Source organism: Rhizobium sp. GCM10022189 (assembly GCF_042656325.1).
Classification (GTDB): domain Bacteria; phylum Pseudomonadota; class Alphaproteobacteria; order Rhizobiales; family Rhizobiaceae; genus Rhizobium.
In genome coordinates, this window is the sequence record NZ_JBHSOR010000040.1 from 1 (window position 1) to 56,983 (window position 56,983).

Genomic DNA, 56,983 nt, shown 5'->3' on the forward strand with positions numbered 1-56,983 from the left:
CGAGGATGCCGATGTCCGCTCGATCTTCGCCAATCCCAGCCACCCCTATACACGCGGCCTGCTCAAATCCATCCCGCGCCTCGATGACGATCAGAAGCGCCTCTACCAGATCCCCGGTTCGGTGCCGACGGCAGGTTCGGTAAAGGAAGGCTGTCCCTTTTACGCGCGCTGCCCGCTGCATATCGACAAGTGCCGCAGCGAGATGCCGCCGATGTTTGCCTTCGGCCAGAGGCACAAGGCCGCCTGCTGGGTGACGGCCGAAAACAAGGCATCCGTCCCGTCGATCGAGGAGCATAGGCGATGAATGCGATCCTGCGTGCAGAAGGGCTGAGCAAGGTCTTCTCCGAGGGCGGCATGTTGTCTCTCAGGCAGGAGAGCAATGGCGTGCGCGCCGTCGATGATGTCAGCTTCGAAATCCTGCGCGGCGAAACCCTGGCGCTGGTGGGCGAATCCGGCTGCGGCAAGTCCACGCTGGGGCGGCTCCTGCTGCGGCTCATCGAGCCGACGGATGGCCGCGTGTTCTTCGAGGACACGGAGCTGACGGCGCTGTCGCACGAAAAGATGCGCAGCATGCGTCGCAATGTGCAGATGATCTTTCAGGACCCCTACGGATCGCTCAGCCCCCGCCGTTCCATCGCCGAAATCATCGGCGAGCCGCTGGATGCCTTTGATCTCGTCCGTTCGAAGCGCGAGCGGCGGGAGCGGGTTGCCGATCTCCTGACGCAGGTCGGCCTGCCGACGAGTGCCATGGACCGCTATCCGCGGCAGTTCTCCGGCGGCCAGCGGCAGCGCATCGGCATTGCCCGGGCGATCTCGCTCAATCCCGGCTTCATCGTTGCCGACGAGCCGGTCTCTGCGCTCGATGTTTCCGTGCAGGCGCAGATCATCAACCTGATGCAGGATCTCCAGGAGAAGAAAGGTTTCTCCTTCCTCTTCATCGCCCATGATCTGGCGGTGGTCCGGCATATCGCCGACCGCGTCGCGGTCATGTATCTCGGCAGGATCGTCGAAATTGGCGAAAAGCGTAAGGTCTATTCGGCCCCGCAGCATCCCTATACGCAGGCGCTGCTGTCGGCAGCGCCCGAGCCTGATCCGGATCGCAAAAGCCGCCGCATCGTGCTGGAAGGCGACGTGCCGAGCCCGTCGCGCATCCCGCCGGGCTGCAGTTTCCATACGCGCTGTCCGATCGCCCAGGACATTTGCAAGGTGGAGCGGCCACCACTCCGGGAAGTGGCGGGCGGCCAGATGGCCGCCTGCCATTTCGCCGCTCCCAATCCCATCCCCCCGCGCGTGCGCGAGGTTGCTGCCTAGGCTTTGCCCTTCGGTGTCTTCAGCTGGCGCCAGGGCGCATGATCCGTACTGATCGTGATCGCGGCGGAAGGCGGCAGCAGCGGCAGGCGCTTGCGGCGTCCGAAACGGCGTTTGAAGCCGAGGATGTTTTCGATGAAGCTGCGGGCATAGAGGCCGGGGCCGCTGGAATAGATGCGCCAGCCGCCATCGACGTCGATCTCGCCCTTCCCGACCATGTCCCAGTCGCTCATCGCCTGGTAGCGGTCGGGGAAAGCGGCATCGCTGCTGCTGAAATAGGTGTTGCGCTGGCGCAGCGACGCATGCGGCAGGGCTTCGGTCACGGCAATCGGATTGACCAGGCCGATTGTTTTCCAGAGCGCCCTTGCATCCCCGGCAATTGCCAGGGTCTCGCAGTAACGCAGATGCGCGTGCACATACATGAGCCCGATTTCGCGGCCGAAGAAGGAGGACGATTCCGCGCGGCGGAACAGCGTTTCCGGACCGCCGGCATAGGTCGCGGGCTTTTCCATCAGGCGCACGCCATCGGGGAAGAGCAGGTGCTTCTCGATGAGCTTCATATGCGCCTGCCGCTGCTCCGGCGTGAAGAGCTTGCCGAGCATCGCCTGCGTCATCGAAATCAATGAATAATGCAGCCCGGTGCGCTGGTCGTCGGGATGGAGCAGCAGCTCGACGCCGTCATGGGACGGATCGAAGATGCCGTAACCGGCGACAACGCCGTCCCGGATAAGGTGCCTGTTGAAATCGCGCTTCATTGCGGTGGCGATCTTTCGCAGCTCTGCGGCATTCGCGTTCTGACCGATACGGCGCAGGATGGCGGAATAGCGCACGATCTGTTCGTATAGCAGCGAAACGGTCCAACTGCTCACCATCCAGTCGCGCAGATGCGGATCGGCCGGCTGCAGGGAATCGTTCCAATCGCCTTCGCCATAGCGGATCAGATGCGTGCCGGGAATGAAGCGCGCGCGCACGGTATCGAGAAGCTTGTCGACATGCACGGTGATCGTATCGGCGGGTGCCCTGCCCATGGTCCTGTCATCGCGCCACGACACCTTTTCATCGAGGATCGCAACGTCGCCGGTCGCTTCGATATAGTCGCAGAGCGCCTTCAGCGGCCAGACGACGATGTCACCATGGCTGTCGCCGGAGCGGATGTTGGAATAGGGCTCGAGCATGAACCATTGCGGCCAGTCGCCCTTTTCACGGTACTGTTCGCTGAAGACCGTCTTCACCACTTCCCTGGCTTCGCGATCGTGCTCGTAGGCGAGCAGGAATTCGATCGGTCCCTGGCAGGCGTCGCGCGTGCCCCAGGCGGCGCCCGTATATTGTTCCAGCCCGTGCGGCACACTCAGATGCACGATCGCATCATGCGCCAGCCAGGGCAGGATCGCCGCATGGGCCATAGCGTCTGCCTTGGGTTTTTCGAGCGTCAGGCCGCGGATGGCATGCCGCCAGAAGCGGGAAGCGGCGGCGAGCATTGCTTCCTGGGCTACGCCGCCAGCATAGCGTTTCGCCAGGCGCAAGGCCTCCGCCTTGTCCGTCATCGAGCCGACGACAGACAAGGAGAGCGATTGTGTCTGCCTGGACTTTAGCGCAATGAAGGCGCCGTTGCGTGCAATGCCATCCTCATAAAGGAGTTCGTCGCCGCCGATCGCCTCGATGGCGTCGGGTGTGGAACTTACCAGCCAGTAGCTGGCATCGGGAAAACGCTCGCCCCAGAGCCAATGCGGGTCCGGGCGGAAGAGAATGCGCTTGGCGTCGTCGTCGAATTCGACAAGGCCGCTCGTATCATATCCCCGCTCGCCGAGAACGAGATGGCCGAAAACCAGGAAACGGCAAGGCTTGCCCTCGACCGAAACCGACCATTGCATGGCGGAATCCTCGCCGGAGGCCGTGGCCGTAACGGTGATGGTGCGGTCGGCAAGGCGATAGATCCAGCGGCAGTCACTGAGGCCCATATCGAAGACAGAGGGCACGCCGAGGAGCTGCCAGCCGTGGCCGATATCGGCAAGGATGCGCAAGCCGCTGGCACGCGTCAGATTGTAGGGATCGCGGGAAACGGAAAACAGCTTGTGGAAGGATGTGTTGCCGATCGTCAGCTGGGCGGCAAAGATGCCCTGCATCCAGCAGGTCGATGCCAGCGTGACATCGTCGAGCAGCATGTTCTGCCCGCTGCGCAGGATCGCGCCGTGACGACGCGTGACCTGTCGCTCCTTCTCCTGCAGAACGACGTGCCGGTTGAGCGCGCCCTCGGCCACGAAGAAGGACTGCAGCTTTCCATCCACTCGCTCTTCGAGCATGCGGTTGGGATAGAGGCGGGCGAGCGACTTGTCGTCCAGCGCGTCTCCCGTCAGCAGCCCGGCATCCTGCAGGATGCTGCGCGGGGGCGTTTTTTCGGCCGGACCTGCCGTCTTCCGTTCAAGGGCTCTCAGATGATCCAGGCGGGAAAGATCGGTATCGTCGGACGCAGCCTGATGATCGTTCAGGAACAGGCCGAAAAAGGTCGCGCTCACGCTTTCGGCGGAAACCGTGAGCGGCTTCGACTGAAGGGAGGGACAAGCCATTTCGTGCTGACGGCGCCGGCTTGGCAGATCGGTGCCGAAGGGGCCGACGAGACGATCGTCGTTGCCGGCGGCCGATTTTACGAGCTGGATCGCATCGGTGGCATAGGCAGCAACACCCTCCAGGCAGCCCTGCGCGAGCCAGGGGTTGCGCCCGCCGCCCTGCTTCAGGTTCTGCCGGTTCATCACGACAGGCCCGAAGATCGGGTGTTCGGCGATATGGTGGTCGACATATTGCGAGGCGTAAGCCTCGCTGTTCATCAGGAAACCGCGATCGCCGAGGCCGACGTCCTGGACCAGAACCAGATCGGCCGGCAGCTTTTCCTTGCCGGAATGCGTCAGCGTGACGTGCCAGAACCAAGTTGTCTCGGAGGGCGCAAGCACGAGGCTTACATGATATCGGATGTCGCCAACGTTACCGCTCCAGGAGAAGCCCGTATCGCTGTGGCCGAAACGACCTTGTGCCCGAGGCCCGACGATTTCGGTGACGGCAGGTTCCTTGCCGCCGATCCGCAGGCACAGGCGGCCGACGCCGCCGGAAAGAGGCGATCCCTGGATCTGGTTGATCTGCACAGATCCGAGACTGTCGGCATAGTCGATGGAGAAAAGCGTGCCGTTCGGCAGAGCGGATATGGAGAGGCCGGAACCATTGGCGATCGTCAGAAGACCGAGGTCGTCGCGGCGGGGCATCTGCAATTTGCGATTCAGTCTCGAGGGCATGTGAGATCTCGTGTCGCCTAAAAGGGAATCGGACAATGACGCAAAATGTTTGAGCGAAATATTACCTAATGTCACTGGTTAGATCGTGGCGCACCATGATGAACCCATGGGAAAGATCGGATCGCATTACCGAGCCGAATCCCGGTCAAAACAGGCGCTCCGAAGAAGAGGCGTGGCCATCCTGCGCTCGCCCGCGAAAAGTCATCGGCGGGGCGCCGATGATGCGTTTGAAAGCCCGGCTGAAAGAGGCCTCCGATTCATAGCCAAGGCGTTCGGCGATCGCGGCGACACGCTGACCTTCGCGCAGCCACTGATGCGCCTGATGCATGCGCATGCGAGCGACGTAGCGAGCCGGTGTTTCACCAACGGCCCTGGCAAAACGCTCCGCAAAACCGGAACGGGAAGCGCCCATCTTGCGTGCGAGTTCTTCGACCGTCCAGTCGTGCGACGGATCGAGATGGATCGCTGCCAGGACCCGCCCAACCTCGGGATTGCGAACTGCCGTCAGCCAGCCCGAGGCGTCGCCACAACCGTGCTCCACCCAGGCGCGAATGATTGTCGCCGTCAGAACATCGGCAAGCCGGGCCAGGATACCGCCGGCACCGACGCGGTTCATGTCAACCTCGTGCATCATCGCATCGAGCAGGGCAGGGATGGACGGTTCGCTGGCTGCCAGATCGCTTGTCCGCATAACGTTGGGCATCAATTGCAACAGGGGATGCCGCTTGTCGATATTGAAACGCATGACCGCGAAGAACAGCAGGTTCTTGCTGTCCGCGCAGGGACATTGCAGATCGACGATCCCATCGCATATCGCCTTGCGCGGCATGGATTCGACCGGCGTCGGCACAATCCCGGGTGCGCTTGCAAGCACGTGGGCATCGCCTCGCGGCAGCAGAACCGCATCACCGGGGCGCATTTCCATCCATTCCCCGTCCGGCGTCTGCACATATGCCTCGCCGGCCGCCAGAAAGTGAAATTGCGCTTCATCCTTGGTCGGAAACGCAGTCGCCCATGGGGCGGACGGCCGGCATCGACCGTAGTCGACACCATCCAGCCGAAGCCCGCGCATCATTTCCGTCAATGCATCGCTCATCGTTCTCTCGCCATTTGGACGAATAGTCATGACTTATAGATTTTCTAGCATAGAAACACCGGCAAGAGCCGTCTAGCCTTTCATTACAACATTTGGAGATGGCATATGAATATCAGTCCCGAAACCAATGGCTTCCATATGAACCGCAAGGAGACCGAACCCGCCTGGGCAGGGGTGGTATCGCTCTCGCTCGGCGTCTTCGGTCTGGTGACGGCAGAATTTCTTCCCGCCAGCCTGCTCACACCGATTTCTGAGGACCTCCACGTCAGCATCGGTGCGGCCGGACAGTCGGTAACGATGACGGCCGTTATCGGTGCTATCGCAGGACCTGCCGTCGTCATCGGCACCAGCCGATTTGACCGCCGTCTCACGTTGTTCGGTTTGACGGCCCTGCTTATTGTTTCCAGTCTCCTTGCAGCATTCGCCGGTGGGCTCACCATGCTCCTTATTGCGCGAGGCTTACTCGGAATAGCGCTCGGCGGCTTCTGGGCCATGTCGCTGGCACTCGCCATGCGGCTGGTTCCCGAGCGGCTGATGCCGCGGGCGATGGCTATCATCATGACCGGCGTATCCGTGGCCACGGTTTGCGCGGCTCCCGTCGGCGCGTGGGTCGGAGAAGCCTATGGCTGGCGTTTTGCATTTCTCATCGCGGCTGCAGTCGGCGGCATTGCCCTTGTCGCCCAGATTCTGACGCTGCCCGCGATGCCGTCGGCAGGTGCCGCAGGATTGGGGACGATGGCCGCGGTGTTGCGTCGCCCCGTGATCAGGCTGGGCCTTTTGACCGTCCTGCTGGTGGTCGCCGGTCATTTCGCCGGTTTCACTTTCATTCGACCCTTCCTCGAAACCGTGCCGCATTTCGGAGTCGAGGGGATTTCTGCGGTTCTGCTGGCCTTCGGAATAGGCGGTTTTCTCGGCAACCTGTTCGGAGGCTTTGTCTCTGAACGCAGCACGACCTTGTCCATCGTCATCGCGGCAACCGGGATTGCGGCGACCACCATTACCTTGGCAGTTGCCGGGGGCCTTGCAAGCGTTGCGTTCGCTGCGACTGCTTTGTGGGGGTTTGCCTTCGGAGCTCTGCCGGTGAGTGTGCAAAGTTTCGTCACCCAAGCCGCATCCGACGAAGCGGAAAGCGCCGGCGCGTTGATGTTGACCACTTTCCAGGTCGCCATTTCGAGTGGGGCGGCCATCGGCGGCCTTATCGTCGAGGCGCAGGGCCTGGCAGGAGTGTTTGGCTTTGCAGCTATTGCTGCGCTTTGTGGTGCTCTGGTGATCGGGCTCCTCAGCCGAAGGACCGTCGCGGCGGCATCCTAGACGGACGCAGGCACCTGCAAGAGACCCTCGGGGAGGGCGGGCATATTGAGGACGTACAAGGCCGGTCCGGTGGAAAGCCGGACCGGCCTTGGCTGGCTAGTTGTGGGCTTTCGATAGGAGATGGCGCGCGCGGTTGTTGAAGGCCGTCTTTCCAAAGCCGATGCGGCGCGGACATGCGGCGTGACGGCGAAGGTCGCGGCGCGCTGGGTCGAGCGGTTTGTGCGCGACGGGTCTGCCGGTATGGCGGATCGGTCGTCCCGACCGAAGATGAGCCCGCGACAGATCACGGCGGCCGTTGCCGGCGAGATCGCCGTGCTGCGCCGCCAATGGCTGACGGGCAAGCACATTACCAAGCAGCAGGCGTGTCGGCGGCGACGGTCAGCCGGGTACTCCGGCGGGCGGGTCTTTCACGGCTGAAGGATACCGAACCGGCTGAGCCGGCGCGCCGCTACGAACGCGAGAGCCAGGCGGGATGATCCACATCGACATCAAGAAACTCGGGCGCTTCGACCGTGTTGGCCACTGCATTGCCGGCGAGCGCGCCGCCGGTTCGCGATCTCAAGGCACTGCAGGAAAATGGTCTGACGGCTGCCTGAGGACAGATAAGGCAAGGCTTCCTTCCGGCGCTTCGTCAAGCCTGGGCCACGAGCGGCAGACCGGTTTCAGCCATGAGACTGCAAGCGGCAAAGACCTCCCCGATACCGATCAGGACCGGCCGGTCGAGGCCGATTTCCGCCATGGCCGAAGAAAGGCCGTCCAGGCTGCCGGCCCAGCGCCGTTCGTCGGCATTGGCAACAGAACTGACGATCACGACGGGCATTCCTGCATCAAGGCCGGCTTCGATCAGCCTGTTCTGGATCTCTCCGGCTGTCCGCCCGCCCATGTAAAAGATCGTCGTTTTTCTCGTATCTGCAATCGCCTGCCAGTCGATCGTTTCAGGCAGGCTGCCATGGCGCGAATGTCCGGTGACGAACTGCACGCTCTGTGCATGATCGCGGTGGGTCAGGGAAATGCCGAGCCGTGAGGCCATGGCGCTCGCCGCCGTGATGCCGGGGATGACCTCGACCGGAATATTGTGCTGCTTCAGATAGGCGATCTCCTCGCCGGCGCGGCCGAAGATCATCGGATCGCCGGATTTCAGGCGCGCGACGTTCTTGCCGGCTTTGGCGAAAGTCAGCATCATCGCGTTGATGTCTTCCTGCCGGCAGCTCTCGCGCCCGCCGCGTTTGCCGACGAGCAGGCGTTTCGCCTCGCGTCGGGCAAGTTCGAGAACCTCGTCCGACACGAGATCGTCGAACAGGATGACATCGGCGGCCTGCAGAGCCCGCACGGCTTTCAGCGTCAGGTATTCCGCATCGCCCGGACCGGCGCCGACAAGCGTCACCCGTCCAGGCGCACGCGCCGGTGCCGGCCGCTGCACATCGGCAAGCAGGCCGCGGACGCTTTCCTCCGTCGGTTCGGCTCCGAAAGCGCGATCGACAAAACGTTCCCAGAAGGCGCGGCGGGCCACACCGGGCTTCAGGCGATTGGCAATCTCCTCGCGCAGAGACTGGGCAAGGGTCGCCCAGGATTTCAGGGATGTCGGCAGCAGCGTCTCGATGCGGCGGCGAATGGCCTGGGCCAGGATCGGGGCTGCGCCATCCGTCGAAATCGACACGACAACGGGCGAGCGATTGACGATGGAGCCGAACTGGAACTGGCAGAACGCGGGCTTGTCGATCACGTTGACGGGAACGCCGGCCAGCCGTGCGGCATCGAAGAAGGTCTGAGCTTCGGCCTCGTCATCGCAGTCGGCTATGGCAAGTGCTGCACCTGCAAGAATGTCCTTGCGCCACGCCATGGGACGGTGAATGAGCGCGCCTTGCGGATGAGGTGAACCTCGCGCGACGAGCGTCGCGCAGGCTTCGGAGAGATGCTCGCCGTAGATCTCGACCCTGGCGCCGCAGGCCGCCAGCAGCTCCGCCTTCCAGGCACACGCATCGGAGCCCCCGGCGACGATCACCCTTTGGCCTGCCAGCGACCAGAAGACCGGCAGCTTGGCAAGCGGCGCCATGCGGGCCGGCGCCCGCTCGGCAATCTCATTCGGCAGCGTCTGCAACACAGGCATTGATGATCCCCCTGATCTCGGCGCGGCAGGAGCCGCAATTGGTGCCGGCCTTGAGTTCGCCGCCGATCGCCTCGACGCTGCGGCAGCCGGAACGGACGGCGGCGACAATCTGGTTGACGCCGACGCTGAAGCAGGAGCAGACGGTTGCACCCGGATCCGGCCTGTCAGCACCCGGCCGGCCGGCGATGATTGCAAAGCGGCGGCGCAGATTGCTGTGATCGGCTGTCAGTTGCGACACCGCCCAGTTGCGTGCCACGGCAACCGGTTCTCGTGCGAGGAAGAGCGCTGCAAGCAATTTCTCTCCGTCGAAGAAGGCAATACGCCGATCGCCGGATTGCCGGTCGGCGTAACCCAACGGCTCGAAATGGTCGGCGATGCCGAAGCTTTTCCGGCACCAGGCCACCCAGTCTTCGATGCCGTCACGGAAGGCAAGCTCCAGCCGCCAGCCGCCATCGGCCTTGGCGAGCGCCCAATAATCGGCGTCGGGGACGTCGGGCTTTGCCATGCTGACGGCGAAACCATAGAAGGCGGCGCGATAGCGGCTGACGGCGACCGCGACGTTCTTCGAGGCGGGCTGACCCGAAGCCGCGTCCGTCGCGGGTTTGACGACGGCGCCGATCCGCGCTTCGGCGGCATTCTGGTCGCCCCAGTGCATCGGCACAAAAACGCTGCCGCGTGCCTGCCGGTCGGTCACGAGCGCGCGGATGATCGCCCTGCCATAGCCGCTTTCGATCTGCACGAGGGCGGCATCGGCGACGCCGAGTTCCATCGCGTCGCGCGGGTGAATTTCGGCAAAAGGCTCGGCAATGTGGGACGATAGCCGCGCGCTCTTTCCGGTGCGCGTCATCGTGTGCCACTGGTCGCGAATGCGGCCCGTATTCAGCGTGAACGGATAGGCTGAATCCGTTCTGTCGGTTTCCGGCGCTTCGACGGCGATGAAGCGTGCCTTGCGATCGGGATGGAAGAAGCCGCCCTCGGCGAAGAAGCGCGTTTCCCTTTTCTCGGATCCGGACGGCTGCGGCCACTGGAACGGCTTCAGCGCGTCATAGGCAGGGGCCTGCGTTTCGGCGTAGGCACCAATGTCGAAGTCGCGGCTGCCGTCATTCTCGAAGGCGGAGAGTGCGGCATGTTCGGCGAAAATGGCGGCCGGAGACGTGTAATCGAAGGCGGCAAAGCCCATCCGGCGGCCGACTTCCGCCATCTGCCACCAGTCGGCGCGCGTCTCGCCCGGCAGAGCGAGAAAGGGGCGCTGCCGCGATATGCGGCGTTCCGAATTGGTGACGGTCCCGTCCTTTTCGCCCCAGCCGAGCGATGGCAGCAGCACATGCGCATGCCGTGTCGTATCGGTCTTTCGCAACATGTCGGACACGACCACGAAGGGGCAGGCGGCAATTGCCGCCTCGACACGGCGGGCATCCGGCAGCGAAACGACAGGATTGGTCGCCATGATCCAGAGCGCCTTGACGCGGCCGTCCTCGACAGCCCGGAACAGGTCCACGGCCTTCAGGCCGGGCTTGGCGGCGATACCGGGCGCGTTCCAGAAGCGCTGCACGCGGTCGCGATCGCCAGCATTTTCGATCGCCATATGGGCGGCCAGCATATTGGCAAGGCCACCCACTTCGCGGCCGCCCATGGCATTGGGCTGGCCCGTCAGCGAAAACGGCCCCATGCCGAGCCGGCCGATGCGCCCTGTCGCCAGGTGGCAATTGATGATGGCGTTGACCTTGTCGGTGCCGGAAGCGGACTGGTTGACGCCCTGGCTGTAGCAGGTGACGACCTTCTCGGTCGCTTCGAACAGGCGGAAGAACTCTCGCACCTGCATGGCCGGCAGTCCGGTGCGCTCAAGCAGCTCGTCGACAGACAGCGCGGCGGCAGCGGCGAAGGCGGCTCCAAAACCCTCCGTGTGGGCGCCGATATAATTCTGGTCGATGGCGGGGCCCGCCGCCAGATGGGCGAGCAGCCCCATGAACAGCGCAACGTCGCCGTCCGGCCGAATGGCCAGATGAAGATCGGCAATATCGCAGGTCATCGTCCGGCGCGGATCGATGACGACGACCTTCAGGCCCGGCCGGGCCGCCTTGGCGGCTGCCAGCCGCTGGTAGATGACAGGATGGCACCAGGCGAGGTTGGAGCCGGTCAGTATGACGAGGTCGGCAAGTTCCAGATCCTCATAGAGACCGGGCACCGTGTCCGAGCCGAAAGCGCGGCGGTGGCCGGCGACCGACGACGACATGCAGAGGCGCGAATTGGTGTCGATGTTGGCGGAGCCGATGAAGCCTTTCATCAGCTTGTTGGCGACGTAATAATCCTCGGTCAGAAGCTGACCGGACACGTAGAAGGCAACGGCATCGGGGCCGTGTTCGGCAATGGTCTCGGAAAACCTGCTGGCGACGAGATCAAGCGCCTCATCCCAGCCGACCTGTCTGCCGTTGATCTCGGGATGGAGCAGGCGCCCGTCGAGATCGAGCGTTTCGGCAAGCGCCGAACCCTTGGAACAGAGCCGGCCGAAATTGGCCGGATGTTCGGGATCGCCCCTCACGGTTACGGCGCCGGCCTCGTCCACCCGGGCAATGACGCCGCAGCCGACGCCGCAATAGGGACAGGTGGTCTTGACCTCCCGTTCCATCATTCGGCCGCCATAACCAGGCTTTCGAGCGCGATATAGAGCGTACCGCCCTCGTTCCTGAGCGGGATGGTGCGCACCGCGCCCTCATCGGCGCCGAGTGCCTTGCCGGTCTCCAGCGAGATCACCCAATTGTGCAGCGGGCAGGTGACGGCATTGCCGTGCACGATACCCTCCGAAAGCGGCCCGCCTTTGTGCGGGCAGCGGTTTTCGATTGCGTAGACCTCGTCCTCGCCCGTGCGGAAGACGGCAATGTTCATGTGCGGGGTCTTCACGCAGCGAGAGCCGCGCAGCGGAATGTCCGAGATGTCGCCGATCGGGTGCCAGTTCATCATTTAAGTCCTTCCTTTGGGGGTGGCCCAGCCCTTCGCTTGCGCTCCGGGCATTCGTCCTTCGAAACGGTTCATGCGACCGTTTCGAAGGCCGCGCCGACCCGTCCTCACTCCGCTGCCTGATTGAAGCCGATGGTCGCCATCGGCCGGAACTCGTGCTTGTCCTTGCCGGAGACACGCTCCGACCAGGGATCGACCTGGGCGAACTTCTGGGAAAAGACGAAGCGCTCGTAATAGGCCTTGCGCTTGTCGTGATCCTCCATGATCTGCCGGCGGATCTCGTCGAGACCGATGCGCTTGGCCCATTTGTAGATGCGCTCAAGGTAGCGGGCCTGTTCGCGGTACATCTGGGTCAGCGCCACGATATGCTCGAGCGCTTCGTCCTCCGTCTTGACGAGGCCGAGCACCTCCGTGCCCTTGATGTCGAGGCCGGCAGCGCCCGCGAAGTGGATTTCGAAACCGGAATCCACGCAGATCACGCCGATATCCTTGCAGGTGGCCTCCGCGCAGTTCCGGGGACATCCGGAAACGGCCATCTTCAGCTTGGCAGGCGTCCAGGAGCCCCACATGAATTTCTCGATGCGGATGCCGAGCCCGGTGGAGTCCTGGGTGCCGAAGCGGCACCAGTCGGAGCCCACGCAGGTCTTCACCGTGCGCAGGCCCTTGGCATAGGCCTGGCCCGAAACGAAGCCGGCCTTGCCGAGATCGGCCCAGACGGCCGGCAGGTCTTCCTTTTCGACGCCGAGCAGGTCGATGCGCTGGCCGCCGGTCACCTTGACCATCGGGATTTCGAACTTGTCGACCACATCGGCGATGGCGCGCAGTTCCTGCGAACTTGTAACGCCACCCCACATGCGCGGCACGACGGAATAGGTGCCGTCCTTCTGGATGTTGGCATGAACGCGCTCGTTGATGAAGCGCGACTGGTAGTCATCGGCATATTCGTCCGGCCAGTCGCAGACGAGGTAGTAGTTGAGTGCCGGGCGACATTTGGCGCAGCCGCCGGATGTCTTCCATTCCAGTTCCTGCATGATGGCCGGAATGGTCTTCAGCTTCTTCGCCTTGATCAGGCGGCGCACATCGTCATGGCCGAGCTCGGTGCAGGTGCACATCGGCTGTACGGCCTTCGGATTGTAGGCGTCGCCCAGCGTCAGGCTCATCAGCTGCTCGACGAGGCCGGTGCAGGAGCCGCAGGAGGCGGAAGCCTTCGTATGGGCGCGCACGTCGTCAAGCGACGTCAGTCCCTTGGCCGTGATCGTCGATGTGATCTTGCCCTTGCAGACGCCGTTGCAGCCGCAGATTTCCGCATCATCCGGCAAGGCTGCAACGGCCGCCATAGGGTCCAGCGGAGACCCTCCCTGATAGGCCTGGCCAAAGATCAGCGTGTCGCGCATGTCGGAAATGTCGACGGCTTTTTTCTTCAGGTCGTTGAACCAGGCGCCATCGGCGGTTTCGCCATAGAGCACCGTGCCGATGATACGGTTGTCCTTCAGCACGAGGCGCTTGTAGACGCCGGCCGTCGCATCGCGCAGCACGATTTCCTGCCGGTCGTCGCCGTCGGCGAAATCACCCAGCGAATAGAGATCGATGCCGGTGACCTTGAGCTTGGTCGGCGTGTCGGAATGTACGAAGCCGGGCGTCGTGTCGCCGGCCAGATGGGAGGCGGCCACGCGTGCCATCTCGTAGAGCGGCGCGACGAGGCCATAGACCATGCCGCCCACTTCAGCGCATTCGCCGAGCGAGTAGATGTCGCCATCGGAGGTCTGCATGCCGGCATCGACGACGATGCCGCGATTGACGGCAAGCCCGGCATCCTTGGCGAGATTGACGTTTGGGCGAATGCCGACCGCCATGACGACGAGCGTGGCCGGAATGATCGTGCCATTGTCGAGCTCGACGCCTTCCACCTTGCCGTCGCCGACGATCGCCTTGGTATTGGCCTTGCAGATGACCTTGATGCCGCGTTCCTCGACGGCCTTCTGCAGCAGATAGCCGGCGGCGGGATCGAGCTGACGCTCCATCAGCGTCGGCATGACATGCAGTACGGTGACGTCCATGCCGCGCTGGGCAAGGCCGGCCGCCGCTTCAAGGCCGAGCAGGCCGCCGCCGATCACGATAGCCTTTTGCCGCGACTGGGCGGCCAGCAGCATGGCCTGCACGTCGTCAAGATCGCGATAGGTGATGACGCCGGGCAGGTCCTTGCCGGGAACGGGAATGATGAACGGCACGGAGCCGGTGGCAATCACCAGCTTGTCGTAGCTTTCGGTGACGCCATGGTCGGAGGTGACCGTCTTGGCCGCGCGATCGATCTTGATGATCTTGTGGCCCTTGTAGAGCGTGATGCCGTGCTTGATGTACCAGCCGTCGCCGTGGATGATGATCTGCTCGTAGTCCTTTTCTCCCGAGAGGACTGGCGAGAGCATGATGCGGTCGTAGTTGACGCGCGGCTCGGCGTTGAAGATCGTAACCTTATAGCGTCCGGGCGCCTGTTCGAAGAGGTGCTCCAGCATACGCCCAGGCGCCATGCCATTGCCGATGATGACGAGTTTTTCGGTCATATTTACAGTTCCTTGCATCAGGTTGCGGCCACGGGCACGGAATGCCCCCGACGCGACAATTGCTTTACGGACAGGTGCATCCAGATGAGCGAGACCGCGACGATCGCGAAGAGCAGCAGGAAGCAGCTCGACCAGAGGCCGGTCATGTCCTTGAGAAGGCCGAAGGCGATCGGAAGCACGAAGCCGCCGAGGCCGCCCATCATTCCGACGATGCCGCCGACAGCCCCGACGTCCTGCGGGTAATAGGCCGGGATGTGCTTGTAGACGGCAGCCTTGCCGAGGCTCATGAAGAAGCCGAGCACGAAAATGACGACGATGAAGATCGCCGGGGTGATCCCGAAGGCCGAACCCGACGCGGAGGCCGCCGGCAGCGAAAGAATGAGGGTTGCCACGGCCGACACGGCAAACATCGTGTACATCACGCTGCGCGCGCCCTTCCTGTCCGACAGCACGCCGCCAAAGGCGCGGAAGACGCTGCCCGGGATGGAATAGGCGGCCGCGATCATGCCGGCGGTTTCCAGGTTGAAGCCGTAGACGCCGACCAGATAGCGCGGCAGCCACAGGGACAGGGCAACGAAGCCGCCGAAGGCGAAGAAATAGTAGAGCGAGAAGCGCCAGACCTGAAGGTTTCGCAGCGGCGCGAATTCCTGGGCAAGGCTCTTGGAGGCAATGCCACGTTCACGACGAAGGCGGAACGCCGGATCATCGGTGGTGGTGAACCAGAAGACGATTGCCATCAGTGCCAGGCCGACTGCCCAGATCTGCGCAACTGCCTGCCAGCCCCAGGCGATGAGCACGAAGGGGGCTGCGAATTTCGTTACGGCCGCCCCGACATTGCCCGCGCCGAAAATGCCGAGCGCCGTTCCCTGCTTCTCTGCCGGGAAGAAGGGCGAGACATAGGCGACGCCGACTGCGAAGGCGCCGCCGGCAAGCCCGACGCCGAGGCCTGCGATCAGCATCTGCGTGTAAGTGTGGGCATAGGAGAGCAGGAAGGTTGCCAGGGCGGCGGCAAGCATTGTCAGCGTGTAGACGAGGCGGCCGCCGTAACGTCCCGTCCAGATGCCGAGGACGATGCGCACGAGCGAACCGGTGAGGACCGGAGTGCCGACCAGCAATCCGAATTCGGCTTCGTTCAGGCCGAGTTCCTGTTTGATGCGAATGCCGATGATCGCAAAGATCGTCCAGACGGCAAAACAGAGTGTGAAGGCGACCGTCGATATCCACAGTGCTTTGGCTGGTTCGCCGGCGGACATAGGGTGCGCTTTCTCGATGACAGACATGGCTTCTCCGTGGCCCGACAAGGTCGCGCCGATCCATCGCTGGGGGTTAAAACAAAAAGCCGCTGGTCAGGACGCGCATGCACAAGGCGCGCAAAATGTCCTGATCAGCGGCTTTGCTGGTGACGTCCGCCGTTGGACGCCGAATCATGGCCTTCCGGCCTATCTGCCTTGAGCAATCTGTGGGCCGGACCGCTCAAGGTTACTGCTGTGTCTCTAACGGGCGCCTGTTGCGCTCATCCTGCTCCGATCGCCTTTGATCAGCGCACCAATAACCAAGCAAGTCATGTGCCAGTTTCTGAATGTTTCTCTAGTCTATTGAATTTGAAGGATTTTTTGGAATCCTGCCGCCTGCGCGTTTTTCGAGCTTCTGTCATTTGTGCAAATCTTTTGTGCGCTCTCGTGCGTCGGACGCATGTCCGTGGCGGCCTTTTGTGCAGGTCGGCAGGAGATCAGACCTCATCGTTGCCGGGGGCGAAGGGTAGGGCGCTCCTGACGGCAAAGCCTGCAATATAGTCCGGCAGTTTGGACGGATCGAAAACATGGCCGTCCATGAAACGGTCATTTTCGTCCGTGCCTTCGATGCGCACGTCCGCATCATCAGGCGCACTGCCTTCTCCGAGGGCTGCCCGATAGAGGTCCGGGCGATAGGCCGAGGCGGCGGCGCGAGCAGGGTTGAGGCCGAGTTCCGCCTGGCCCCAGCGGATCATCTGGCTGTAGATCCAGAGCGCCTGGCTGGTGCGCGGATAGTTGGCAAAGCCCGCATGGAACATGAAATAATCGTCGATGACACGCTGGTTTCCCTTCGCGTCGAGACTGAATTCGCCTGCCAGCACATGGCGGATGATCTCCACCGGGGCGGCGATGTAACGGCTATCCGCCAGTGCTTCGGCAAGCATGTCGTGATTTTCCGGCTGGTCGCACCAGCGTGCGGCCGCATCGAGCGCGACGATCAGCCGGGAGACTGTTTCCGGATGGCTGTCGGCCCAGTCCGGCCGCATGCCGATTACTTTTTCCGGCGCAGAGGGCCAGATGTCCTGCTTGGCGGCGACAATGCGCCCGACCCCGAGTTGCGAGGCAACCATGTTCCATGGTGCGCCCACGCAGAACCCGTCGATTGCGCCGGCCGCCAGTGCATCCGGTGTCAACGGCGGCGGCACGACGACAAGCTTGACGTCTTTGTCCGGGTCGATCCCGCCGGCGGCGAGCCAGTAGCGGAATTCGTAATTGTGGGAGGAGAAGGGATAAGTGACGCCGAAGGTCGGCAGCGGCTCGCCGCGTGCCTTGATGTCGGCCAGAATTCTGGAGAGCGCCCTGGCGTTTTCCAGGGCGCTGGCGGTCTCTGAAAGGCCGACCGTATCGCGCATCCTGTCGAACAGGCGGGTCGAAAGCGTAATCGCGTTGCCGCCGCGCCCGAGCGAGAAAGGCGTGATCGTCGGCGAAGGATTGGAGCCAAGGCCGAGCATGGAAGCAACCGGCATCGGCGAGAGCATGTGGGCGATGTCGAATTGCCGGAAGGCGAGGCGATCGCGGACATTGGCCCAGGAGACATCCTTGACGAGATCAAGCGTCAGGCCTTCCTTCCGTGCGAAGCCGAATTCGGCGGCAACAATCAGCACGGAGGCATCCACAAGCGGAATGAAGCCAGCCCGAAGCGTCCTGTCGCCTTCGCCGGCGAGGCGCGAGGGAGCGGGCAGGCCGCCGCCGAGGTGGAGGTTCTTCGTCATCATGTTCACTCCGGCTTCCTCCGGGCATCGGCATGCCAGACCGTCATCACATCAAAAGTCCCGCTGCGGTTACGACACTCTGGGCGATTTCGGACATTTTCTTCTTCTCGTTCATCGCCGTCTGGCGAAGCAGGGCAAACGCCTCTTCCTCCGACAGGCCGCGCATCTTCATCAATATGCCCTTGGCGCGTTCCACCACTTTGCGCTCCTCAAGCGCCGATTTGGCATCGGCAAGTTCGCGCTGAAGCCGGCTGAAGGCGTTGAAGCGGCTGACCGCCATGTCAAGAATGGGTTTGACGCGCTCCTTCTTCAAGCCGTCGACGATATAGGCTGAAACGCCGGCATCCACCGCAGCCTCAATTGAGGCAGTGTCGGAACGGTCGACGAACATGGCGATCGGCCTGCCGACGGTGCGCGTCAGCTGGAACAGGTGCTCCATCATGTCGCGGTTGGGGTTTTCGATGTCGATGATGATGACGTCGGGCCTCAGCGTGTCGATGATCCGCGCCACGCCCTGGACTTCGTGAATGACCGTCACGCGCGCATGGCCAGCCTCCCGCAGCCCCTCTTCGATGATGGCAGCGCGAATGGTATTTTCATCGATCACAAGAATGGTCAGATCGAGCCGGCTCATGCTCCATTTATGACGCAGCGCAGCAAAACGCACAAGCCATAAAGGCAAATTTTTAGGCATGTTAGTTTACTGATTAAACAATAGTCAAATTGCCGCCTATATGTGCAATCTCCCGCAGGAGACACCGTCGCGAAAGCCGCGCAACGTCCCTGGCCCGCCAGCGTCAGCTCTACCTATGCCTCAGTATAATGCCCGGCCCGATCCATCGCTGTTATCGTCGGCCGATCTTGAAGACGGAGAGCGAAGATGAGCGATGAACGTCCGGACGGAGTGGAGAGCTACGAGCATCCAGCAGGGGGGTGGGATGCCCTGAAAGCGGTGGCGAAAACACTGAAGCATCAGCAGATCGTCGCACAGGGCAGTGCCACTCTGCTCAGGGCAAACCAGCCGGAAGGTTTTGATTGTCCCGGCTGCGCCTGGCCGGATCCCAAGCATACGTCTTCGTTCGAGTTCTGCGAAAATGGCGCAAAGGCCATTACCTGGGAATCGACTGCCCGGCGTGTCGCGCCGGAATTCTTTGGCGAACATAGGGTTTCCGAACTGTGGGAATGGACCGATCACAAGCTCGAGGACCAGGGCCGGCTGACGCATCCGCTGAAGTACGATAGTGCCACGGACAAATATGAAGCGATCGATTGGGATGATGCCTTCAACTTGATCGGCGCAGAACTGAACAAGCTTGCCAGCCCCGACGAGGCCGAGTTCTACACCTCCGGCCGTGCGTCCAATGAAGCGGCGTTCCTCTATCAGCTCTTCGTGCGGGCCTATGGCACGAATAATTTTCCCGACTGTTCGAACATGTGCCATGAGGCAACGAGCGTCGGCCTGCCGCTGTCGCTTGGGGTTGGCAAGGGTACGGTGACGCTCGAGGATTTCGATCACGCCGATGCCATCTTCAGCTTCGGCCACAATCCCGGAACCAACCACCCCCGCATGATGACGACCTTGCATGAGGCCTCGCGTCGCGGCGTCCCAATCGTCGTCTTCAACCCGCTGAAGGAGCGGGCACTCGAGCGTTTCGCCGCGCCACAGAACCCGGTGGAAATGGTAACGCTCTCTTCGACGCGCATTGCGTCGGCCTATCACCAGGTCCGCACCGGGGGCGATCTTGCCGCCCTCAAGGGGCTGATGAAGCTGATCTTCGAGCGCGACGCGGCCGATCTCGCTGCCGGCGGCGAGGGTGTGCTTGATCGGGCTTTCATTGCCGAACATACCGTCGGCATCGACGGCCTGAAGGAGGATCTCGCAAAGGCGAGCTGGGCCGATATCCTCGGCGTCTCCGGTCTGACCATGGAGGCGCTGAACAGTGCCGTTGATGTCTACCTCAATGCCCGCAATGTCATTCTCTGTTACGGCATGGGCATTACCCAGCACGCCAACGGAACGGCGAACGTCCAGCAGCTTGCCAATTTCCTGATGCTGCGCGGCAATGTCGGCCGCCCCGGCGCCGGCCTCTGTCCTCTGCGCGGTCACTCCAACGTGCAGGGCGACCGGACCGTCGGCATTACCGAGATCCCCAACAAGGCGTTGATCGACGGCATGGAGCGCGCCTTCGGCTTCCGCCCGTCCGACAAGAAGGGCCATAACGCGATCGAATCCATCGAAGCGATCGCGGCCGGTCGGTCCAAGGCATTGATCTGCCTCGGCGGCAACCTCGCGGTCGCCATGTCCGATCCCGATGTCACCTTCGAGGCCATGCGCAAGCTCGATCTTGCCGTTCACATTGCGACGAAGCTCAATCGCTCGCATCTTCTGACGGCGAAGACTTCGATTATCCTTCCCTGCCTTGGGCGCACCGACCTCGACACCCAGGCGTCCGGCCCGCAGGCCGTGACCGTGGAAGATTCCATGTCGATGGTGCACGCCTCGCGCGGCTTCCTGAAGCCGCCGAGTGAATTCCTGAAGTCCGAACCCGCCATAATTGCCGGCATTGCCAAGGCGACGCTGGGTGCCAGATACGGCATTGACTGGAATGGGCTCGTCGCCAATTACGATCGCATCCGTGACAAGATTGAAGTGGTCTTTCCCGATTTCCACGAGTTCAACAGCCGTGTGCGGGTCCGTGGCGGCTTCCGGCTGGACGTGCCGGCATCCTATCGTGTATGGAAGACGGCAAGCGGCAAGGCAAACTTTCTGGTTGCTCCCGGTCTGGATGAGGATCCCCGCCTGAAGAATCGGACGACGCTGGTCTTGACGACGCTGCGCAGCCACGACCAATACAACACCACGGTCTATGGGCTCGACGACCGCTATCGCGGAATTTTCGGCCGCCGCGACATCATCTTCATGAACAGCCGGGACCTCGCCGAACGCGGCCTGCGCGATGGCGACAGGATCGATATTCGATCGGCCGCTGGCGACGGCAGCGGCAAGACCGTGATCGGTTTCACGGCTGTCGAATACAATATCCCCGCCGGCTCGGTGGCCGGTTATTATCCGGAAATGAATGCCGTCATCGCGCTCGACCACTATGACCGCAAATCGGGGACGCCAAGCTACAAGGGCGTTCCGGTCGTGATCGCCAAGAGCGGGATTCAGGCCGCCGCATGAAGCGTGTGCGCGCAATCCCGGACAGGTTTAGTGCGAAACCGTGTCGCTGATGCCCGTGCTCTCGCGGGCGATCACCTCGAAGCCGAGGTCGATCTGGTTCGGCGGTTGGCGGCCTGTGGAATCGAGGGCCGCCAGCACCTTTTCGGCGGCAAGCTTGCCCGTCTCGAAGCGCCTCGTGACGATCGAGGAAAGCGACGGTGAAGCGCAGGCCGAAAATTCGAGATCGTGAAAGCCGATGATGGCGATATCGCCGGGTACGCGGATGCCGCGCTTGCGGCACTCCTGCATGGCGCCGAGCGCGAGGTTGTCGTCCGTGCAGAAGATCGCCTCGGGCCTGTCGCCGCGTTCATGCATCAGGGTCAGGAGGTCGGAGCCGAGCGCAACCGAACTGTGCCGCGGCCGGTGGGTGACGATTTCGAGGTCTTGCAGACCTGCCTCCCGCATCGCCAGGCGATAACCGTCGAAACGGGACTGGGCGCGGTGGTCGAGATTGCCGGCAAGGAAGGCGATGCGCTGGAAACCGCGGTCGATGAGGTGCTGTGTCGCCGCCTGCCCGGCCCGATCCTGCAGCATGCCGATATTGAGGTCGATCGGGTCGGGCGAAAGCTCGAACGTCTCTACGACCGGCAGGTGGGCGCGCGTCAGAAGCTGGCGGGCAAGCGGTGTGTGATGGATGCCGGCGATGATGATCGCCTCGACCCGCTGGCCGAGCAGCACCTTGACGGCATTCTCCTCTTCCTGCTCGGAGTAGCGGCTGTTGACGACGATGACCTGGAAACCCGCGCCGACAAGCACGTCGTGCAGCGCGAAAAGGTATTCGGCGAAGATGACGTTGTAGAGCGTTGGCACGATGACGCCGATTGCGTGCGTGCGTGACGAAGCAAGTCGGCTGGCTGCTATATTCGGCACATAGCCGAGTTCCTGGACGGCGGCATGGACGCGCCGCTGGAGCCCCTGCGAGACCGCGTCGGGCTTGCGAAGCACTCTTGAAACTGTGATCGGGCTGACGCCGGCCAGATTGGCCACGTCATCCAAGGTTATTCTTCGCATTGTCTTCTCGCTTTATACAGCAAATTCATCCGGATCCATGATTTATCTCGCAGTTGCGAAATATTTCTTCCTGACAACCGTAGTTGACAGCGCTAGCAAATCCGATTTGACAGCGCTGTCAACTATGTTACGCTCAAATTGTACCGGAAAAGGATGGGATGGAGCCTTCCGGCATCAGCATGCCAACAAGATTTCAGGAGGGGCGGCCTTGTCCGCCTGAGGAGGAGGCATTCAATGCTCAAAGTGAAGAAAGCGAAGATGGCCCGTGTCGCCGCGTTTTCCGCGTCGGCGTTTGCTCTGCTCTGCAGCACGGCCATGGCGGAGCCGAAGGTCGTATCCGGTCCCGCCGCCGACCCGAACTGCATGGTTCCGTGGTCGGCAGAAACCCAGTTCCTGCAATATCCGAAGAAGGATGGTCCTTACCGCATCGCGCTTGCCAACGGTTACATCGCCAATACCTGGCGCATCCAGATGGTGCAGACCGCAAAGGCCTATGCCGCCCAGCCCGACGTCGCCGCCAAGCTGAAGGAATTCAAGGTCGTCTCGACCGGCGAGGATGTTCCGGCGCAGATTTCGGCGATCAACAACTTCATCGACGCCGGCTATGACGCCGTTGTCGTCAACGCCCAGAATCCGACAGCCTTCGGCCCGGTCATCAAGCGCGCCAAGGAGGCCGGCGTCGTTCTCGTCGCCTTCGACAACATCCTCGACACCAAGGATGCGATCAACGTCAATGTCGACCAGAAAGGCCTTGGCGTCATCTGGGCCGAATGGCTGGTGAAACACCTGCCGCAAGGCGGCAAGATCCTGGAAGTGCGCGGTGTCGCGGGCACCTCCGTCGATACGGACCGCCATAACGGCATTCACGAAACGCTGGACGCTTCCGGCAAGAAATTCACCGTTACCGAAGTCGTCGGCAAATGGGACGATAGCGTCGCGCAGAAGGCGACCGCCGATGCGATCGCCACCAACGGCCCGTTCGATGGCATCACCGCGCAGGGCGGGGATACCGGCGTCGTGCAGGCGATGATCGACGCGAAACATCCTTTCGTGCCCTTTGGCGGCGAGACGGAGAACGGCTTCCGCAAATTCTGCGCCGCCCATGCGGCCGATGGCCTGAAATGTTCGTCGGCCGGTACTGGCCCGGCACAGGTTGCCGTCGCCATCAAGACCGCAATCGCAGCACTTGAAGGCCAGGTCGTTCCGCAGGCCGTCAAGCTGCCGACGGCACTCGTCTCCGATCCTGATTTCAAGGAGGGCCAGGATTATTATCCGAAGGAATCCGACAACTTCTTCGTCGGCAATTCCTTCCCGACCTGCGGCATCAATTTCACCGCGCAGGAAATCATGGGGCAGACCAAGGAAAACCAGTAAGCGCCGCCATCCGGAGATGACCGCGGGCGTTCGCGCCCGCGGTCTCGATCTCGACGCGACCGAATGGAGGCTGGATGCATGATCCTTTCCGAACCGCTTCTGCGCCTGGAAGGCATATCGAAACGTTATGGCGGCGCGGTTGCGCTGAGAGATGCCAATATTGCCGTGCGACCGGGGGCGATCCATGCCGTGCTCGGCGAAAACGGCGCCGGCAAATCGACCCTCATCAAGATCATGGCAGGTGTTGTCGCGCCCGATGAGGGGCGCATGCTGCTCGACGGGAACGAGGTGTCGTTCTTGACGCCGGCTGCCGCCAATGCCGCCGGTATTGTCTGTGTTTTCCAGGAACTGTCGCTCATTCCCGATCTGTCGGTGGCCGATAACATCGTCATCAGCAATCCGCCGCTGCGTTTCGGCATGATCGACCGCAGGCGGCAGCGCCAGATCGCCGAAGCGGCGCTTGCCCGCGCAGGGGCTGCCGATATCCACCCGTCCTCGCTCGTGAAGGACTTGCCGCTTTCGCGCCGCCAGATGGTGGAAATCGCCAAGGCGCTTGCCCGCAAACCGCGGCTGATGATCCTCGACGAGGCAACCTCGGCGCTGACGCAATCGGATGTCGAGAGGGTCTTTGGCGTGGTGAAGCAGCTTCGTGCCGAAGGCATGGCGCTGATCTATATCTCCCACCGCATGCATGAGATTGCGGAACTTGCCGATGACTGCACGGTCTTCCGCAATGGTCGCAGCATCGAATCCTACCCGGCCGGCAGCAAGAGCGACCAGCAGGTGGTGGAATTGATGATCGGTCGCGAATACACCAACGTTTTCCCGCCCAAGCCGATGCAGCCGGTGGCAGATCCGCCGGTTCTCTCCTGCCGCGATCTCTCCTGGGGCGGTCGGCTTTCCGGCATCGATTTCGATGTTCGGCCCGGCGAGATCGTCGGTTTTGGCGGATTGGACGGGCAGGGGCAGCGCGAATTGCTCCTTGCGCTTTTCGGCGTGCTGCGCGACCTCAAGGGCGAGGTGGCGATCGATGGCAGGCCGGTGGCGCTGAAGAGTCCCGGCGAGGCAAAATCCGGCCGCGTGTCCATGGCGCTGATTCCGGAGGATCGGAAGACCGAAGGCTTGATGCTGCCGATGACCGTGCGCGAAAACCTGTCGATCGCCGCGCTCGACCGCGTTTCGCGCAACGGCGTGATCGACCGTGCGGCGGAACTGCGCGAGATCGACGAACTCGTGAAGCTCCTGGGAATCAAGGCGGCGACGATCGATATGCCTGTCGCCTCGCTTTCGGGTGGCAACCAGCAGAAGGTAGTGATCGCCAAATGGCTGATGAACCGCCCGCGCATCATCCTGCTCAACGATCCGACCCGCGGCATCGATGTCGGCACCAAACAGGAGATCTACGCCCTGCTGCGCAAGCTTGCCGACGCGGGTGCGGCCATCATCTTCTATTCGACCGATTATGACGAGCTGGTCGGCTGCTGCGACCGTGTGCTCGTCATGTATGACGGCAGTATCATCCGCATTCTCGAGGGAGACGAGATCAACGAGCGCGAGCTGGTGAGTGCCGCCCTCAACATCGCTGCCGGTGATGCGCAGCAAAGGATGGTTCAATGAGCGAGCAGGCGGCCGGCGAATGGCGCTACTGGTATGTGCAGCAGAAGGGCACGCTTCTTGCGGCGCTTCTCTTCGTCCTGATGTTCATCATCTACGTCTCGAACCATCCGGCCGGCTTCACGCCCAATGTGGTGCAGACGGCTGCCAACAAGGCCACGCTGCTGGCCTTTGTGGCAATGGCCCAATGTTTTGTCGTCATCACGGCTGGCATCGACCTTTCGGTCGGCATGATCCTGATCCTGTGCAACTGCCTTGCCTCCTGGCTCGTCGTCGGAACGCCGCTGCAGACCGGGCTCGGCGTCGCGGCCGTGCTTTTGACGGGCCTTGCCTGCGGCCTGCTCAACGGGCTCGTCATCATTTTCGGCCGGCTGCAGCCGATCGTCACGACAATCGCGACCAGTGCGGCCTTTTACGGCCTGGCGCTGCTGCTGCGGCCGACACCCGGCGGCTCGGTCAATGAAGACCTCGCCGATGCCTTCACGTCGAAGCTTTTCGGCATCCTGCCGGCAAGCCTTGCCGTGCTTGCCCTTGTCGTGCTGGTGATATGGGTGCCGTTCAGCCGTTCCGTTTTCGGTCGCGCCGCCTATGCGGTCGGATCGGCCGAAAACGCAGCCTACATGTCGGCCATGCCGGTGAAACGGGCCAAGCTTGCTGCCTACGCGCTGGCGGGACTGCTCTCTGCGATCGGCGGGCTCTATCTGACCTTCTTCTCCTACACGGGCGAGGCGGCGTTTGCGAGCGGCAACGCCTATACGCTTTATTCGATCGCCGCAGTCGTGCTCGGCGGGGTGTCGCTTGCGGGCGGCAGGGGAAGTGCCGTCGGCGCCGTTTTCGGTGCGCTTGCCTTCCGCACGATCGGTGATCTGCTATTCGTCTTCGATCTCGATCCGCTCTGGCAGCCGCTCTTCCAGGGTGTCGTCCTGATGCTGGCGGTCAGCATCGGCTCTCTCGGCCTGTCGCGCGTTCGCAACCGTCTGGAGTGGTTCCAATGAGCGAGGATGCTTCCAGCATGCGGCAAATTCCCGTGCCCGCCCGGTTGCGCGGCGTCGATCCGGCGGTGGCGATCGCCTTCGGATGCATCATCCTGCTGCTTCTCGGCGGCTCGCTCTATTCGCCCAACTTTCTGTCGCCCGACTATCTGCTGCAGCAATTGAAGGTGGCTTCCTTCCTCGGCGTTATCGCCACCGGCATGATGGCCGTCATTCTGCTTGGGCAGATCGATCTGTCGGTGCCCTGGGTCGTGACGACGGGAGCGATGATGGCCTGTGCCGCTACCGCCTACGGGACGACGGGCGCAATCCTTGCAATTCCCTTCGGCATCCTCTGCGGGGCTGCGATCGGTGTCGTTAACGGCATTGCCGTCGCTTATCTGCGCATTCCCTCGATGATCATCACCCTTGCCACCAATGCGGTCGCCCAGGGCCTGATGGTCGTCTATACCGGGGGCTTCTCGCCGCAGGATTCGGCGTCTGCCGCCATGCGCTTTCTGGCCACCGGCTATGCCATTCCGGGGCTTCCGAACGGCGTTCTCGTGTGGCTCGTTGTCGGCCTGCTTGCCGTCTTTCTTTTGACGCGCACCACATTCGGCCGGGCGCTCTACGCGATCGGCAACCGTGAACGTGCGGCCTATATGTCCGGCATCAACACGCGCCGGATCACCCTGTTCGCCTTCGTCATCTCCGGCGGCCTCAGTGCGCTCGGCGGCGTTCTTCTCGCCGGCTATGCCTCGAAAGCATCGCAGTCCATGGGCGACGCCTATCTCCTGCCGTCGATTGCTGCCGTCGTGCTCGGCGGTACGCATGTGCTCGGCGGCAAGGGTTCCTACCTTGGGACTGTCGCCGGCGTCATCCTAATCACCCTGCTGCAATCAATTCTCTCGGTCATGCAGATCGAGGAGGCCGGCCGCCAGCTCATCTATGGTGCGGTCATTATCGGCATGCTGCTGCTCTATGGGCGGCAGAAGGTCTCCTGACCAGGCTCAGCCCTTTTTGTTTGCCATAAAATCCGGCGCTCGGGTTCGTCGCGATGGCGGCGGACCGTCCGGCAGCATGCGAGGCGGCGACATCCGGCGGTCCTTGCCGGCATCGCCGACCCGGCCGCGATTTTCCCCGGCGGTTCCTCCTGCTCGCTGTTGCTCTGTTCAACGGATTGAATTCGCACCACTTTTCAGTGTCGTTCCGGTTCTTCGGCGCTCTGACATTTATATGATTACGTGACGCTTGACATTTGTCGAACTGCAATTGAATATTGTCAGCATCGGCACTGGGCGGAGGTTCCCTGTGCCGAGCGGCGCACCGGAATGGGTTCGCCGGATGTATGCGTGGAGGAAACTGACGTGGAATTTCTGCTGGAAGTGGAGGGGCTCAAGAAGTCCTTTGGCGGCGTCGCAGCCCTGCGCGACGGCCGCTTCCAACTTCGCGCCGGCTCGGTCCACGCGCTCTGCGGTGGCAATGGTGCCGGCAAGTCGACCTTCCTGAAGATCCTGATGGGTATCCACAAGCGCGATGCCGGCTCGATCCGCCGGCGCGGTCGCGAGGTGGATTTCTCCAGTCCGGCCGATGCGCTCGCATCCGGTATCGCCATTATCGAGCAGGAGCTGAGCCCGGTCCCGCACATGACGGTCGCCGAAAACATCTATCTCGGTCGCGAGCCGTCCGCCCGTTTCGGCGGCATCGATTTTCGCAGCATGAACCGGGCAGCGCAGAAGCTGCTGGACGAACTGGAATTCGATATCCGCGCGAACCAGTACATGATGAATCTCTCGGTCGCGCAGATGCAGCTGGTGGAAATCGCCAAGGCTCTGAGCCACGATGCCGAAGTCATCTTCATGGACGAGCCGACGTCGGCCATCGGCGAGCGTGAAGCCCAGCAGCTGTTTGCAGCGATCCGCCGTCTGCAGGCGCAGGGGCGCGGCATCGTCTACGTTTCCCACCGCCTCTCGGAAATCTTCCAGATAGCCGATTCCTACACCGTCTTCCGTGACGGTTCCTTTGTCGGCGCAGGCGCCTTGTCGCAGATCGACCGGCCAAGCCTGATCCGCATGATCGTCGGGCGGGAACTTGCCGAGGAATACGTCAAGACCAACATGCCGACTGCGGATATCGGTCTGGAGGTCAGCGCGCTCTCCTGCCCGAACAAGATCGAGGATATTTCCTTTGCCGCCCGCAAGGGCGAGATCTTCGGCATCTATGGGCTCATGGGCTCCGGCCGCACGGAAATCTTCAACTGCCTCTTCGGCCTCGACAAGCCGTCCGCGGGGCGCATCGCGGTCGACGGGGCGCCGGTCTTCATCTCCAAGCCATCCGACGCCATGGCGCACGGGCTGGCGCTGGTGACGGAGGATCGCAAGCAGACAGGGCTCAACCTGTCCGATTCCGTCCGCGCCAATATCTGTATGGCGAGCCTGCCGGAGCTGAGCCCCGCCTTTGCCATGGACCATGCGAAGGAGGCAGATGCCAGCCGGCGTATGCGCGAGCAGTTTCAGATCAAGGCGGCGCGCGACACCATGCCGGTATCGGGCCTGTCCGGCGGCAACCAGCAAAAGGTCGTGCTTGGCAAATGGTTCCTGCGCAACCCCAAGGTCCTGCTGCTGGACGAGCCGACACGCGGGGTCGATGTCGGCGCCAAGCGCGAAATCTACCGCATCATCTGCGATTTCGCCGAAGGCGGCGGCACCGTGGTGATGATCTCATCGGAAATCGACGAAGTTCTCGGCATGTCGGACCGCATCATGGTGATGCGAGGCGGCAGGAGCGCCGGAATATACAGCCGGGAGGAGACGAATGCCCAATCACTCGTCCACTTATCAACCTGACCAGGGTCAGGGCGTTCGTCCGGCAGCAGAGGAGCAGGCAGTGTCAGTGAGTGACAACAAGAGTGCGGGCGGCTGGTTCAAGAGCGAACAGCGGCGTCTGATCGTGCAGGAATACGGCATCTTCCTCGCCTTCCTGCTCCTGGTCGTTATTCTCTCGTTTTCGAACGAATTCTTCCTGACCGGCGGCAATATCTCCAACGTTCTGCTGCAGACCTCCATCAACGGCGTGCTGGCGATCGGCATGACCTTCGTGATCCTGACGCGCGGCATCGATCTGTCGGTCGGTTCGGTCGTCGCGCTTGCCGGCATCGTCAGCGCCAGTTTCGCCACGACTTCGGCGACGGCCGGTGTCATCGGCTCGCCCTATCCGGTCGCGATCGGTTTGGCGGTCGGCGTGCTGGTCGGTATCATCTGCGGCTCGATCTCGGGCGCGATCGTCTCGCGCTTCTCGGTGCCGGCCTTCGTCGCGACACTCGGCATGCTTTCGGTGGCCCGCGGCATGACCCTGATCTATGGCGGCGGGCGTCCCGTTCCCGCGCTCACGCCCGCCTTCCGCTGGATCGGCACCGGCGATGTGTTCGGCATTCCGGCGCCCGTCATCGTGCTTGCGGCCGTCTTCGCGGTTTCCTGGTGGATCCTCAACCGCACGCGGTTCGGCCGCTATATCTACGCCGTCGGCGGCAATCCCCATGCGGCCAAGACTTCGGGCATCAATACCGACCGTATCCGCTTTACCGTCTATGTCATCTCGGGTGGCCTGGCAGGGCTTGCGGGCATCCTGCTCAGCGCCCGTACCGGCTCGGGCCTGCCGCAGGCCGGTGTCGCCTACGAGCTGGACGCGATTGCCGCGGTCGTCATCGGCGGCACCAGCCTTTCCGGCGGCGTCGGCCGGGTGACGGGAACGCTGATCGGCGCGCTCATCATCGGCGTCATGAACAACGGCCTCGATCTGATGGGTATCCAGTCCTACTACCAGCAGGTTCTGAAGGGCGCGCTGATCGTCGGCGCCGTCATGCTCGACCAGAAACGGAATTTCGGAGCCTGAATTCGACAGCAGAAATTCGGGGCAGGCGGCCCGCCGCCCCGTCAGACAGGCAAGCCATGCCGGCAGCCTAAACCCAAAGTGGAGGAAATGATAATGAGAAAGCTACTGATTGCGCTCGCTTCGGCAACGGCGCTGCTGGCAACGTCTGCCGCAGCCCAGGAAAAGATCAAGATCGGCGCAGCTCCCTACGGCCTGAACGCGGAGTTCATGCAGATCTGGACGGCAGCCCTGCAGGACCATCCGGCGGTCAAGAGCGGCGAAGTCGAACTGACGGTTTTCGATGGCCGCTATGATGCGCTGGTCCAGCAGGATCAGTTCAAGACGATGATCACGCAGAAGTACAACGCCATCATCTTCGCGCCGATTGATGTCGATGCGGGGGCGGCCGCCGTCCAGTCGGCTGTCGATGCCGGCATTCCGGTCATCGGTTCCAACACCCGCGTCAATTCCGATCAGCTGACCTCCTATGTCGGCTCCGACGATACGGTGTCGGGCTACCTGGAAGCCAAGAGCGTTCTGGACAAGATCGGCTGCAAGGGTAATGTCGTCATCATCGAAGGCCCGGTCGGCCAGTCGGCGCAGATCCAGCGTCTGGAGGGCAACAAGAAGGCGCTTGCCGAGTGCCCGGATGTGAAGGTTCTCGAGGACCAGACGGCAAACTGGTCGCGCGCGGAGGCTCAGACGCTGATGGAAAACTGGCTGACGGCCCACCCGAACCAGATCAACGGCATTATCGGCCAGAACGATGAAATGGCCCTTGGCGCCATTGAAGCGATCAAGGCCGCCGGTCTCGACGTCAAGAGCTTCGCCATCGCCGGTATCGACGGCGTCACCGACGCACTGCGTGCGGTCAAGGCCGGCGAAATGACCTCGATCCTGCAGGATGCCCGCGCCCAGGCGCAAGGCGCTCTGGATCTGGCGATCTACAATGCCAGGAAAGGCGACTACAAGCCGGAATCCGATATCTGGACCACCTACAAGGATATGCCGTGGAACGACGGCAAGGATAAGACCTACAATGTTCCGTGGACCCCGGTGACGGCCGAAAACGTCGACCAGCTGCTGTCGACCCGCAAATGATCCCTCCCTGGGGCGGGATCATCTCCCGCCCCAAACCCCGAGCGTTCGAGAAAGAGCCATGACTGATTCCAAACAGGTTGACCTCAACTTTTCCCTGAGCGGCAAGGTCGCTCTGGTCACGGGCGGCGCATCCGGCATCGGCAGCGCCATCGCATCCGCCATGGCTGCCAAGGGCGCCGTCCTTGCCGTCGTCGATATCAACGAATCGGTGGCGCGGGCCAAGGCCGAAGAGCTTGGCAATGGCGCGAAGTCGTTCGTCTGCGATGTGTCGGATCCGCAATCGGTCGAAAAGGTGGTTGCCGGCGTCGAGGCTGCGTTCGGCAGCATCGACATCGCTGTCAACAGCGCCGGCGTCGTCATGCTCGCTCCGGCTGAAGAGCTTAGCCTCGATGCCTGGGACAAGACGATCGCGATCAATCTCAAGGGCACGTTCCTGGTCTCCCAGGCCGCGGGCCGCGCCATGATCAGGGCGGGCAAAGGCGGCAAGATCATCAATATGGCGTCGCAGGCAGGTTCCGTCGCCATCGATCAGCATGTCGCCTACTGCGCCTCGAAATTCGGCGTTATCGGCCTTTCCAAGACGCTCGCCGCCGAATGGGGCAAGCATGGCATCACCGTCAATACGATCTCTCCGACCGTCGTCCTGACCGACCTTGGCAGGAAGGCCTGGGACGGCCCGCGCGGCGAGGCGCTGAAGCAGCGTATTCCGTCCGGCCGTTTCGCGTTTCCCGAAGAGATTGCGGCGGCTGCGGTGTTCCTGGCTTCAAACGGTGCCGATATGATCAACGGCGCGGACCTTCTGGTCGACGGCGGCTACACCATTATCTGACGCGCGGGAGATAGGAACTATTATGCAGCGGTTTATCAACAATCCGGATGAGGTCGTCGAGGATACCGTCAGGGGCTTCGTCAAGGCCCATGCCGATATCGTCAGGCTATCGGCACAAAATCCCCGTGTCGTCGCGGCCCGTCATGCGCCGGTCTCCGGCAAGGTGGGCGTCATCACCGGCGGCGGTTCGGGTCATGAGCCGGCCTTCATCGGCTATACCGGCCGCAACATGCTGGATGCCGTCGCCATCGGCGAGCTTTTCTCCTCGCCAACCGCAAAGAGCTTCCTTGATGCGGCGCGTGAAGCCAATGGCGGCAAAGGAGTCGTCTGCCTCTACGGCAATTATGCCGGCGACAACATGAACGTGAAGATGGCGATCAAGCTGGCGGCTAAGGAAGGCATCGAGATCGCCACTGTCGTCGCCAATGACGACGTGTGTTCCGCAGGTCCCGAGGAGCGCGAAAAGCGCCGCGGCGTTGCCGGCGAGATTTTCATGTGGAAGTGCGGCGCGGCAAGGGCCGCCGAAGGCGCAAGCCTCGAAGAGGTCCGCGCGACGGCGCAGAAGGCGATCGACAATTGCCGTTCGATCGGCGTCGGTCTCGGCCCCTGTACGCTGCCGTCGGTCGGCCATCCGAATTTCACCATCGAAGCCGGCACGATGGAGGTCGGCATCGGCCACCATGGCGAGCCCGGCGTGCGCGTCGAGCCGCTGAAATCGGCCAAGGAGGTTGCCGAGGAGATGGCGAAGATCGTGCTCGACGATCACCAGCTTGCTTCCGGGACCGAAGTTGCGGTGATCGTCTCGGGTCTCGGTGCCACGCCGCTCAACGAACTCTATATCCTCCACGACACGATCGAATCCGAGATTGCCGCACGCGGGCTGAAGATCCACAAAGTCTATATCGGCAACTATTTCACATCGCTGGAAATGGTGGGCGCGACGCTGACCGTCATGGCGCTGGACGACGAGCTGAAGCGGCTGCTGGATGTCGATGTCCAGTGCCCGGCGATGCTTTGAGGGGAGGCAGGCGAATGCAGCAATTCCAGAACGCCAAATCGGGCGATATCGTTCTGTCGCTGGCAGACCGGATCATCGAAAACCGCGCCTATCTGAGCGAAATCGACGGCAAGATCGGTGACGGCGACCACGGCGTCAACATGGCCAAGGGTTTCGGCATGGCGGCCGAGCGGATCAAGGGCGCGGACATGTCACTGGCGGAAGCGCTCGACACGCTCGGCACGGTGTTGATGACGGAGATCGGCGGTTCGATGGGACCGCTCTACGGCGTGATGTTCACGCAGTTCGCCGAAACGATCGAAAAGTCCGATCGCATCGATGCGGCGACTTTCAGCGCCATGCTGCACAACGGGCTCGACGGCATTCAGGCGATCGGCTCGGCCAAGGTTGGCGACAAGACCCTGCTCGACACGCTGGTGCCGGCGATTGACGCATTCGATACGGCTATTGCCGGCGGCAAATCCTTCAGCGAGGCCCTTCAGGCGCTGGTCGCGGCTGCCGAGGCCGGACGGGACAGCACGCGCGATCTCGTCGCCAAGATCGGTCGGGCAAGCCGGCTCGGCGAACGTTCGCTCGGCGTGCTCGATGCCGGCGCGACGTCTTGCGCGCTGATCCTGAAGTCGCTGGCGGGCGGCGTGGAAACCAGGCTTCAGCCCGCCTGACAGATCGGGCTTTGGTGAGAGCCCGCGATCCTCCCTTGCCGCACTTCCCGGCCGCTTCGGCGGCCGGGAACAATCGGGCGGAGGCACGTTGAAAACCGCGGCTTTTACGCTCATCTTCGCCGTCGATCGCAGACGAGGAGAAACCAGGCAGGATGACGGCTAAGACATCATCGGCACGAAAGAACAACACGGCGGATATCGCGGCCGAGCCCATCCCGCTGCGCTATGGTGACGACCCCTATGTCTGGGCCTGCTGGCTCTATTATGAAGACGGCATGACCCAGGGCGATATCGCGGAAACTATGGGCATTTCGCGCGCGACGGTAAACAGCTATCTCGCCGATGCCCGCGCCCGCGGCATCGTCAATATCTCGATCGAACCATCGCGCCTGAGTTCGTTGACCATCGCGCAGGAGCTGAAGCGGCATTTCGGCCTGCACGACTGTCTTGTCGTGCCGAGCGACGACAATGCCCGACCGCTGATCGAACGGCTCGGCGCAGCCGGTGCCCAGGCGCTGCAGAAGCTCCTGAAATCGGGCGATACGCTGGCGGTTGTCTGGGGTCGCACCATCATGGCGGTCGGCGAGCAGGCCGCCATTCCGGGACTGCAGGACATGACCGTCGTGCAGGCGACGGGGGGCACGAGCGCGACGTTCGCCTACACGCCGGAACTTTGTGCCGCGGCTTTTGCCGATGCGGTCGACGGCCGGCTGATCAACATTGCGGCGCCCGCCATCGTATCCAGCGCCGAAGTGCGTGATCTGCTGATGCGCGAACCGCTGATCGATCGCCAGTTCGAAGCGCTTTCGCGGGCAAACAGAGTGGTTTTCGGCATCGCCTCCATGCGCCCCAATTCCACCATCCACACCAGCGGCTTTTTCGATTCCGTGTCGCTGCAGGATTATCTCGCCAAGGACGCGACCGGTGTCGTGGCCGGCCGCTTCATCGACGGCCATGGCCGTCCGGTGGCCGGTCCGCTGGACGACCGCACAATCGGCATGTCGCTCGATCTCCTGAAGAAGATCAACATGCGCATTGCCGTCGCCGGTGGCTTCGACAAGGTGCCGGCCATTCTCGCCGCACTGCGCGGCGGCTACGTCAATGTGCTCATCACGGACGCCGCCACCGGCCGCGGCATTCTCAATGCCGATGGCGTCACGGAGTTCGCGCAAAAGCTCTCCCAGCGGCCGCGCGTGGAAAGCGAGATTTCGGCGCCGCTCACCAGCGCCCGCACGCATATCAAGAAGTTCCTGAACAATCCTGACGATGTCGTCGAGGAAATGCTCGAGGGTGTCGTCAAGGCGCATGCGAATTACCTTCGTCCGGTCGACAGTTCCAACCGCGCGCTTGTTGCCCGCTCGGGCCCGCGGCCCGGCAAGGTCGGCCTGGTCGTCGGCGGTGGTACCGGCCATGAGCCGGCCTTCCTCGGTTATGTGGGCAAGGGGCTGGCGGACGCGGTCGCGGTCGGCAACATCTTTTCCTCCCCGCCTCCCGGGCCGATCCTGCAATGCGCCAAGGCGGCATCGGGCGGCGAGGGCGTACTCTTCGTCTATGGCAACTACGCCGGCGACGTCATGAACTTCGAGATGGCTGCGGAAATGGCCGCCGAGGACAATATCGAGGTCCGCACGGTGGTGACGACCGACGACATTTCCTCCTCGCCCTTGGAGGATCGGGACGGCCGGCGCGGCGTTGCCGGCAATTTCTTCATCTTCAAGATTGCCGGGGCGGCCTGCGATCGCGGCCTGACGCTGGATGCTTGCGAGGCGGCAACGCGAAAAGCCAATGCCCGCACCTTCACGATGGGGGTGGCGCTCGAGCCCTGCTCCCTTCCGCAGACCCGCCGCCACAATTTCGAGATCGGTCCCGACGATATCGAAATCGGCATGGGCATCCACGGCGAACCGGGTGTGATGCGCGAGAAGATGATGAGCGCCGATGCCGTGGTCGATGTCGTCATGGACCGGATATTCTCGGAGATGAAGGCCGCGGCGGGGGATCGCGTCGCCGTTCTCGTCAACTCTTTCGGCGGTACGCCGCTGATGGAACTCTATATTCTCTACCGGCGGGTGGAGCAGCGCCTGAGCGCCAAGGGCATCAGGATCGAAGCGAACTGGGTGGGGCATTATTGCACATCGCTTGATATGGTTGGCGCATCCATATCGATACTGCATCTCGATCAGGAACTGACGGATCTGCTGCATCACCCCTGCGACACGGCGTTTCTGAGAGTCGTGAACTGAAAAGCAAGAAGGCATCCCACGGGCTGGGCTGCATGATTTGGGAGGATACGCATGTCGGCAAACGCGGCCCGCCGCCTCAGCAGGATGTTTCACCGGATATCGGTGGCGATTTCGGCCGAGAAGGATCATCTTTCCGATCTGGATGGCGCGATCGGTGATGCCGATCACGGCATCACCATGTCGCTCGGCTTTCAGGCCGTGAACGGCGAGCTGGCCAAGCATGACCTCGATGCGATGCTGCCGTCGGAGGTCTTTTCGCTGGCTGCATCGGCCTTCCTCGACGCCGTCGGAGCATCGACCGGTCCGCTCTATGCCACTGCTTTTCGCAAGGCAGCGCAGACGCTGAAGCAGGATGAGACGCTTTCGATCGCCGCTCAGGCCGCGCTGGTCGAGGCGATGACATCAGGCATCCGGGACCGCGGCAAGGGGCAGCGGGGCGACAAGACCATGCTCGACGCCTGGATCCCGGCAACCGAAGCGGCAGCTGCCGCGCGTGACCGACAGGCCGGCGTCTCGGATATGTGGAACGACATTCTGGAGGCAGCCGACGCCGGCGCGCGCTCGACCCGTTCGATGGTGGCCACCCGCGGGCGTGCAGCCCGGCTGGGCGAACGGTCCCTTGGCCACATCGATCCGGGCGCGGCATCGGCCGTCGTGATCATCAAAGCGATGAAGGAGACGTTCACGGAAAACGAGCCGGCGGAGTGATCCGCCGGCCAAGGAATGCTCAGCCGAACGTGAAGGCATAGGCCCGGACGCCGGGATCGAGGAAGCGGATCTCGAACTCGTGCGTTTCCACGGTACTGGATTGGCGCACGAGCTGGTAGAGCCTGGTCGATGTCACCGTGCCGTTCCCATCGGCGTCGATATCGCTGCCATGGTCGGCGCCCGGCATCCTGCCGTCGAGCAGCACCTGGAAGCGGACCGGTTTGCCGTCAGCGCCCGGGCCAAGGACAAGATGCAGGTCGCGCGCGCTGAACCGATAGGCAATGCCACCGCCTGCCTGATTGAGGACCGCTTCTTCGGCCCCGACTGTCCAGTTGCCGGAAAGACCCCACTGATTGAGACCGGGCTGACGGACCGAATAGTCCCTGGGGGCATCGGCGCGCATGCTCTTGCTGGAGGCAAAACTCGTGGCCTGCCGATAGCCGATATAGGTTTCGCCGGAACCGAGGTGCTTCAGGTCGGGCGCTGCTTCCGCGCCCTTCGCATCCGGCGTCACCAATGCGCTTGCCGCCGTGTCGCCGCCAGCTTCGTGCAGCAGATCCTGGATCGCCTGTTCTGTCTGGCCGTACTTGCCTTCGCCGAAATGGTGATAACGGATATGGCCCCTGGCATCGATCAGGTAGTGGGCCGGCCAATAGCTGTTATCGAAGGCGCGCCAGATCCTGTAGTCGTTGTCGATGGCGACGGGATAGCCGATCTTGAAGTCGCCGACGGCCCTTTTGACATTCTCGATCTTCTTCTCGAAGGCGAATTCCGGAGCGTGCACGCCGATGACGACCAGACCCCGGTCCCGGTACTTCTCGGCCCATGCGCGGACATAGGGCGTGGTGCGAATGCAGTTGATGCAGGAATAGGTCCAGAAATCGACGAGCACGACCTTGCCGCGGAGTTGCTCCGACGTCAGCGGCGGTGAGTTCAGCCATGCGACCGCGCCATCGAGCGACGGCGCGCGGCCTTCGATGGGCAAATCGCTGTGGAACGGCCTTGTCGCATCCGCAAGACCGATCGTCTTGTCGTTGCTTGCGACCTCAGGGGCCAGGCCGTCGCTTGGCCTGACATTCAACCTGTCGAGCACAGCCTGTTCGAGGGATGCGGTACTGGCATAGGAAAGCTGGGAAAGCAGGCCGGTATCGAGGCCGAGTGCGATGACGGCGACGCCCGCAAGCACGGCGCCACCCAGGCCCTGGCGAATGCGCTCGCTGACGCCGAGCGATTTTTTCATGCCGGCAAGGACCTTCCCGCCGACGCAAAGTGCCACAGCCAGCGAAGTGGCTGCTCCGGCGGCATAGGCGAGCAGCAGCAAAGTCGTCTGCAGGTTGGCGCCCTGCAATGCGGCACCGGTCAGCACCAGGCCGAGGATGGGTCCTGCGCAGGGCGCCCAAAGCAGGCCGGTTGCGACACCGAGAACGAGTGCGCCCGCAGCGGTCGGCGCAGCACCGGTCCTGCCGGACGCGTTCAGCAGGCGATTGCCGAAATCGACGAGCGGCTGGGTGATGAAACTCGCGACACGCGGCGAAATCAGGCTGATGCCGAAGATCACAAGCAAAAACAGCGCGGCAAGGCGGCCATATTCGTTGGCATTGATCGCCCAGCTTCCGCCAACGGCGGCAAGGGTTGCCACCAGCGCGAAAGTGGCGGCCATGCCGATCAGCATAGGCAGCGTGCCACGCAAGAACGGCTGTCCGGCGCGGGCAAAGACGAAGGGCAGGATGGGGAGGATGCAGGGGCTGACTATGGTCAGCGCCCCTCCGAGATAGGCAATGACAAGAAGCGTCATCATCGTTTCCTTTGAAACCGGTGATCGGGTTGTCGGCGGCGATGCGGCTCGACCAGCTACGGTGCCAATCTGGTCGAGGCGATGTATCCCCGATGTGTCCGGCCTCGTGGCGAAATGTACCAAAGTGTAGGAGGCGCGCTTGTCGCGGCTGCGCTATCCTGTTCCGGTTGTTGGCTCCGGCCGCGGCCTCCTGCTGCTGTCGGCAGCGCGGGAGGTTGCCATGACGGTCATGCCCGAGAGGATTAAGATCAAGCGAATCTATGAACCCAAGGCAGACGCGGATGGCGCGCGCCTTCTGGTCGATCGAATCTGGCCCCGCGGCGTGAGCAAGGAGCATGCCGCGCTCGATGCCTGGCTAAAGGATGTCGCGCCGAGCAACGAGCTGCGCCACTGGTTCAACCACGAGCCGAAGCGTTGGGAAGAGTTCTGCCGGTGCTACACGTCCGAGCTTCAGCAGAAGGGGGAAGAGGTGAGCCAGGTGCTCGATTTCGCAATGAAGGGCAACGTCACGCTGCTCTATGCCGCCAGCGATGACGAACACAATAACGCCGTCGCGTTACGAGCTTTCCTCATGCAACGGATCTTCGGGTGAAGAGGCAGCCAATTGTATCCGAATGTATCGGCAAGGCCGGATCCTACATTGGCATGCAATAGAAGCAGGCGCCCGAAACATCGGTGATACATGCAGGCTGTTTTCTCCCCGCCATCAACTCGAAACGAAGAGAGCCAATGTCCAGCCAAATCAATCTTCAGCGGCGTCGTTTTCTGGGTGTCGCCGCAGTGACCATGGCGGCGGCCGAATTCGGCCTTGCCAGCAGCGCGGCCGCGCAATCGCAGGCGGGCGTGCCGGCCGTCAAGGCCGGCTCGCACACGTCCTTTGCGTCGCTGAAGCAGGTCGAGGCAGGCGTGCTCAATGTCGGCTATGCCGAAGCCGGTCCGGCAAATGGGCCGGCCGTGCTTCTGCTCCATGGCTGGCCCTATGATATCTACAGTTTCGTCGATGTAGCGCCGGTCCTTGCAGATGCCGGCTATCGGGTGCTGATCCCCTACCTGCGCGGCTATGGCGCGACAGAATTCCTGTCCGCCGATACGCCGCGCAACGGCCAGCAGGCCGCAATCGCTTCGGACATTATCGCCTTTATGGATGCGCTGAAAATTGAGCGGGCCATCATCGGCGGTTACGATTGGGGCGGTCGCACCGCCGATATCCTGGCCGCTGTCTGGCCGGAGCGCTGCAAGGCGCTGGTGGCCGTCAGCGGTTATCTGATCGGCAGCCAGGAGGCCAACAGGAAGCCGCTTTCGCCGCAGGCCGAGCTTTCCTGGTGGTATCAGTTCTACTTCGCCACCGAGCGCGGTCGCGAGGGTTACGAGGCCAACCGGCACGATTTCGCCAAGCTGATCTGGAAGCTCGCTTCGCCGCAATGGAACTTCGACGACGCAACCTTCGACCGTTCCGCCAAGGCATTCGAAAACCCAGACCATGTCGCCATCACCATACACAATTACCGCTGGCGCCTTGGCCTCGTCGACGGCGAGCGCCAGTATGACGAGCTTGAGAAGAAGCTGGCTGCCTTCCCCGTGATCACCGTGCCAACCATCACCATGGAGGGTGACGCCAACGGCGCGCCGCATCCGGAACCTTCGGCCTATGCCAGAAAGTTTACCGGCAGGTACGAGCATCGCACCATCACTGGCGGCATCGGTCACAACCTGCCGCAAGAAGCGCCGCAGGCCTTTGCCCAGGCAATTCTGGATGTCGATCGCTTCTGAAACCTGCCATGGCGGCGGCGAACGCACTTGCCTGTATCGCGGCCGCCGATTCAGAGTCAAAAGAGAGAATGGCGACGCTGCCTTGCGCCTGACCGACAGAGGATACGGACGTCCTGACATGGAGCATATCGACCATATTCTGATCGTCGACGACGATCGTGAAATCCGCGAACTGGTTTCGAGCTACCTGAAGAAGAATGGCCTTCGTACGAGCGTTGCCGCCGATGGCCGCCAGATGCGCAGTTTTCTCGGAGGCAACACGGTCGATCTCATCGTGCTCGATCTCATGATGCCTGGCGATGACGGGCTTGTGCTCACCCGCGAATTGCGGGCCGGTAAACACAAGGCGACGCCGATCCTGATGCTGACGGCCCGCAGCGACGAGATGGACCGTATCATTGGGCTGGAAATGGGCGCCGACGACTATCTGCCCAAGCCCTTTGCCGCACGCGAACTGCTCGCACGCATCAAGGCTGTTCTGCGCCGAACCCGCGCCCTGCCGCCCAACCTGCAGATTTCAGAAGCCGGACAGTGGCTTCGTTTCGGCGACTGGCGCCTCGATACGGTCGGCCGGCATCTTCTCGACAAGCAGGGTACGGAAATTGCTTTGAGCGGCGCCGAATATCGGCTGCTGCGCGTCTTCATCGATCATCCGCAGCGGGTCCTCAACCGCGACCAGCTCCTGAACCTGACCCAGGGCCGGGACGCGGACCTCTTCGACCGCTCCATCGACCTGCTTGTCAGCCGTGTTCGCCAACGGCTCGGCGACGATGCCCGCGAACCGACTTACATCAAGACGGTGCGCAGCGAAGGATACGTCTTTTCCGTTCCGGTGGAGATTGAAGAGGCAAGGTCATGAATCTCGCCGCCGCTCTTCGTTCGGGCTTTTGGCCGAGCACGCTGCGGGCTCGGCTTTTCCTTATTCTTCTGCTGGGTCTGGCGGTTGCCTACGGTCTGTCCTTCACGGTCCTCTTCGTCGAGCGTTCCATGTCGGCTACGGCCGTCATGCTCGGCACGCTGGAAAGCGACGTCGCGACGTCGATCGCCGTTCTCGACCGTCTGCCGGCGGATCAGCGCAGCGGCCTGCTCGATCGCCTGAGCCGCGGCAACTACCGTTTCGAGCTTGGGCCGGGCCTGCCCGGTGTCCCCGACAATTCCGCCAAGGGCAGGGAAATCGGCAGCAGGATCGAAGAGGCGGTGGGCGGCGCATACCCGATCCGTCTGGAATCCATTCCGGGCAATATCAGCCGCCTGCAGGCGCACCTGACGCTGAGCGACGGGAGCCCCTTGACGATCGACATCATGCCGCGCCCGCCCATGCCGATAGCGGCGTGGCTGCCCTATGTGCTCGCCGTCCAGATGCTGCTCCTCGTGCTTTGCACCTGGTTTGCCGTGCGCCAGGCGATCCGCCCGCTTGGTGCATTGGCGGCTGCCGCCGACGCGCTCGATCCCAACAGGAAAGGCCCGCCGCTCAGCGAGCGCGGGCCAAGCGAGGTGGCGCATGCGGCGCGCGCCTTTAACGCCATGCGCGAACGGATTGCTCACTATCTCGAGGAGCGGGTGCAGATCCTTGCGGCAATCTCGCATGATCTGCAGACACCGATCACGCGCATGCGGCTGCGCGCCGATATGGCCGACGATTCTCCCGAAAAGGACAAGCTGGTGCGTGATCTCGGGGAGATCGAGCGGCTTGTGCAGGACGGTATCGCTTATGCCCGCAGCGCCCATGGCAACGGCGAGAAATTTTCCCGCATCGATCTCTCGTCCTTCATCGACAGTATCGCCTACGACTATCAGGACATGGACAAGGCCGTCAGCGTGGCCGGCCTCGTGCAGGGCGTCGCATCGACGAAACCGCACGCCCTGCGCCGCATCCTGACCAATTTCATCGACAATGCGCTGAAATTTGCGGGGAGCGCCGAAATCGGCGTCGAGCGAAAAGATGACGGCGCGATCGCCATTACGGTGATGGATCGCGGCCCCGGCATTCCCGATGCCATGCTGGAGGCGGCAATGCAGCCCTTTTTCCGGCTGGAGCAGTCGCGCAACCGCGAGACGGGGGGGACCGGTCTCGGTCTCGCCATCGCCCAGCAGCTGGCGGCCGCAATTGGCGGTTCGGTGCGGCTCTACAATCGCCAGGGCGGCGGTCTGGCCGCAGAAGTCACAATTCGCGCCAGCTGATCTTGGCCCTGTCTTTGTATGCGAGAATGTCCGGTTAAGCTGGCGCTACGTTTTGATACAGTTCGGCCGAATTTGGAAACATGGGGGATACGTCATCAGGGCAAAACCGCTCCGTCATCAGATGTCGCAGGTCGCGACACCAAAGCAAGGAGTGCTCTCATGACCACGATTGAAAAGGTTCTTTACACCGGCAAGACCCGCACGACAGGCGGCCGCGACGGATCGGCCCGCAGCAGCGATGCGCAGCTCGACATCAAGCTTTCGCCCCCGGGCAGCGCCCATGCCGGCACCAATCCGGAACAGCTCTTCGCAGCCGGCTGGTCGGCCTGCTTCATCGGTGCGATGGGCCTGGCCGCCGGCAAGCGAAAGCTCAGGCTTCCCGGTGAAACCGCTGTCGATGCGGAAGTCGATCTCGGCGTGACGGGCGACGCCTATTTCCTGCAGGCACGCCTCAACATCAGCCTGCCGGGCCTTGAACCCGAGGTCGCCCGCGCGCTTGTCGAGGAAGCGCACCAGACCTGCCCTTACTCGAAGGCAACGCGCGGCAACATCAATGTCGAACTGAACCTTGTCCAGGTCGGGGAGGCGTAGCCTGGCAGGGTCCAAGGAGCTTCGATGAAACGGATCATCATCATCATTCTGGGGGCGGCAGTCTTTGCAGCTCCATGCGTCTATGACGTATTCTCCGACGAACCATCGGCGCTGTCTGGTTTGCTTGATGCGGCCTCCGGAATACCGGAAGCCCTGTAGGCGAGCACCGCCCGATATCGTCGAAGACAAGGTTCAAGGCACCCGCCGGCAACGGGTGCCTTTGTTTTTGCGCGTGTTTTTCGCGATCCTCACGTCGGCTGCACTGCGCCAAGGCGCAGAACTTGATTTTAATACGGTCGTACGTATTATATCGCTATGGCAAAACACTCGCACCGAAACACAATCCTCGAAGCCGGCCGCAAGGTCATGTTTCGCAAGGGCTACATTGGCGCCGGCGTGCGCGACATCGTCGCCGAGGCGGGAGTACCGCAGGGTTCGTTCACCAACCACTTCCGTTCCAAAGAGGAATTCACGAAGGAGGTGCTCGATCTCTATTTTCGCGATGTTCAGTGCGCCATCGAGGCCGCGCTGGGAGATGCGGGGCTGCGGCCACGCCGGCGCATCGAGAAATATCTCGACATCATCACCGGCCGCCTGGCAGCCGACGGTTTCAGCCGGGGCTGCCTGATCGGCGATCTCAGCCTGGAGGCGGCCCCGCAAAGCGAAATGCTGCGCACGCGACTCTCGGAAATCTTTGGCGAGTGGAGCGCGCCGTTTACCGCTTGCATTGCCGAAGGACAGGCCTCCGGCGAGATCGACGATGCGATCAGTGCCGAAGACCTGGCCGAATTCCTCCTCGCTTCATGGGAAGGCGCGATCCTGCGCATGAAAGTCTCGCGGGACGCCCAGCCTCTGGAGCGGTTCAAGAAGATCGTTTTTGCCACCGTGTTCAAGGATCACACCCATGAGACCTGATATCAGTCTGCCGCGCATACCGGTTCTCGATTCTGAAATGGCATATCGGGAGGCCGGCAGGACGGACGGTCCTATCGCCCTCTTTCTGCATGGCAATCCCACCTCGTCCTACATCTGGCGCAACATCATCCCGCTTGTTGCCGATGTCGCCCATTGCGTCGCTCCGGACCTGATCGGCTTCGGCCAGTCCGGAAAGCCGGATATTGCCTATCGCTTCGAGGATCATGTCCGTTACCTCGATGGATTCATTGCCAAGATGGGCGTCGGATCGGCCTATCTTGTGGCTCAGGATTGGGGAAGCGGCCTGGCCTTCCATCTCGCCGCCCGTCGCTCCGACTTTGTCCGTGGTCTTGCCTTCATGGAGTTCATCCGGCCGATCCCGACCTGGGACGAGTTCCTGCAGGACAGTGCGGAGCGCGAGATCTTCCGAAAGTTCCGCACGCCGGGAGAGGGCGAAGCACTCATCCTGAGGGACAATATTTTCGTTGAAGGCGTGCTGCCCGGTGCGACCGCCCGCCAACTCAACGAGGAGGAGATGGCCGTCTATCGCGCGCCGTTTTCGACCGAGGCCTCGCGCAGGCCGACATGGCGGTTCCCGAACGAGCTGCCGATTGCCGGCGAGCCGGCCGATGTCTACGCCACCATGGAAAGGGCACATGAGGCGCTGGCTTTGTCGCACTACCCGAAGCTTCTTTTCGCCGGCGATCCGGGTGCGCTCATCCCGCCTGCCGTTGCCGAAGATCATGCAAGGCGCCTGCACGACTGCCGGCTGGTGAAACTCGGGTCGGGCCTGCACTATCTGCAGGAAGACCATCCGCAGATCATCGGCGAGACGGTTGCCAAGTTCATCGCCGAGATCGAGGCGGAAAGTCTCGTCGCATGAGCTGACGTGGTTCGGTTCGATGGGAGAACGGAGGCGATCCTCGGCTTCGTTCTCGTTTTAACCGCCCAGGCTAAGCGATCGCTCAATGTGCCCTTCTCACCGGGCGAACAGTGCGTTGCTCGATCCGACCGGCGACGGAGAAGATCAGCACATCGACATCGGCATCGATCGTCGCGCCGTCCAGAAGCCGTATGACATCGTCTATTCCCGAAACCGGATGCCCGCCGATGGCGAGCAGATAATCGCCTTCGCGAAGGCCGGCACTGGCGGCGGGACCGCCATCCTCGACACGGCGCAGGCGGACAGTCGTGCGCTGCGGCACGCCGGCCTCGAGCGCGATGCGCCGATGCAGATCGACGGTATCTGCCGCAATACCGATATAGCCGCGCCTGACCTCGCCGAAGCGCAGGATCTCCGAGACCACATGCCTGGCGGTATTCGAGGCGACCGCAAAGGCGATGCTCTGCGCGCCCTGGATGACCGCGGTATTGACGCCGATTACCTCACCCGAAGACGAGACGAGCGGGCCGCCGGAATTGCCGGGATTGAGCGCCGCATCCGTCTGGATGATATCCTCCATCAGCCGGCCACTCGCGGCGCGCATCGAGCGGCCGAGCGCGGAGACGACACCGGCGGTAACCGTCCATTCGAAGCCGAGCGGGTTGCCGATGGCGACTGCAATATGCCCGCGCTTCAGCTTCTTGGAATCGGCAAGCTGCGCCCAGGCGCCGGACCAGTCATTGGCGCGAATGAGGGCAAGGTCGGTGTCCTCGTCACGGCCGAGAACACGCCCCTCCACCACGGCACCGTCAGGTGTCTTGATGGTAACGGCCTTCGCATCGCCGACGACGTGATTGTTGGTAACGACAAGTCCGTCAGGCGAGATGGCAAAGCCGGAGCCGTGCCCCGCCCGTCCGCCGATGCGTTCGATGCGGCTGACTGCCGGGCCGACCGTATCGACGACGCCGGACACCGTTTCGGAATAGGCATCCAGCAGCCCGGCGTCCGACGACGGCTGAATGTCACGATCAATGAATCCCATGAAATCTCCTCCGACGCGGCGAGGCGTCGATGTTGAGGACCGGCAGCGACTGCTGATGGCAAAGGGCTGTCGTTCGACAGGTGAACAATGGAGAATATCAGGTGAGACTTGCGTGCCTGTCTTTCAAGGGCCGGCATGTTCTGCAGCTGCGAGGCGCTGGGCCGCGGCCTTACAGCCGGCCAGTGCCGCCGCGTCGGCATCGAAACCGCGCACCATGGCATCGATGTAACCGCCGGCAAAATAGTCCCCGGCCCCTGTCGTGTCGCGCACGGGGGCGGTGGTTGGGACATCGACGATCATCTGATCCCGCCGGCTGACGATCTCGATGGGTTGCGTGCCGCTCGTCAGGACGAGCGTTTCGAGCCGCGGCCCGGCGACCTCGGCAGCTGCCTGCCAGGCCGTTCGCGCCGCGCCCTTCACGTCCGAGCGCGACGCAATCAGGACATTCGCCGGCCGGCGTTCGGCGAATAGCGGGTATTGTGAGACCACCTGATCGAAATCGTCCAGCCGCTTCAATGCGGCCTCGCTCATGCCGCGCGTGTTGAGATAGACAAGGGAGGCATCGACTTCTGGCAGAACCTCGATGCCGGGCCTGCGGCGGCCGGCTGGCGCGATGATGGTGCGTTCCCCATGCGGATCGACAAGGATCTCCACCGATGGCGTGGTGCCGGGTACGAGGTTGACGAAATCGGTATTGAAGCCGCGCTGGCGGAGATCGTTCAGGTAGGTGCGGCCCTTGTCGTCATCGTAAAGGCTGGTGACGAGCGTCACCTCATGACCGAGGTCAAGCAGGACGATGCCGGTATTATAGCCGCCACCGCCGTAACGTTCCTCGATCGCCTGGCAGGAAAGCCTGCTGCCTGGGGCGACTGGCCGGTCGAGCCACCAGATCCGGTCGACATTGGCGTTGCCGACCACCATTATCCTTGCCATTCAATTTCCCTTGCCACGCTCTTCCGTTGCCTAGCCCAGACTGTCGTTCTTGCCAATGATCCTGCCACGCAGCCAGGCGGAGGAAAGATCGATAGCATAAACGACGGCGACGATCAGGAAGATGATTGTCCATGCTTCCGGCCATCGATACGCGGCAATGCGATCTGCAAGCAGAAAGCCGATTCCGCCGGCGCCGACAATGCCGAGGATGGTACCGGAGCGGGTGTTGGATTCGAAATTGTAAAGCATGATCGACAGGATCACCGGCATGGCCTGCGGCAGGATGGCGAGCCGGATGGTCTGCAGCGGCCCGCCGCCCGATGCCAGAACGCCATCGACGGGTTTGCGCGAAGTATTTTCGATTGCCTCCGAAAAGAGCTTGGCGAAAGTGCCGATTTCCGAAACGGCGATGGCGAAGACACCCGGAAGCGGGCCGAGCCCGAAGGCGCGGATGAAGATCAGCGCAAGCACGATCTGCTCGACGGCACGCAAGGCGTCGAAGCCACGCCGGGTGGAGAGACGCACCCAGCCGAGCGGCATGATGTTCTTCGCGCCGAGAAAGGCGAGCGGAAAGGCGACAAGAGCGCCAAGCAGCGTTCCGAGGAAGGCCATCGAAATCGTCTGTCCGAGGCCGACAAGCACGTCGCCCCATTCCTGCCAGGTCGTCCAGATGTAGGGCGGGAACATGAAGGAGAAGATCATGCCGAGCCGCGTCAGGCCGTTCAGGATGCGTGCAGGCGAGAAGTCGAAAAGGTAGAGGCCGGCAAGGAGCGGCAGGATAAGGGCAATGGCGCCGGCATAACGCATCATGCGCACGCGTGGCGGAACCGTAAACGCGCCGGGCACGCGCTGCCGCAGTTCGGATAGGGAGGAAATGTCGGTCATGGCTCAGATACTCGGGCTTTCGATGCCGATGATGCGGTGGCGCAGCTTCTCGCTCAGGAAATCGATGACGACGACCGTAACGAGGATGATGACGAACAGCGCCGAAAGATCGGTATATTCCTGCAGCGACATGGCGGTGCGGATCTCCTGACCGAGGCCGCCGGCTCCGACATAACCGATGATCGAGGAGGAGCGCACGTTGATCTCGAAACGCAGCAGCGTGTAGCTGATGATGTTCGGGATCACTTGCGGCACGACGCCATAGCGCATCTGCTGGAACCAGGTGCCGCCGGAAGCCTTGACGCCTTCCAGCGGCCGCATGTCGATATTCTCGTTGACCTCGGAATAGAGTTTGCCGAGCGAACCCGTCGCGTGCGTCGCGATCGCCAGCACACCGGCAAGCGGTCCGACGCCAAAGCAGAAGACGTAGATCAACGCCCAGACGATATCGGGAACGGTGCGGATGACCTCCAGATAGCGGCGCGAGGCGATCAGCAGAAAACCGCTGGGGCTGAGGTTGCGGGCGGCCGGGAAACTCAGGATGAAGGCGCCGACGACGCCGAGAAGCGTCGCGACATAGGCGATCAGGATCGTTTCGCCGAGCAGTTCCAGCCAGACCGGCCAGCGCCAGAACCATTCGGCGAGATCGCCGCCGAGCGTTTCGAGGCGCAGATGCGGCAGCGTCTTGTAGAGATATTCGCCAAGGCGGGGCAGGGAGGCCCACAATTTCCACGTGGTGACGCGCTCGCCCGAGGGCAGGTTGACCTCGGTCATGTCGAAGAAACCGCCCGTCCGGGCCGTCAGCAGCACCGCGGCGGCAAAGAGCGCGCCCGAAACGAGCTGCACGATCCTGGCGCGACTGCGGATGCGGCGGTATTCGGCCTCGAACTGGCGGACGGCGATGGAGGGCGATGCGGTCGTCATCTCTGGTCCCGGTCGTGGGAGCGCCTGACGGCGCGGCGCTCCCGTTGTCTGGCGTGGACGAAAAGTGTCAGCCGTTGCGGCGCTGCTTCTTCAGCCAGTCGCGCATGTCGACGATCCACTGGTAGCGCTGGTGATCGACATCGACATAGCCCTTGGAGGTGGAGTTGTCGCCGCCGCTCATTTCCTTGAAGGCTTCAGGTGCCTTTTCCGGCGTTGCCTTTACCGCTGCCTTGACCTCGGCGATCATGTCCGCCGGCAGGTTGGTGCGGGTGGTGAAGGGACCGTTGGTGATCTCGGGAGACTGCCAGATGCGGCAGATTTCGCCCTTCGGGATCATGCCCTTGGATTCCATGCGCTGCGGAATGCCGCTGATCTCGTTGTTGATGTAGGTCGCGGCAGCATCGAACTGTTTGTTGGCGACAGCCATGACGCCGGTTTCATGCGCACCGGAGAAGGGGATGGCCGAGAAGAAGGTCTTCGGATCGTAGCCCTGTTTGACCAGGTTATAATAGGGGACGGCATAGCCGGAGGTCGAATCCGGATCGGCGAAGGCGAGAACCTTGCCCTTGAGGTCGTCAACCGACTTGTAGCCGGAATCGCAGCGAACGGTGATGACGGAATAATAGCCCGTCGAACCGTCCTGTTCCTGGCCGGCGAGCAGCGGCTCGACGCCGCCATTAGTCTCGGTATAGGCCGCGGCATAGGCCGAGGAGCCGAGGAAGGCAAATTCGATCTGGTCGGAGGCGAGCGCCTGGATGACGCCGTCGTAATTGCCGGCCGTGAAGATCTCGACCTTCACGCCGAGTTCCTTTTCCAGATATTGCTGGAAACCGACGCGGCGCGCGATACGGTCCTTTTCGTTCTCGCCCGAGAGAACACCGAGGCGGATCGTCTTGTACTGATCTTTCCAACCGTCGGCATGGGCGGCCTGGCTGGAAAGGGCAAACGCAGCCGTCACGGCCGCAAGCATGAGGACGTTCTTCATTCCAACTCTCCTGTTGCAAAAATGCCCGTGGCCTGGCGGGGCCGCGGGTGAAACTCATACGGCCAGGTAGACCTTCTCTTTTGCGGTGCGACCTGTGTTGAATGAGGTGGATGTCACGGCCTCGTCGATCTCCGCGTCGAAATCGTCAGTGCCGTAGATTTCGCGGACCCGTTCCTGGGTCAGATCCGCCGGTGCGCCGTCAAAACGCACCCGCCCGGCCCGCATGGCGATGATGCGTTCGCAATAGTTGCGGGCAGTATCGAGCGTATGAAGATTGACGAGGACGGTAATGCCGTCCTCACGGTTGATCTTGCGCAGGGCCTCCATGACGCGCGTCGCATTGGCCGGGTCGAGCGAGGCGATCGGCTCGTCGGCAAGCATGATCTTCGGATTCTGTACCAGGGCCTTGGCGATGGCGACACGCTGCTGCTGTCCGCCCGAGAGTGTGCCGGCCCGCTGCAGCGCTTGCGGCACGAGATCGAGCCGGTCGAGCGCGCGAATGGCCATGGCCTTTTCCTCGTCCGTGAAGCGACGCAGCATGGAGGAGAAGAAGCCGTGCCGGGCGACGCGGCCGATCAGCACATTCGTCAGCACATCCATGCGTTCCACCAGATTGAACTGTTGAAACACCATGGCGCAGGAGGCGCGCCACAGACGCAGCTCGCGGCCGCGCAGCCGGGTAATGTCCTTGCCCTCGAACATGATCGTGCCGGATGTCGGCTCGAGCAGACGGTTGATAAGCCGCAGCAAGGTTGATTTGCCGGCGCCGCTGCGGCCGATGATGCCGACCATTTGCCCGGCAGCGATCGACAGATTTACGTCGTCGACTGCGTGTGTTTGGCCGAAATTCTTCTTCAGAGAGTGAAGTTCAAGCACCGGAAGACCTCCGCTTGCCAGAAGTGCCGAAGATGAAGCTGAATTATATTTAGGTATCATCCTATAAATATAAAATAACACCTCACTATGACAATTTTATTAAGTAATTCTCCAATATTTCCGGCAATTTGCGGCGCTTTTATCAAGTAATACATCCGGAATTTCCGGATGTATTTTGCCGGCGGGGCGTATCCCGCTTCTCTGCGCCAAATCGCTCACGCAGCCTGCTGGAATCGCCCGATGATCCCGTCGGAATAGACTTGCCTGCCTTGGCTGAACGTGGCTCGTACCCGCGGAAGGCGCCCGCGCTCGGCTATCACGAGGTCGGCGCGCAGTCCGATCTCGATCGCGCCGCGGTCCGTAAGCCCGAGTGCGGCCGCCGGGTTGGCGCTCACCAGCGCCGCAGAAGCCGGCAATCCGCCGGGGCCAGCGTCCGCAAGCGCGATGATGGCGGGCAGCATGGCCGAAGGATGATAATCGCTGGCAAGAATATCGAGAACGCCGCGCTCGTAAGCTTCACGTGCGGAGAGATTGCCCGAATAGGACAGACCGCGAAGAGCATTCGGTGCGCCCATGGCGGTTGCCAGCCCGAATTTGCGCGCCTCCTGTGCGGCAGCCATCGTCACCGGAAACTCGCTGATGCGCGCGCCGAGCCCTTCGACGATGGCCACTTTCTCGACACTGTCGTCATCATGGGAGGCGATGATGACGCCATGGTCGCGGGCAGTCGCGGCAATGCCTTCAAGATTGTCGATCGCGTCATTGTTCTGGGCACGGTTCTCCATGCGTTCGCGAACGCGATGGGCAGCCTGCTCCAGCGTGATCTTGTTGTTGCGGGCGATGGTCTCGATATGCCGTTCGACGTCCCGGTACTGGCCCTGGCCCGGCGTGTGATCCATCAGCGAGACGAGATCCAGCGCGCCGGCCCGCAGCAGGTCTTCGATGACGGCGCGCGCATGGGTGAAGGTAATCTCGAACCGTGCATGAACCCTGTGATCGATCAGAAGATCGTTTTTCCGCAGTTCGACGAGCGTCTGGATGATCGAGCGCGAATGCTCCTCCGAGCGGATGTGGCCGTAGCTGCTGTTGGCATGAAAGGAGAGTGCCGCATAGGCGGTCGTGATACCGTTGCCGGCAAGCTTCTTGTCGAGCTCGAAAATGCCGAGTTCCAGCGGAAAGCGCACATTCGGACGCGGCTCGATCTCGCGCTCGATCATGTCGCCATGCATGTCGATGAAGCCCGGAAGCAGCAGTCTGCCGTCGCCGGAAATATCCGCCGCAGCGACGGGCGCCTCCCTGATCTCGGCGATCACGCCGTCTTCGATCCTGACGGCACCGCGCGATACGACCCTATCGCGCAGCACGATTTCGAAATCACTCAACCACATTCTCTGCTCCATCCTGGATCTGTCGGGTTTGAAGGCTGATTTCGCGGTCGATGAGATCCGCGACATCGTCGGGGTGATGAAAGACGCCGATCATTGCCACGCCTGCAGCCTTCAGTTCGGCAAGGCGGGTAACGAGCGCACGACGCGCATTCTTGTCCAGCGAGGCGGTCGGCTCGTCGAGGAAGAGAAGCCGCTGCGGCAGGATGAGGGCGCGCGCCAGATTGACCTTCTGCTGCTCACCGCCGGAGAAGGTGGAAGGGTAGGCGGCCCAGAGCCCCGGCTTGACGCCGAAGGCGGAGAGCCAGCGGCGGGCCTCTTCGATCGCCTCGTGGTAGGGCCGGCCGGCAAGCCGCAGCGGCTCGGCGACCAGCTCCTCGGCCGCGACACGCGGGCGGGCCTGCAGGAACTGCGTCACGAAGCCGATTTCCCGCTTGCGCAGAAGGGCGATATCGACATCGGCTGCGACCGTCAGATCGATGATGCCTTCGCGTGTATGGTAATAGGCATGCCCGGCCCGCGGTACGTAGGAGCGGTAGAGCGTACGCAGCAGCGTCGATTTGCCGGCGCCGTTTTCGCCCGTCAGCAAGATGAATTCGCCTTCGCGCAGCTCGAAATCGACCTTGTCGAAGGCGTGCAGCGTGCGCTTGAGATGATGCATCTCGAAATGCTTGGCGAGGCCCTGAACGGAGAGGATCGTTTGTGCGGAAGCCGCAGGATGTGTGTGCATGTTCACCTGATGGCTCTCCTGTCAAAGCTTCGCATGCACGAGCTGCTGGGTATATGCATGCTGCGGGTCCTGGAAGATCTGGTCGGCGAGGCCCTCTTCGACGGCTTCGCCGTTGCGCATCACCATCACCCGGTCCGCCATCGTGCGGATAACACCGAGATCATGCGAGACGATGACGATGGTGATGCGGCGCTCGCGCTGCAGCCGCTTCAGCGTGTCGAGCACCAGCGCCTGGACGCTGACGTCGAGCCCCGTCGTCGGCTCGTCGAGAAGCAGAAGTGCCGGTTCAAGCGCGATGGCCTTGGCAAGCTGCACGCGCTGCTGCATGCCACCGGAAAGTTCCGCGGGACGGGCGTCCATGCGCTGGACCGGAAATTCCGAAGCGTCGAGCGCGCCCCTGGCGCGGGCGCGAAGTGTCGCGAAATTCCGCTCGCCGGCAATCAGCAGCCGCTCGGCGACATTGCCGCTGCTCGTGTGGTTCATCCTCAGGCCAAGATGCGGGCTCTGGTAGACGATGCCGATATGGCGCGCCCGCAGCATGCGCCGTTCGAAACGGTCGAGCGTGAAGAGGTTCAGATCCTCGCGACCGGGCAGCGCCAGCCGGTATTGCCCCTCATCCGGCCTGTCTTCGAGGTTCATCATCCGAAGCAGCGTCGATTTGCCGGAGCCGGATTCGCCGACAATGCCGAGCACTTCGCCGGGATAGACGGTGACATCGACGCCGCGCAGCGCTTGAACCTCGCCAAAGCTCTTGCGGATGCCGTTCATCGTCAGGATCGGTGAGGACAGCATCAGCCGCGGCGGCTGACGGACCGGGGCAGAAGGATTGGGGGCGGAAAGACTTGCGGCGCTCATTGCTCGATCCTGCCCTGCTTGTAGTAAGTTTCACCGATAGCAACGGCTTCGCCGTCCCGCTTGCGGATATGTTTGACGCCGTACTGGCTGTCGGAGACCTCGAAGGCGGATGAGCCATCGTCCTGCGGCAGCTCGTTCATGAAGTAGCCTGTTACGCCGCTGCGGTGACAAATCTTGTCAGCATGGTCCTCGACCCGGTAGGGCACATCGTCGAAGACGAGCGGCTCGACGCGCGTATAGGGCGGTACGGCATGAATGCGCTTTTCGCGGCCGGCCGACAGGATGGTGAGGTTTGCCGCCAGATTCATCTTCGGCACGTCCCAGCGCGGGATCGGCGACGGCGTCATCACATGGCGGCCATTGACCATGCTCGGATAGCTGGAGCCCTGCATGATGCGGCCCGAGCGCACGAGCTGTTCGTAAAGCGTAAGCCAGAGCTGACCATAATCGGCGTCGCCATGCATGACGCGGGCTTCCGACATGTCCGGCTGGACCGGCCGCAGCGGCTCGGGATTGGGAACCTGCAGCACAAGGATCTGGTTCTCGCGCAGCTTCTCTTCGGGAATGCGGTGGCGCGACTGGATGATGTCGGCCTCCAGCGTATCCAGCGTCTCCCGGGCCGAGCTGACACGGCGCAGGAATTTGCGGATGCTACTGGCATTGACGGAATCGTCGGCGCCCTGGTCGATGACCTTGACGACCGAGGTCGGTTTCAGGAGCGTCAGCGTCACCTGCAGGCCGCCGGTTCCCCAGCCACGGGCAATCGGCACCTCGCGGCTGGCATAGGGTACCTGATAGCCAGGAATGGCGATGGCTTTGAGGATGCGGCGACGCATCTCGCGCTTGGCGGATTCATCCAGGAAGCCGTAGCTGAAGGCCGCCCAGGGTTTGGTCAGTTGATCGAGTTTCACGGCATTGCCTTTTCGAGTTCGGCCTGTTGGACCGCGCCGCTCTCGGGCGCGCCGGGTCTGTTGGCTGCCTTGTCGGCCTTCACGCGCCTGATCGCATCGAGGCTCGACTGGAAGGTCACGTAATGCGGCAGCTTGAAGTGGATGCAGAAGCCCGAGCTTTCGACCGGCTCGGTGTGATAGAGAACGAACTCCTCGTTCGAGGCCGGATGCGGATTGGGCTGATTGGAGGCGAGATCGAGCGAGGCGGCTGCGATCACCTTCACCTCGTTCCAGCCGAAGGTGGCCGAAAAACCGAGCTCCAGCCCCTTGCTCTTGGAGATGATCTCGCTCTGGCTGACGCGCACGCGACCGGCGCTGAAGAGCGTGCCGCGCGGATGGCGGACACGGACCTCGGCCTCTCCGAGCCTGAGCTCGTTGACGGTCGGATGCACGCTGCCATAACCGCGCATGGTCGAATAGCCGAGCGCCAGCGTCCCGCCCGTATCGGCACGTGCGAGGCTCTGCAGCTTGTGGGCGCGGCTTGCCGGGAAGAGCAGCGGCTCGCGCGTCACGTCGGGGATCTCGTCGAGCGGGAGGTCTTCCGCTGGCGTCTCGGCGATCAGGCCCTGCGCCTTCTGCCAGTCCGTGAGGGACGGCTGCGTGGCGGGTGCCGGCTTGTCTGCCGATTCCACGGGTTCGGGGACGAAAGTCGCGCCATCGAGCACGCCGACATTCAGCATCCGATGCGAGTAGTCGAGCGTCGGTCCGAGGATCTGCCCCCCCGGAATGTCCTTGAAGGCTGCCGAAATACGCCTGACGGTAAAGAGATCCTGCTGGCGAACCGGCTCGGCGATCGTCAGGCGTGGCTGCGTCGTGCGGTAGGCACGCAGCAGCAGCACCGCCTCGTAGAGGTCGCCGCCGGATTGGGCGAGCGCCAATGCGGCAAGCTCAGGCGCGTAGAGCGAGGCCTCGCCCATGACGCGATCGACGAGGTAGGGCAGGCTCTCGCCGATCGCCTCGATGCGGGCCTTGTCGATCTGTCCGAGCTCTTCGCGGTAGAGACGCTCGGATTGTTCGATGGCGTGTTCGCCGCCACGTGTCGCAACATAGGCCATCAGAGCACCTCAATCTTGGTGGAGCGGGGAATGCCGATCAGGCTTGCGCCATCGGCGAGGTAGATGTCCCAGCCGAGGGGATAGCGGATGATTTCGGCCCGCAGCGCCCAGAAATCCGGATGCACGCCGCCGATCGCGATATCGAGGGCGCCGTTGATGCCGGGGCCGGTCAGGCGAAGCCCTGTTCCGCTGCCGATCTGTGCCTCAGCGAAAATCGTCGCCGAGGCGTCGGGATAGAGCAGGTTGCCGCTCAGCATTGTCGAAAGTGCAAACAGGTCCGCCTGGTTGCCGACAGACGCGAAGACATATTCGGCTTCGTCCAACGCAACGGCATTGGCGCCGGTCCTGGCGATATCGGCCTTCAACGCCTCATTGGAGCAAAAGAAACTGCATTCGCGGTCGAGCAGGCTTTCGGCGAGCGCAAACAGGCCCGGAAAGGGCAGGGGCTGGACACGGCCGGGGCGCGCGAGCGCCCACATCAACGCATCGAAGGTGGCATTGGTGCGCATGTCTTCGGCAGTCGGAAGAAGCAGGGCCTGGCTCATCAGAAGGTCTCCATCCGCACGCGCGTCGCTTCGACCTTGCGCAGCCTGACATCGTCGTCCTGCATCTGGCGGCGCTGTTCGCTCGTCAGGAATTTCTCGATTCCCGTTTTGCCGATACCGCCTGCAAAGCTTGCATCGATGACGGCCATCGCCATCGCATGTTCGAGATCGCGCCCGACGACGGCGCCGTAGCCTTCGACGCCATGATCGGCCAGACGAATGTGAGCTTCGGCCATCAGCACCTCGCCGAGATGGAAGGCTGTGTTCTGCACGGTGTCGGTATAGGGGAGCATCGCAAGGCCGGTGCGGTTGACGAGAACCTCAACCGCTCCGAGTTCGTCGAGGAGATCCTCTGCGATGGCCTTGATTCCCTTGGCATCGGCCCTGGCAAGTATGTCGAGCATGCTTGCATGGCTGAAGCTGGCAGGGGGCGCGCCGGCTTCCATGGTGTCATTCATCGTCCTGTCCTTTCGCCGGTGTCGCCGCGCGATCCTCCGGCTCGTTGTCAATGCTGAATTGCACGCGCTCTCCGGCCCAGACGGTCTCGGAATAGGCGATCGGCCGGCCTTCCATGTCGACGTCGGTCTTCTGGACGACGAGCACCGGCTGCTGTGGCGATTGGGCGAGAAGCTGCGCCTCGTCGCCGATCGCCCGGCGGGTGAGGATCATGGTGCTCTGCCTGACATAGTCGGGGATGCCGAAGGCAGCGTAGATGCTGGTGACGGATTCACCCGCGCGGCGGCGCAGATGCATGTTCGGAAACCGCTCCACCGGATGATAGGAGTGGCTGAGGCTGATCGGCACGTCATCGGCAAAACCCCGCCGGGCGATCATGTAGACCTTGGCGCCCTCGGGAAGCTTTAACGCAGCGGCGATGCCGGGCGGTGCGACAATCTCGGATTCCGACACCGGCTGCCCGGAAGGCACGCGCCCCTGTTCCAGCAGGTTTTTGCGGAAGCGCGTTCGCCGGGCAATATTGTAGGTGATGACGGAGTGCTCTTCCACGAAGGTGCCGCGGCCCTGCTCGACCCGCACCTTGCCGGCGGATGCCAGTTCGGCGATCGCCCGCCGCACGCTGTGGCGGCCGACCTTGAACCGCTCCATGATCTCGGATTCCGTCGGCAGGCGGCTTCCCGGCGCAAGCGCGCCCGAGGCGATATCCCGGTTGATCTGTCGCTCGACGATCTGCCACTGGCCGGAGCGCGATTTCATGTCGATCGGATGTTTTTCGTCTGTCATTCGGATGAATCCAAAATTCATTCGGATGACATAAACATAGCCGTTGTCGGTGACGCTTTTGTGTAGGGCGACGCAAAATTGGGCACAAAAGAAATGTCACCTGCCGGCTTGCCGGCCGGCAGGTGACAAAGTTCGGCTGCCGCTGATGCCCCAGCTGGCCGAACTTAATTTTCCGGCATCGCCTGGCTCGGTACTGCGCC

The 56,983-nt window shown here is 62.6% G+C and carries 51 protein-coding genes and 1 pseudogene (1 of these 52 cut by a window edge); 26 read left to right on the plus strand and 26 right to left on the minus strand.

What is annotated here, in order from left to right:
• A partial coding sequence (locus ACFPWW_RS17640) for an oligopeptide/dipeptide ABC transporter ATP-binding protein (protein WP_377312721.1) occupies window positions 1–304 on the plus strand: 304 nt, incomplete at its 5' end.
• Entirely contained in the window at window positions 301–1,311 is a 1,011-nt protein-coding gene (locus ACFPWW_RS17645; RefSeq protein WP_377312722.1) for an ABC transporter ATP-binding protein, read from the plus strand. The genes ACFPWW_RS17640 and ACFPWW_RS17645, both read left to right, overlap by 4 nt.
• Here ACFPWW_RS17645 and ACFPWW_RS17650 read toward each other — a convergent pair.
• Window positions 1,308–4,589 (minus strand): GH36-type glycosyl hydrolase domain-containing protein, encoded by a 3,282-nt coding sequence (locus ACFPWW_RS17650; RefSeq protein ID WP_377312723.1) that lies wholly within the window; start codon window positions 4,587–4,589, stop codon window positions 1,308–1,310. The two genes, ACFPWW_RS17645 and ACFPWW_RS17650, sit on opposite strands and share 4 nt — an antisense overlap.
• A gap of 145 nt (window positions 4,590–4,734) precedes the next feature.
• Window positions 4,735–5,685, minus strand: a complete 951-nt coding sequence (locus ACFPWW_RS17655; RefSeq protein WP_112570765.1) for an AraC family transcriptional regulator — start codon at window positions 5,683–5,685, stop codon at window positions 4,735–4,737.
• A gap of 105 nt (window positions 5,686–5,790) precedes the next feature.
• On the opposite strand from ACFPWW_RS17655, the gene ACFPWW_RS17660 reads away from it, so the two are divergent.
• Both ACFPWW_RS17660 and ACFPWW_RS17665 read left to right on the plus strand, forming a co-directional pair.
• The gene (locus ACFPWW_RS17660) at window positions 5,791–6,996 is read left to right on the plus strand and encodes an MFS transporter (RefSeq protein ID WP_377312724.1); all 1,206 of its coding nucleotides are present in this window, start codon (window positions 5,791–5,793) and stop codon (window positions 6,994–6,996) included.
• Window positions 6,997–7,116: 120 nt separating this feature from the next.
• A pseudogene (locus tag ACFPWW_RS17665) lies at window positions 7,117–7,585 on the plus strand (leucine zipper domain-containing protein); the annotation flags it as partial.
• A 42-nt stretch (window positions 7,586–7,627) separates the two neighbouring features.
• Here ACFPWW_RS17665 and cysG read toward each other — a convergent pair.
• The 5 genes from cysG to ACFPWW_RS17690 form a co-directional block, all read right to left on the minus strand.
• A complete protein-coding gene (cysG, locus tag ACFPWW_RS17670; protein WP_377312725.1) occupies window positions 7,628–9,103 on the minus strand; it encodes a siroheme synthase CysG in 1,476 nt (491 codons plus the stop codon).
• The gene (locus tag ACFPWW_RS17675) at window positions 9,075–11,729 is read right to left on the minus strand and encodes a molybdopterin-dependent oxidoreductase (protein WP_377312800.1); all 2,655 of its coding nucleotides are present in this window, start codon (window positions 11,727–11,729) and stop codon (window positions 9,075–9,077) included. The genes cysG and ACFPWW_RS17675 overlap by 29 nt, the downstream gene beginning before the upstream one ends.
• Window positions 11,729–12,058 carry a nitrite reductase small subunit NirD gene (gene nirD / locus ACFPWW_RS17680; protein WP_112570784.1) on the minus strand — a complete coding sequence of 110 codons (330 nt, stop codon included), beginning with the start codon at window positions 12,056–12,058 and terminating at the stop codon, window positions 11,729–11,731. Before nirD ends, ACFPWW_RS17675 begins: the two co-directional genes overlap by 1 nt.
• A 107-nt stretch (window positions 12,059–12,165) precedes the next feature.
• Window positions 12,166–14,616, minus strand: coding sequence for a nitrite reductase large subunit NirB (gene nirB / locus ACFPWW_RS17685; protein ID WP_112704001.1), 2,451 nt, complete (start codon window positions 14,614–14,616; stop codon window positions 12,166–12,168).
• Window positions 14,617–14,633: 17 nt separating this feature from the next.
• A complete protein-coding gene (locus ACFPWW_RS17690; protein WP_112704002.1) occupies window positions 14,634–15,896 on the minus strand; it encodes an MFS transporter in 1,263 nt (420 codons plus the stop codon).
• Here ACFPWW_RS17690 and ACFPWW_RS17695 point away from each other — a divergent pair.
• Window positions 15,886–16,068 carry a hypothetical protein gene (locus ACFPWW_RS17695; protein ID WP_377312726.1) on the plus strand — a complete coding sequence of 61 codons (183 nt, stop codon included), beginning with the start codon at window positions 15,886–15,888 and terminating at the stop codon, window positions 16,066–16,068. The genes ACFPWW_RS17690 and ACFPWW_RS17695 overlap by 11 nt on opposite strands.
• Window positions 16,069–16,345: 277 nt before the next feature.
• On the opposite strand, the gene ACFPWW_RS17700 is transcribed toward ACFPWW_RS17695, so the two are convergent.
• The gene (locus ACFPWW_RS17700; protein ID WP_377312727.1) at window positions 16,346–17,629 is read right to left on the minus strand and encodes a CmpA/NrtA family ABC transporter substrate-binding protein; all 1,284 of its coding nucleotides are present in this window, start codon (window positions 17,627–17,629) and stop codon (window positions 16,346–16,348) included.
• A gap of 37 nt (window positions 17,630–17,666) precedes the next feature.
• Window positions 17,667–18,254: an ANTAR domain-containing response regulator gene (locus ACFPWW_RS17705; protein WP_112570751.1), complete on the minus strand. Its 588-nt coding sequence runs from the start codon at window positions 18,252–18,254 to the stop codon at window positions 17,667–17,669.
• 246 nt (window positions 18,255–18,500) lie between these two features.
• Between ACFPWW_RS17705 and ACFPWW_RS17710 the strand changes: the two genes are divergently transcribed.
• A complete protein-coding gene (locus ACFPWW_RS17710; protein WP_377312729.1) occupies window positions 18,501–20,804 on the plus strand; it encodes an FdhF/YdeP family oxidoreductase in 2,304 nt (767 codons plus the stop codon).
• A 27-nt stretch (window positions 20,805–20,831) separates the two neighbouring features.
• Here the strand turns inward: ACFPWW_RS17710 and ACFPWW_RS17715 are convergent, their stop codons facing one another.
• Complete coding sequence (locus ACFPWW_RS17715; protein WP_377312731.1) at window positions 20,832–21,854, minus strand: LacI family DNA-binding transcriptional regulator; 1,023 nt, start codon at window positions 21,852–21,854, stop codon at window positions 20,832–20,834.
• A gap of 234 nt (window positions 21,855–22,088) precedes the next feature.
• Between ACFPWW_RS17715 and ACFPWW_RS17720 the strand changes: the two genes are divergently transcribed.
• The 12 genes from ACFPWW_RS17720 to dhaL (ACFPWW_RS17775) all read left to right on the plus strand — a co-directional run bounded on the left by ACFPWW_RS17720 (window position 22,089) and on the right by dhaL (ACFPWW_RS17775) (window position 36,244).
• Window positions 22,089–23,228 (plus strand): sugar ABC transporter substrate-binding protein, encoded by a 1,140-nt coding sequence (locus ACFPWW_RS17720; RefSeq protein WP_112570745.1) that lies wholly within the window; start codon window positions 22,089–22,091, stop codon window positions 23,226–23,228.
• Between the two features lie 78 nt (window positions 23,229–23,306).
• Window positions 23,307–24,845, plus strand: a complete 1,539-nt coding sequence (locus tag ACFPWW_RS17725; RefSeq protein ID WP_377312733.1) for a sugar ABC transporter ATP-binding protein — start codon at window positions 23,307–23,309, stop codon at window positions 24,843–24,845.
• Window positions 24,842–25,837, plus strand: a complete 996-nt coding sequence (locus ACFPWW_RS17730) for an ABC transporter permease (protein WP_377312735.1) — start codon at window positions 24,842–24,844, stop codon at window positions 25,835–25,837. The genes ACFPWW_RS17725 and ACFPWW_RS17730 overlap by 4 nt, the downstream gene beginning before the upstream one ends.
• On the plus strand, window positions 25,834–26,817 hold the full coding sequence (locus ACFPWW_RS17735) for an ABC transporter permease (RefSeq protein ID WP_112570739.1): 984 nt from the start codon (window positions 25,834–25,836) through the stop codon (window positions 26,815–26,817). Before ACFPWW_RS17730 ends, ACFPWW_RS17735 begins: the two co-directional genes overlap by 4 nt.
• Before the next feature lie 363 nt (window positions 26,818–27,180).
• Window positions 27,181–28,659 carry a sugar ABC transporter ATP-binding protein gene (locus ACFPWW_RS17740; protein WP_377312737.1) on the plus strand — a complete coding sequence of 493 codons (1,479 nt, stop codon included), beginning with the start codon at window positions 27,181–27,183 and terminating at the stop codon, window positions 28,657–28,659.
• Window positions 28,660–28,699: 40 nt separating this feature from the next.
• Window positions 28,700–29,704, plus strand: coding sequence for an ABC transporter permease (locus tag ACFPWW_RS17745; protein WP_377312739.1), 1,005 nt, complete (start codon window positions 28,700–28,702; stop codon window positions 29,702–29,704).
• Window positions 29,705–29,797: 93 nt separating this feature from the next.
• Complete coding sequence (locus ACFPWW_RS17750) at window positions 29,798–30,784, plus strand: substrate-binding domain-containing protein (RefSeq protein WP_112704008.1); 987 nt, start codon at window positions 29,798–29,800, stop codon at window positions 30,782–30,784.
• A gap of 58 nt (window positions 30,785–30,842) precedes the next feature.
• Window positions 30,843–31,613 carry an SDR family oxidoreductase gene (locus ACFPWW_RS17755; RefSeq protein ID WP_112753544.1) on the plus strand — a complete coding sequence of 257 codons (771 nt, stop codon included), beginning with the start codon at window positions 30,843–30,845 and terminating at the stop codon, window positions 31,611–31,613.
• Between the two features lie 22 nt (window positions 31,614–31,635).
• A complete protein-coding gene (locus ACFPWW_RS17760) occupies window positions 31,636–32,631 on the plus strand; it encodes a dihydroxyacetone kinase subunit DhaK (protein WP_377312740.1) in 996 nt (331 codons plus the stop codon).
• Between the two features lie 14 nt (window positions 32,632–32,645).
• Complete coding sequence (gene dhaL, locus ACFPWW_RS17765; RefSeq protein WP_377312741.1) at window positions 32,646–33,293, plus strand: dihydroxyacetone kinase subunit DhaL; 648 nt, start codon at window positions 32,646–32,648, stop codon at window positions 33,291–33,293.
• A 152-nt stretch (window positions 33,294–33,445) separates the two neighbouring features.
• Window positions 33,446–35,536 (plus strand): bifunctional sugar-binding transcriptional regulator/dihydroxyacetone kinase subunit DhaK, encoded by a 2,091-nt coding sequence (locus ACFPWW_RS17770; RefSeq protein WP_112753538.1) that lies wholly within the window; start codon window positions 33,446–33,448, stop codon window positions 35,534–35,536.
• 51 nt (window positions 35,537–35,587) lie between these two features.
• Entirely contained in the window at window positions 35,588–36,244 is a 657-nt protein-coding gene (gene dhaL, locus ACFPWW_RS17775) for a dihydroxyacetone kinase subunit DhaL (protein WP_112570725.1), read from the plus strand.
• 19 nt (window positions 36,245–36,263) lie between these two features.
• Here dhaL (ACFPWW_RS17775) and ACFPWW_RS17780 read toward each other — a convergent pair whose 3' ends face one another.
• Window positions 36,264–38,039, minus strand: a complete 1,776-nt coding sequence (locus tag ACFPWW_RS17780) for a cytochrome c biogenesis protein DipZ (RefSeq protein ID WP_377312801.1) — start codon at window positions 38,037–38,039, stop codon at window positions 36,264–36,266.
• A gap of 139 nt (window positions 38,040–38,178) precedes the next feature.
• Here ACFPWW_RS17780 and ACFPWW_RS17785 point away from each other — a divergent pair, with 139 nt between their 5' ends.
• The 8 genes from ACFPWW_RS17785 to ACFPWW_RS17820 all read left to right on the plus strand — a co-directional run bounded on the left by ACFPWW_RS17785 (window position 38,179) and on the right by ACFPWW_RS17820 (window position 44,379).
• Entirely contained in the window at window positions 38,179–38,631 is a 453-nt protein-coding gene (locus tag ACFPWW_RS17785; RefSeq protein ID WP_377312742.1) for a DUF488 domain-containing protein, read from the plus strand.
• 137 nt (window positions 38,632–38,768) lie between these two features.
• Window positions 38,769–39,809 carry an alpha/beta fold hydrolase gene (locus ACFPWW_RS17790; RefSeq protein WP_377312743.1) on the plus strand — a complete coding sequence of 347 codons (1,041 nt, stop codon included), beginning with the start codon at window positions 38,769–38,771 and terminating at the stop codon, window positions 39,807–39,809.
• Window positions 39,810–39,927: 118 nt separating this feature from the next.
• Window positions 39,928–40,668, plus strand: a complete 741-nt coding sequence (locus tag ACFPWW_RS17795) for a response regulator (protein WP_377312744.1) — start codon at window positions 39,928–39,930, stop codon at window positions 40,666–40,668.
• Entirely contained in the window at window positions 40,665–41,990 is a 1,326-nt protein-coding gene (locus ACFPWW_RS17800) for an ATP-binding protein (RefSeq protein ID WP_377312746.1), read from the plus strand. Before ACFPWW_RS17795 ends, ACFPWW_RS17800 begins: the two co-directional genes overlap by 4 nt.
• Before the next feature lie 159 nt (window positions 41,991–42,149).
• Window positions 42,150–42,581 (plus strand): organic hydroperoxide resistance protein, encoded by a 432-nt coding sequence (locus tag ACFPWW_RS17805; RefSeq protein ID WP_377312748.1) that lies wholly within the window; start codon window positions 42,150–42,152, stop codon window positions 42,579–42,581.
• Between the two features lie 24 nt (window positions 42,582–42,605).
• The gene (locus ACFPWW_RS17810; RefSeq protein ID WP_377312750.1) at window positions 42,606–42,740 is read left to right on the plus strand and encodes a hypothetical protein; all 135 of its coding nucleotides are present in this window, start codon (window positions 42,606–42,608) and stop codon (window positions 42,738–42,740) included.
• 156 nt (window positions 42,741–42,896) lie between these two features.
• Complete coding sequence (locus ACFPWW_RS17815; protein WP_377312752.1) at window positions 42,897–43,496, plus strand: TetR/AcrR family transcriptional regulator; 600 nt, start codon at window positions 42,897–42,899, stop codon at window positions 43,494–43,496.
• Window positions 43,486–44,379 (plus strand): haloalkane dehalogenase, encoded by an 894-nt coding sequence (locus tag ACFPWW_RS17820; RefSeq protein ID WP_377312754.1) that lies wholly within the window; start codon window positions 43,486–43,488, stop codon window positions 44,377–44,379. The genes ACFPWW_RS17815 and ACFPWW_RS17820 overlap by 11 nt, the downstream gene beginning before the upstream one ends.
• 82 nt (window positions 44,380–44,461) lie before the next feature.
• Here ACFPWW_RS17820 and ACFPWW_RS17825 read toward each other — a convergent pair whose 3' ends face one another.
• The 15 genes from ACFPWW_RS17825 to ACFPWW_RS17895 form a co-directional block, all read right to left on the minus strand.
• On the minus strand, window positions 44,462–45,421 hold the full coding sequence (locus ACFPWW_RS17825; protein ID WP_112570709.1) for a S1C family serine protease: 960 nt from the start codon (window positions 45,419–45,421) through the stop codon (window positions 44,462–44,464).
• A 123-nt stretch (window positions 45,422–45,544) separates the two neighbouring features.
• Window positions 45,545–46,354 (minus strand): PfkB family carbohydrate kinase, encoded by an 810-nt coding sequence (locus ACFPWW_RS17830; RefSeq protein WP_377312756.1) that lies wholly within the window; start codon window positions 46,352–46,354, stop codon window positions 45,545–45,547.
• Window positions 46,355–46,384: 30 nt separating this feature from the next.
• Window positions 46,385–47,239 (minus strand): phosphonate ABC transporter, permease protein PhnE, encoded by an 855-nt coding sequence (phnE, locus tag ACFPWW_RS17835; RefSeq protein WP_377312758.1) that lies wholly within the window; start codon window positions 47,237–47,239, stop codon window positions 46,385–46,387.
• Window positions 47,240–47,242: 3 nt separating this feature from the next.
• Window positions 47,243–48,163: a phosphonate ABC transporter, permease protein PhnE gene (gene phnE / locus ACFPWW_RS17840; RefSeq protein WP_113498170.1), complete on the minus strand. Its 921-nt coding sequence runs from the start codon at window positions 48,161–48,163 to the stop codon at window positions 47,243–47,245.
• A 67-nt stretch (window positions 48,164–48,230) separates the two neighbouring features.
• Window positions 48,231–49,148, minus strand: a complete 918-nt coding sequence (gene phnD, locus ACFPWW_RS17845) for a phosphonate ABC transporter substrate-binding protein (protein ID WP_377312760.1) — start codon at window positions 49,146–49,148, stop codon at window positions 48,231–48,233.
• A gap of 54 nt (window positions 49,149–49,202) precedes the next feature.
• Entirely contained in the window at window positions 49,203–50,024 is an 822-nt protein-coding gene (gene phnC, locus ACFPWW_RS17850) for a phosphonate ABC transporter ATP-binding protein (RefSeq protein ID WP_112757492.1), read from the minus strand.
• A 215-nt stretch (window positions 50,025–50,239) separates the two neighbouring features.
• Window positions 50,240–51,412: an alpha-D-ribose 1-methylphosphonate 5-triphosphate diphosphatase gene (locus ACFPWW_RS17855; protein ID WP_112704023.1), complete on the minus strand. Its 1,173-nt coding sequence runs from the start codon at window positions 51,410–51,412 to the stop codon at window positions 50,240–50,242.
• Window positions 51,399–52,139: a phosphonate C-P lyase system protein PhnL gene (locus ACFPWW_RS17860; RefSeq protein ID WP_377312802.1), complete on the minus strand. Its 741-nt coding sequence runs from the start codon at window positions 52,137–52,139 to the stop codon at window positions 51,399–51,401. The genes ACFPWW_RS17855 and ACFPWW_RS17860 overlap by 14 nt, the downstream gene beginning before the upstream one ends.
• A 21-nt stretch (window positions 52,140–52,160) precedes the next feature.
• On the minus strand, window positions 52,161–52,994 hold the full coding sequence (locus ACFPWW_RS17865; protein ID WP_377312761.1) for an ATP-binding cassette domain-containing protein: 834 nt from the start codon (window positions 52,992–52,994) through the stop codon (window positions 52,161–52,163).
• Window positions 52,991–53,905: an alpha-D-ribose 1-methylphosphonate 5-phosphate C-P-lyase PhnJ gene (locus ACFPWW_RS17870; RefSeq protein ID WP_112570697.1), complete on the minus strand. Its 915-nt coding sequence runs from the start codon at window positions 53,903–53,905 to the stop codon at window positions 52,991–52,993. Before ACFPWW_RS17870 ends, ACFPWW_RS17865 begins: the two co-directional genes overlap by 4 nt.
• Window positions 53,902–54,999 (minus strand): carbon-phosphorus lyase complex subunit PhnI, encoded by a 1,098-nt coding sequence (locus ACFPWW_RS17875; RefSeq protein ID WP_377312762.1) that lies wholly within the window; start codon window positions 54,997–54,999, stop codon window positions 53,902–53,904. The genes ACFPWW_RS17870 and ACFPWW_RS17875 overlap by 4 nt, the downstream gene beginning before the upstream one ends.
• Window positions 54,999–55,544 carry a phosphonate C-P lyase system protein PhnH gene (gene phnH, locus ACFPWW_RS17880; RefSeq protein WP_112570693.1) on the minus strand — a complete coding sequence of 182 codons (546 nt, stop codon included), beginning with the start codon at window positions 55,542–55,544 and terminating at the stop codon, window positions 54,999–55,001. Before phnH ends, ACFPWW_RS17875 begins: the two co-directional genes overlap by 1 nt.
• Window positions 55,544–56,002 (minus strand): phosphonate C-P lyase system protein PhnG, encoded by a 459-nt coding sequence (locus tag ACFPWW_RS17885; protein ID WP_377312763.1) that lies wholly within the window; start codon window positions 56,000–56,002, stop codon window positions 55,544–55,546. The genes phnH and ACFPWW_RS17885 overlap by 1 nt, the downstream gene beginning before the upstream one ends.
• Window positions 55,995–56,783 (minus strand): phosphonate metabolism transcriptional regulator PhnF, encoded by a 789-nt coding sequence (gene phnF, locus ACFPWW_RS17890; protein WP_377312765.1) that lies wholly within the window; start codon window positions 56,781–56,783, stop codon window positions 55,995–55,997. Before phnF ends, ACFPWW_RS17885 begins: the two co-directional genes overlap by 8 nt.
• Before the next feature lie 164 nt (window positions 56,784–56,947).
• Window positions 56,948–56,983, minus strand: the 3' portion of a protein-coding gene (locus tag ACFPWW_RS17895; RefSeq protein ID WP_377312766.1) for a phosphodiesterase. Its footprint extends 828 nt past the window's final position; 36 of the gene's 864 nt are visible here — the last part of the coding sequence; the start codon falls outside the window, past its right edge; its stop codon occupies window positions 56,948–56,950.

Bases quoted from the DNA above. Each gene is read 5' to 3' on its own strand.
- phnE (WP_113498170.1), bottom strand. From the start codon at position 48,163: ATGACGACCGCATCGCCCTCCATCGCCGTCCGCCAGTTCGAGGCCGAA.
- ACFPWW_RS17860 (WP_377312802.1), bottom strand. From the start codon at position 52,139: ATGCACACACATCCTGCGGCTTCCGCACAAACGATCCTCTCCGTTCAG.
- ACFPWW_RS17645 (WP_377312722.1), top strand. From the start codon at position 301: ATGAATGCGATCCTGCGTGCAGAAGGGCTGAGCAAGGTCTTCTCCGAG.
- ACFPWW_RS17650 (WP_377312723.1), bottom strand. From the start codon at position 4,589: ATGCCCTCGAGACTGAATCGCAAATTGCAGATGCCCCGCCGCGACGAC.
- ACFPWW_RS17750 (WP_112704008.1), top strand. From the start codon at position 29,798: ATGAGAAAGCTACTGATTGCGCTCGCTTCGGCAACGGCGCTGCTGGCA.
- ACFPWW_RS17865 (WP_377312761.1), bottom strand. From the start codon at position 52,994: ATGAGCGCCGCAAGTCTTTCCGCCCCCAATCCTTCTGCCCCGGTCCGT.
- ACFPWW_RS17875 (WP_377312762.1), bottom strand. From the start codon at position 54,999: ATGGCCTATGTTGCGACACGTGGCGGCGAACACGCCATCGAACAATCC.
- ACFPWW_RS17885 (WP_377312763.1), bottom strand. From the start codon at position 56,002: ATGAATGACACCATGGAAGCCGGCGCGCCCCCTGCCAGCTTCAGCCAT.
- ACFPWW_RS17730 (WP_377312735.1), top strand. From the start codon at position 24,842: ATGAGCGAGCAGGCGGCCGGCGAATGGCGCTACTGGTATGTGCAGCAG.
- ACFPWW_RS17820 (WP_377312754.1), top strand. From the start codon at position 43,486: ATGAGACCTGATATCAGTCTGCCGCGCATACCGGTTCTCGATTCTGAA.
- ACFPWW_RS17800 (WP_377312746.1), top strand. From the start codon at position 40,665: ATGAATCTCGCCGCCGCTCTTCGTTCGGGCTTTTGGCCGAGCACGCTG.
- ACFPWW_RS17655 (WP_112570765.1), bottom strand. From the start codon at position 5,685: ATGAGCGATGCATTGACGGAAATGATGCGCGGGCTTCGGCTGGATGGT.
- ACFPWW_RS17705 (WP_112570751.1), bottom strand. From the start codon at position 18,254: ATGAGCCGGCTCGATCTGACCATTCTTGTGATCGATGAAAATACCATT.
- nirD (WP_112570784.1), bottom strand. From the start codon at position 12,058: ATGAACTGGCACCCGATCGGCGACATCTCGGACATTCCGCTGCGCGGC.
- ACFPWW_RS17715 (WP_377312731.1), bottom strand. From the start codon at position 21,854: ATGCGAAGAATAACCTTGGATGACGTGGCCAATCTGGCCGGCGTCAGC.
- phnD (WP_377312760.1), bottom strand. From the start codon at position 49,148: ATGAAGAACGTCCTCATGCTTGCGGCCGTGACGGCTGCGTTTGCCCTT.
- ACFPWW_RS17690 (WP_112704002.1), bottom strand. From the start codon at position 15,896: ATGTCTGTCATCGAGAAAGCGCACCCTATGTCCGCCGGCGAACCAGCC.
- ACFPWW_RS17810 (WP_377312750.1), top strand. From the start codon at position 42,606: ATGAAACGGATCATCATCATCATTCTGGGGGCGGCAGTCTTTGCAGCT.
- ACFPWW_RS17735 (WP_112570739.1), top strand. From the start codon at position 25,834: ATGAGCGAGGATGCTTCCAGCATGCGGCAAATTCCCGTGCCCGCCCGG.
- ACFPWW_RS17830 (WP_377312756.1), bottom strand. From the start codon at position 46,354: ATGGCAAGGATAATGGTGGTCGGCAACGCCAATGTCGACCGGATCTGG.
- dhaL (WP_112570725.1), top strand. From the start codon at position 35,588: ATGTCGGCAAACGCGGCCCGCCGCCTCAGCAGGATGTTTCACCGGATA.
- ACFPWW_RS17805 (WP_377312748.1), top strand. From the start codon at position 42,150: ATGACCACGATTGAAAAGGTTCTTTACACCGGCAAGACCCGCACGACA.
- ACFPWW_RS17720 (WP_112570745.1), top strand. From the start codon at position 22,089: ATGCTCAAAGTGAAGAAAGCGAAGATGGCCCGTGTCGCCGCGTTTTCC.
- ACFPWW_RS17815 (WP_377312752.1), top strand. From the start codon at position 42,897: ATGGCAAAACACTCGCACCGAAACACAATCCTCGAAGCCGGCCGCAAG.
- ACFPWW_RS17795 (WP_377312744.1), top strand. From the start codon at position 39,928: ATGGAGCATATCGACCATATTCTGATCGTCGACGACGATCGTGAAATC.
- phnE (WP_377312758.1), bottom strand. From the start codon at position 47,239: ATGACCGACATTTCCTCCCTATCCGAACTGCGGCAGCGCGTGCCCGGC.
- ACFPWW_RS17790 (WP_377312743.1), top strand. From the start codon at position 38,769: ATGTCCAGCCAAATCAATCTTCAGCGGCGTCGTTTTCTGGGTGTCGCC.
- ACFPWW_RS17660 (WP_377312724.1), top strand. From the start codon at position 5,791: ATGAATATCAGTCCCGAAACCAATGGCTTCCATATGAACCGCAAGGAG.
- ACFPWW_RS17755 (WP_112753544.1), top strand. From the start codon at position 30,843: ATGACTGATTCCAAACAGGTTGACCTCAACTTTTCCCTGAGCGGCAAG.
- ACFPWW_RS17770 (WP_112753538.1), top strand. From the start codon at position 33,446: ATGACGGCTAAGACATCATCGGCACGAAAGAACAACACGGCGGATATC.
- ACFPWW_RS17695 (WP_377312726.1), top strand. From the start codon at position 15,886: ATGACAGACATGGCTTCTCCGTGGCCCGACAAGGTCGCGCCGATCCAT.
- ACFPWW_RS17675 (WP_377312800.1), bottom strand. From the start codon at position 11,729: ATGGAACGGGAGGTCAAGACCACCTGTCCCTATTGCGGCGTCGGCTGC.
- nirB (WP_112704001.1), bottom strand. From the start codon at position 14,616: ATGACCGAAAAACTCGTCATCATCGGCAATGGCATGGCGCCTGGGCGT.
- ACFPWW_RS17780 (WP_377312801.1), bottom strand. From the start codon at position 38,039: ATGACGCTTCTTGTCATTGCCTATCTCGGAGGGGCGCTGACCATAGTC.
- phnH (WP_112570693.1), bottom strand. From the start codon at position 55,544: ATGAGCCAGGCCCTGCTTCTTCCGACTGCCGAAGACATGCGCACCAAT.
- ACFPWW_RS17760 (WP_377312740.1), top strand. From the start codon at position 31,636: ATGCAGCGGTTTATCAACAATCCGGATGAGGTCGTCGAGGATACCGTC.
- ACFPWW_RS17725 (WP_377312733.1), top strand. From the start codon at position 23,307: ATGATCCTTTCCGAACCGCTTCTGCGCCTGGAAGGCATATCGAAACGT.
- phnF (WP_377312765.1), bottom strand. From the start codon at position 56,783: ATGACAGACGAAAAACATCCGATCGACATGAAATCGCGCTCCGGCCAG.
- ACFPWW_RS17825 (WP_112570709.1), bottom strand. From the start codon at position 45,421: ATGGGATTCATTGATCGTGACATTCAGCCGTCGTCGGACGCCGGGCTG.
- ACFPWW_RS17855 (WP_112704023.1), bottom strand. From the start codon at position 51,412: ATGTGGTTGAGTGATTTCGAAATCGTGCTGCGCGATAGGGTCGTATCG.
- dhaL (WP_377312741.1), top strand. From the start codon at position 32,646: ATGCAGCAATTCCAGAACGCCAAATCGGGCGATATCGTTCTGTCGCTG.
- ACFPWW_RS17710 (WP_377312729.1), top strand. From the start codon at position 18,501: ATGAGCGATGAACGTCCGGACGGAGTGGAGAGCTACGAGCATCCAGCA.
- cysG (WP_377312725.1), bottom strand. From the start codon at position 9,103: ATGCCTGTGTTGCAGACGCTGCCGAATGAGATTGCCGAGCGGGCGCCG.